This is a genomic window from Hanstruepera flava (assembly GCF_023634025.1).
In the GTDB taxonomy this organism is placed as follows: domain Bacteria; phylum Bacteroidota; class Bacteroidia; order Flavobacteriales; family Flavobacteriaceae; genus Hanstruepera; species Hanstruepera flava.
This window is the reverse complement of the sequence record NZ_JALJCW010000001.1, coordinates 57,672-114,716: the sequence shown is the minus strand read 5'-3', so window position 1 is coordinate 114,716 and position 57,045 is coordinate 57,672. Positions and strand designations below refer to the sequence as shown.

Here is a 57,045-nt window from a genome sequence, read left to right as displayed (position 1 = left end):
ACATGGTTACGCGCTTTGAGTTCGTTTATTATGGATGTTTTTCCTGTTCCAGGTCCACCGGTTATGACAATTTTTTTAATATTCAATTTGGCAAGGTTTTGGCTGTAAAAATCGTAATTATAAAGCAAAGTAAAAAATACAAAGTATAAGCTTATATTTGTAGTATATAAAAACGTTATGAATACAGATAAAAATCAAAAGGAATTTTACGATAAATTACGAAAGCAACTTTACGATACCAGTTTATGGCCTTCGGAATATTTATATAAATTTATTGTTTTAACAGACTCGTCGGGCATTGAGGATGTAGAGGGCTTGTTTGACAATTTGGGAGCGGTTATAACGACCAATGCCTCTAAAAATGGTAAATACACCAGTATTTCCATAAATGTAAAAATGAAAAACCCAGATGCCGTTATTGCAAAGTATATTGAAGTTACAGAAAAGGTAGAAGGGATTATTAGTCTATAGATTTTTTTTGTACTTTGCGCATGCATACAACTACGTGCATTTTTTTTAACAACTACACAATTAAATTTTGATAGATCATTTAGAATACAATTCAGAGCGTGAGCATTTAATTATTCCAGAATACGGCAGGCACTTGCAAAAAATGGTTAATTATGCCAAAACGCGTGAAACCAAGGAAGAACGTAATAAACTGGCCAAGGCCATAATTTCTGTAATGGGGAATTTACAGCCCCATTTACGTGATGTTCCCGATTTTCAGCACAAGCTGTGGGATCAGTTGTTTATCATGTCTAATTTTGAGTTAGATGCCGATTCGCCTTACGAAAAACCTTCGCGCGAAGTATTATCAGAACGTCCAGAACCCTTAAAGTATCCGCAAAACCACCCAAAATACCGATTCTATGGCAACAATATTAAAACCATGATTGATGTTGCCAATACGTGGGAAGATGGTGAAATGAAAGAAGCTTTGGTCTATACCATTGCCAACCACATGAAGAAATGCTTTTTAAACTGGAACAAGGACACGGTAGAGGATGAGGTAATCTTTGAACATTTGCGTGAATTGTCGGGTGGCAAAATAAATTTATTGAATGCCTATGAAGATTTAACCGATGCTTCAAGTTTATTGCGCAGTAAGAAAAAGTATGGCTCTAACAAAAAAGGGCACCACAAGAAAAACAACTCCAATAGAAACAGAAAAAGATATTAAGGCTTCATGGGAATATTCAAAATTGAAGGTGGGCACCAATTAAAAGGAAAGATTCAACCTCAAGGTGCAAAAAATGAAGCGTTACAAATACTTTGTGCCGTACTATTAACTCCAGAAGTTGTTACCATACACAACATTCCAGATATCGTTGATGTTAACAAACTAATAGAACTCCTAAAAAAACTCGGTGTAAAAGTTGAAAAGCTTGGACCCAATTCATACAGCTTTCAAGCCGATGAAGTCAATCTGAAGTATTTAGAGTCTGAAGCGTTTAAGGTTGATGGTAGAGGATTACGTGGCTCGATTATGATTGTAGGACCTCTTTTAGCGCGTTTTGGAAAGGGTTATATTCCAAAACCTGGTGGTGATAAAATTGGCCGTAGACGTTTGGATACACACTTTGAAGGTTTTATAAACCTTGGGGCTAAATTCCGCTATAACCGCGAAGATTATTTTTATGGCGTAGAGGCCGACAAACTGATTGGTACGTATATGCTGTTGGATGAAGCTTCGGTTACAGGTACCGCCAATATTGTTATGGCCGCTGTAATGGCCGAAGGTACGACCACAATTTACAATGCCGCTTGTGAACCGTATTTGCAGCAGCTGTGTAAAATGCTGAATAGAATGGGCGCCCAAATTTCAGGTATTGGCTCTAACATGCTAATTATTGAGGGTGTGGATAGTTTAGGTGGAACCGAGCATACCATGTTGCCTGATATGATTGAGATAGGCAGTTGGATAGGTTTGGCTGCCATGACTAAAAGTGAGCTGACCATTACTAACGTGAGTTGGGATGATCTGGGACAAATTCCGAATGTGTTTAGAAAACTCGGTATTACGGTGGAACGCCAAGGTGATGATATTCATATTCCGGCCCATACCGATGGCTACGAAATTCAAAGTTATATTGATGGTTCTATATTAACCGTTTCTGATGCACCATGGCCCGGTTTTACTCCAGATTTATTGAGTATTATCTTGGTTGTTGCTACGCAGGCTAGAGGCAGTGTTTTGGTGCATCAAAAAATGTTTGAAAGCCGTTTGTTCTTTGTAGATAAATTGATAGATATGGGTGCCAAAATAATTCTTTGCGATCCACATCGAGCGACTGTAATAGGTCATGATTTTAAATCGACTTTAAAGGCAACTACTATGACATCGCCTGATATTAGGGCTGGTGTTTCGCTTTTAATAGCTGCCCTTTCTGCCAAGGGCACGTCTACCATTCACAACATAGAACAGATTGATAGGGGGTATGAGAATATTGATGAACGTTTGCGTGCTATAGGTGCGAAGATTGAACGTATAAAAGAATAACATAACAGATAACTAAACAAAAAAGCCTCTGCATGACAGAGGCTTTTTTGTTGGATGATGTCTTTTAATTACGACTTTATAATTTTTTGGATTTGAATATTGTCGGCTATTTTAAGGTGTATAAAATATATTCCAGCTGTTATACTTTTTAAATCTATTTGTTTTGATGTGTTGAGGTCTTGTTGCGCTATAACAACCTTTCCATTAATATCGTAGACCGTATATGAAATAGTTGTGTTGGTATCTGGTGTATCTACAGTTACATAATCGCTAGTAGGATTTGGGTAGACTGAAAGCGTTGTATGGGTAAACGCATCAACACCAAGTGTTGATCCTTCAATAATTTCAATGGATGTATTAATGGCTGGATTAAGGATTTCATCTTCCTCGCCAGACGGCCAAAGTACCTTAATTTTAGTAATACTAGTTGCCGTACCTAATCCAAAATGGGTAAGGAGGGAATTCATGGTTCCGTAGCTTTCGCCAGAGCGCACTTCGCGAATTTGTTTTCCCCAAGCGCCATATAATTCAATTCGTGCACCAATACCATTGATATTGCTAGTATTACCACGTAATCTAATTTCACTCCAATTATTGGCGTTTCCATCATTAAAATATAAAACATCGGGATAATTACTTGGTCCGTTATACCCATTGGCAAATCCAGCAACCACGTCTATAAATCCATCGTTGTTTAAATCGCCAACAGCAGCACTTTGTATACGCGACGGTCCAGTTGGTAACGTGAAAGGCGACGGCATTTCGGTAAAGGTTTTATTACCATTGTTTTTGAACATGTGGTGAGAACCACTACGAGCCGTGATAAATAAGTCGATAAAGGTATCGTTATCAAAATCTTCCATGATAATTTGGATACCGCCACTTCCCATGCCGCTTAAAATAGATGAGATACCAGAACTGGCTGTAATATCTGAAAACGTTCCGTTGCCATTATTTTCATAAATAACACTATTAATATCGTGGTTTATAACAATGCAGTCTAGATCGCCATCGTTATCAATATCCTCAAAATTAGCAGACCACGACTGGCCATATGGCACTAGTCCGGCTGCAACTCCAACATCGGTATAGTTGCCATTGCCATCGTTTTGAAACAACAGGTTTATACGCCTGCCATCGTTGGCATTGGTAACACCTAAACGGCATTTAGAGATGTATAAGTCTTGGTCGCCATCATTATCATAATCGGTCCAGATACTACCATAATTACCCGAGTTATCTGAAGGTACCGTAGAAACGGCATTTATTAATCCCGCATTATCGGCTGTATAATTACCAGATCCGTCATTGTTATAGGCTATAGATGTGCCGTTATCGTGACAGGCAAATATATCTATCGTACCGTTATTATCTATATCGGCAAAATTGATGTTTTGCAAGAAGATAGTTCCACTTAATGTTGTACTGGAATAGGTAGCACCATTACTACTGGCTTTAAGTACACGAACACCGTTGTTGTAACCGCCAATTACCACATCGTTAAAACCATTCTTGTCAACATCTGCAATGGCAAGTCCCCAATGTGAGCTTCCTGTACTGCCATAATTGTATTGGGTGAAGTTTCCACCACCAGCGGTTTGATATTCAATTTGGAGGCTAGAGGCATCGTGCAATCTCACAATGTCATCTAAACCATCACCATTCATATCGCTAACACCTATGGCAACACCACTGGTTAGCGAGGAATTAACTAACAAACTGTTTGAGTTTGTGAAGGTTACTTGTGAAAAAGCCATTATGGGCAATACCATAATTGCAGGTAAGAGTAGTTTTTTAAGATTCATTGGTTTGTATGTTTAAGAGTTTAAATATAAAACTTTTAAAACTAGTAAGTTACCAATTGTAAGAAAATCGACGAATGGTATTAGTTAAGGGCAGCTTTATAGACGTTTAGGCAGCGTTCACGTGCTTCCTTATGGTCTACAATAGGTTTTGGATAGGTGAGTTCTTGGTAATCAGGAACCCATTTTTTGATGTATAGATGGTCTTTATCGAATTTTTGTATTTGAGTTGTAGGGTTAAAGATTCTAAAATAAGGCGCGGCATCTACACCGCAACCCGCAACCCATTGCCAATTGCCAATATTACTGGCCATTTCGTAATCATGCAATTTTTCAGCAAAATAGGCTTCGCCCCAGCGCCAATCGATTAATAAGTGTTTACATAAAAAAGACCCTACCAACATTCTCACTCGATTATGCATAAAACCTGTATGGTTAAGTTCGCGCATACCTGCATCAACTAAAGGGTAACCCGTTTTTCCTTCGCACCAGACCTTAAACTCTGATTCGTTGTTACGCCATGCTATTCTATCGTATTTGGGTTTGAAGCTTTCGGTTACCGTACGTGGATAATGCCAAAGAATTTGCATAAAAAATTCACGCCAAATAAGTTCTTGCCAGAATATTTCGTTTTGTTCGGCAATAGCTTTTTTTACCATTTTACGAATACTGACTGTACCAAAACGTAAATGAGGCCCAAGTCTGGATGTAGCTTTTTTTGATGGAAAGTTGCGCTTGTTTTTATATTCTTGAATCAAGGTAGGTGTGACATCATAATCTGCTATCTCTTGATTTGATTTTTTAAATCCGATATCTGATAATGTTAGGTTAGGTAAGCGCGAATGTTTAACCACATTTTCTAAATACTTGTTGGTGTAAAATATTTTTAGGCTACCGGCATTGAATGTCGATTTCCAAGTTTTCATGTAGGGTGTGTAAACCTGATAGGGATTACCATCTTGTTTTACAATTTCATCTTTTTCAAAAATTACTTGGTCCTTAAAGGTTTTAAATTCAATATTTTGTGATGCTAAAAAGTTTGCTATGTCTTGGTCTCTTTTAATAGCGTAGGGTTCGTAATCGTGATTAGTATAAACGGTTTCAACTTTATATTCCTTTACTAAATCTTTAAATATATCTATGGGTTTTCCTTTTAAAATGGCTATGCTACTATCCTGGTCTTTCTGGAGTGTAGTACGCATGTCTTGAAGCTTTTCGTAAATAAATGTCACACGAGCATCATCTTCGGGTAGGTTTTGCAAGATTTCAGTGTCGAAAATAAAAATGGGAAGTACAGGATTATTCCCTTTTAGTGCTTGGTAAAATCCATGGTTGTCGTCTAATCGTAGGTCTCTTCTAAACCAAAAAATAGTTAAGGGTTCATTCATGTTTATAGGGTTCCAAATAGTTCGATAAGCTTATTTTTACGGTACTCAAAAATCTCTTCCAGTTTTGGTTTTACTAAAATGGGTTGTACCAGTTGCCCCAAGAAACCTAAAGGTAACTTATAATCTATTATGTCTTCCATTTCCACACCGCCTTCAATTTCTTTTATAAAATGTTTGTGGTGCCATAATGCATAGGGTCCAAACCGTTGCTCATCAACAAAATAGTGTTTGTCGATTACATGTGTGATTTCTGTTACCCATTTTGTTTTTATCCCGAGAACTGGTGTCACGATATATTGAATAATTTGACCTGCATACATGGGCCTATCTGCTCCTGATAGGATGTTGAAACCCATATAATCTGGTGTGATGACTTTTAAGTTTTTTGGGTTTGATAGAAAGCTCCAAGTCTGCTCAACAGAAATTGGAAGCTTCTGTTTTTTGTGTAAAGTATAAATCTTCATTAGTTATTGTAATAGATGTAAGCATTTAATGATGTGGCTATAAGCAACCAAACTATGTAGGGTAATAATAGATAGGAGTAGGTTTTAATGTCATCCATTCTAAACTTAAAAAAGAAATACAATATGAGTACAGTTAATAGTGATATGTTGAGTAAACCCAGTCCAACCAAATGCTGATTGAAAAACACATAGTTCCAAATCACATTTAGAAAAACCTGAACCGAAAATAGAATTCTTAAAAATTTAGAATCTTGCTCTTTAAAGAGTTTTGCTAAATACACTGAAAAACAGATCATGATGGTTGTCCAAGCCACTCCAAATACCCATCCTGGAGGTGTCCATGGTGCTTGATTTAAATTGGTATACCATTCTGATTGTGGGCCATTATTCATCAACCAACTACCAAGTGCTAAACCACCAAAGTTAATTATTAGAAATAGGACTAATCGCTTAATAAAACTCATTTTGTTTTGTTTTGCAATGCCTCAATTTTATCGGAAATAGATTGTGCTTCGGCATATGCATTATCACTTGCTTTTCTATCGGTAACAGACAGTTTGTGCCAATCTTTCATTGCTTTGGCATATTTTTTCTGTAAAACTTTAAGTTCTGATTGTTTTTTGAATAATCCAAACATATTTTATTGATTTAAATGCTTCGTTATTTTAGCACTTGTTGGGCTTGTAATGGAAAAATAATAATCTACTAGTTCGCCATTTTCATTTACAAGATATTTTTGAAAATTCCATTTTACACTTGAACTCGAATTCCCATTTAATGCTTTGTCTGTCAACCACTTGTATAAGGGGTGTTGATTATCACCTTTAACATCAACTTTTTCGGTCATTAAAAAGCTAACGCCATAATTTTTTTCACAAAAGGTTTGAATTTCATCTGCCGTACCTGGTTCCTGACCGCCAAATTGGTTACAGGGTACACCAATAATCATGAGCTTGTCTTGGTAATCATCATATAATTTTTGCAAATCGGCATATTGTCCTGTAAAGCCACATTTGGATGCAACGTTTACGAACAATATCTTTTTGCCTTTATAATCAGAAAGGTTAATGGGATTCCCTTCCAAACTATTTATTTGGATATTGTAGATAGATTGGGTGGGTGGGTTTTGAGCTGTTGATTTATTAAGAAAGTTTAGCATAAGGCATATTAGGATTAGTTTTTTCATGTTTTATATTTTAAAGGACACTATACCGCAATCCATTTCGAATATTTGGCCAGAGAGGGAAGCAGATTTGTCTGATAATAAAAAGGCTGCCATATCTGCAACCTCTTCTGGTTTTAGAAATTTTTTTAGAGGGTGTCTTTCGGTTATATTTTCAATCATTTTGTCATTTCGCAATAATTTTAATGCCAGTAGGGTGTCTGTAACTGTTGGCGCAATAGCATTTACACGTATAGTAGGCGCCAATTCTGCGCCCAGTGATTTTGTTAAACCTTCTACGCCTGCTTTTGCTGCAGCGACACTGGTGTGAAAAGGCATTCCTAATTTAACTGCAACAGTGCTAAAAAGTACAATTGCTGGGTTAGTACCTGCTTTTAATTGAGGTAAATATTTCTGAATTGCTCTTACCGCACCAATTACGTTAATCTCATAATCATCCCTAAACTCGTCGAGTTTTAATCTGGACACTGGCTTTAAGTTAATACTTCCTGGGCAGTAAACCAAGCCATCACATTTTTCAATTTCAGGTAAATCATCCTTAAGAACATCTATACTGTAATGTATAAGATTATCGTGGGTTAGATTTGGTGCATTACGACTTATGTTTATGACTTTGTTATGCTTCAACAATACGTTAAGAAGTGATAGCCCAATTCCTCGGCTACCACCAATAATAATATATGTTTTCATATTATTTATTAAGCCATTAGTGGTTTTCCTTTGAGGCGTTTTTCAACTTTTCGTTTTATAACAGTAAGACGTTTCATGATATCCATAATACGCTCATCTTTTTTTTGCTTGTAAATTTGATTTAAATCTAAAATCAATTGTTTTGCCTCTCTAGAAATTTTGATTCTGTCGCTAGTTGATAATGATTTCATCTTTCTTTGCTCGAATTCAAGCGCTCTGTTTATTAGTTCCATAGCTTAATGATTTATGTAGTTATGTAATTCTGTGATTTTTTGTGGATCGTTAAATGCACCACCATAATAGGTTGTAACTGTTGCCGATGTATCATCTTTTATGCCTCTAGAAGACACACAAAGGTGTTTGGCATCAATAATAACAGCTATATCTTCGGTTTGAAGAACAGCCTTTAGTTCGTTGGCAATTTGATTTGTTAGTCGTTCTTGAACCTGTGGACGTTTGGCGTAGTACTGAACAATTCTGTTAAGTTTTGATAGCCCTATAACTTTACCTGATGAAATATAAGCCACATGGGCTTTACCAATAATAGGCACGAAATGGTGCTCACAGTTGGAGTAGAAGGTAATATTTTTCTCAACCAACATTTGATTGTATTGATATTTGTTGTCGAATAAGGCGATTTTGGGTTTATTAGCTGGGTTTAACCCAGAAAATATTTCTTCTATATACATTTTCGCTACACGATCAGGAGTGCCTTTAAGGGAGTCGTCTGTCAAATCTAATCCCATAACGTCCATAATTTCTTCAAATAAGATAGCTATGCGTTTTTTCTTTTCAGCATCACTAATTTTAAAAGCATCCTTTTTTAACGGCGTATCGAGTCCTGTGTATAAGTGGTCGTCGCCAATTTCAGATGCGCTTAAGCCATTTAATTTGTAACTGTTTGTTTGCTGTTTTTCAAATGTTTTAATTTTCATAGCTCTTTTTTTTACTGCTGTACTCAATTATCGAGTCAAAGCAAGATTATCGTTTTGATATTTTGTTTTGTGTTATTTGTTTTTGTCTGGAACACTTAAACCGTCCATTTTTAAAGTTTCGTAATTTTTCATGCTTTGTTTCCCGTCCTTGTACTCGTTTTCTCCAAAGCTTAAAACTATTTGCTTTGAGTTCTTTTCTCATGAGGGCAATAACATCTTGTTCTTTCAATCCAAACTGAACTTGTATAGCTTCAAACGTGGTTCTGTCTTCCCAAGCCATTTCTATTACTCTATCTATTTCGTTAGACTTTAAGTGAATCATATTGGATAGAGATTATGTTGAACATCATATGCCACTTTTAAATCCAGTAGCTTTGAAAAAAACTGTTTATTCTCCTTAAATGTTTTATTATTTTTAAAATGAATGAATTTACCTTGTGCATGTATACTCATACCATTAGTACGATATATAACTAACTGGTAGAAAGGAATGATCCAAGAGAAATTTTGAAGCCCTTTGTTAATATATACTATAATTCCACCACGTCTTAATTCAATATTGGCATAATTTACATCAGTTACTTTATTCATTAGCACACGAAGGTTTGGGCTGACTTCTGATACAATCATTCGTTTTGAGCCGATACCTTTTAATTTAATAGCTTCAAAAAAACTGTATGGCTTACCTACTAAATCAGCAATTATTTGTTTGTGATTTTTTTCTGTATGTGTGCTGTTGAGAATCAATATATATAAATTTGATACTCAAATCTACAAAATGTTTAATAAAAAATAAAAAAAGTTAAACAAAAATTAACAAAACAATATGATTTAAGATATATTCTTGATTAAAAGTCATTTGGTGTGGCTATAATTTGTTTCGCTCGCTGTTTTATAGCTTTTAAGTCGTCCTTTTTTATGTTGTCTAAAACATGATACATCATCCGCATACGATTGTTATTTTTAAGATGACTTCGTTTTTCATCTAGAAAATGCCAGTATAGACTATTGAATGGGCAGGCTTTGTCGTCAGCCTTATTTTTATAGTTGTAATAACAAGCCTCACAATAATTACTCATTTTTTGAATGTATGAACCAGAAGACACGTATGGTTTTGTTGCTATTTTCCCACCATCAGCAAACTGACTCATACCTCTAGTATTGGGTAGTTGCACCCATTGTATGGCATCTAGATAAATACCCAAGTACCAGTTGTCTACCTCGTCTGGATTTGTTTGTGTTAAAAGTGCATAATTACCGGTAACCATTAATCGTTGAATATGATGGGCATATGCATTATTTAAACTGTTTTGAATAGCGTGTTTCATGCAATTCATTTTGGTATTTGCAGTCCAATAAAAATCTGGTAGGGGATTACTATTTTCTAGATAGTTTTCTTTTGAAAGTTTTGGCATGAGCATCCAATACATTCCTCTCATATATTCGCGCCAACCGATAATTTGCCTAATAAATCCTTCAACTTGAGAAATATCTATTTCAGCGGTATGATTGCTGTAATAATTAAGTGTAGTAGTTGTTACATTTTTAGCAGAAATAAGTTTTAAGTTTAATGCAAAAGATAATCTAGAATGAAATAAATTTGATTCCGTTGTGTACATAGCATCTTGATAATCTCCAAAGTATTTCAGTAAATTTTCACAAAAGTATTTTAGTTGGTTTAGTGCTTGTTCACGTGTTATGGGATATTCAAACAATGTATCATTACATTGGCCAATGGTTTTTATATCGGCTTTTTTTATATCAGCAATTACATCTTCAACATTGTTTGAAAAAGCAACGTAATGAGGGATTTTTGGATCTCCTTTCCATTTTTTTTGATTGGATTTGTCATAGTTCCATTTACCGCCTTCAGGTTCATTATTGTTAACTAAAATGTTATGCTTTTTTCGCATATCACGGTAAAAATATTCCATAATATATTGCTTTTTACCTTTAAAGAATTTCTTTAAATCAAATCGATTTGTGTAAAAATGTTCACTGTCATAGACCTGAGATTTTATGGAAATAGTTTTAGAGAAATCTTTTAGTTGTTTATCTAATCTATACTCATCGGGTTCAATATATTCAAATGTTGTAATTTGGTATTGCTCAATTAATTTTTCAAGATTTTTATGAAGTTTTTGGGTATTGGTTTTATCAGTTATTTTAAAATATGCAATGTTATGGCCTTTTTTGTCTAGTTGTTTGGCAAATGTTCGCATAGCTGCAAAAAAACCAATAACTTTTTGAATATGATGTACAACATAATCTGTTTCTTGACGCATTTCAAACATACAGTATAAGACGTCCTTATTTTGGTTTTTAAACCATGAATGTTTGATGTTTAATTGATCTCCTAAAATTAATCGTAATGTTGTCATGTGAATAATTCTGTTTGTAGCCATTGCTTTTGAAACTTGCCATGTGGATCATAACGATCTGCTTGTAATTTTGTATTAAAAACTCGATCTCTAGGGTCGTTACCAACACCAGCGACGTACATCCAATTACCGTAGTTACTGTGAACATCATAATCTATTAACAACGATTCAAAATATGCTGCACCAATTCGCCAATCTAATTGTAAAGTTCTAACAAAAAAAGACGCCACATTTTGCCGACCTCTATTGCTCATCCATCCGGTTTTATTGAGTTCTAGCATATTGGCGTTAACAAAATTATCTGTAGTTTTTCCGTTTTGCCAAGCTTCAAGAATATGTTTATCCTGACTCCAAGAATGATCTTTGTTTGAAATTCCTTGTGTTTTAAATATGGCATTACCATGTTGAATTGCTACATACTTAAAAAAGTCTCTCCATATTAATTCGAATATTAGCCAATATGTGGATTGATTTTTAAAATGTGTTTTTTCAAATTCCTTTACTGCCCAATATATAGTTCTGGAACTAATACTACCATTTGCTAACCAAGGCGATAATTTTGAGCTATAATCTGGTCCAACAAGCCCATTTCGTGTTTTTTTATAAACTCCGATTTTCTGTGATTCAAAAACGTAATAATTTAAGCGTTTATTCGCTTCGGTTTCGCCACCCTTAAATGGAAAAGCAGTTTTAGGATGCCGAGTGAACTCCGTAAAACCGAGCTCATTTAAGGTTGGGATTTTAGTTGGATTTTTTATTGCAACTTTCTCTTGTGATTTAGTTTCAGTTGAAGGCAGTATGGTAAGTTTTTTTTCTACGTGTTTTCTAAATACTGTAAAAACTTTAGGAATTTGATTTAATTCGCTAAACACATCGCTTGGCTCATATAAAAACTGATCAAAAATTTGAGTAATATTAGTCGTTTCTAGTTTATTTTGAACCCATTTGAAAGTTGTGGTTTCTTCACTAGTAAATTCTTTTTGCACAAACACATGGTCAATGCAGTATTCGTTTACTAAACTTGGAATAATGACTTCTGGGCGATCTATATATGTGAATAATTGGATGTTTAATTTGCTTAAGTTATTCTTTAAATTTTTTACACTTTCTATTAAAAATTTAGCACGATACTGTCCCGTTTTTTTAAACCCATGTTCTGTTTCCTTAAAATGCCGAGGGTCAAAACAATAACAAGCAATAATGGGTTTGTTACATGTTATGGCCTTATGTAATACACGATTATCTTGCGTTCTTAAGTTGGTTGTAAACCATACTAAATTGAATATTTCTTTAGTCTCCGACATTTTTGACTACAATATTTTACTTGATCCCAATTTAGCCTCCACTTTTTACGCCAGTTAAATGAAAGTCCACAGCAGGCACAAGTTTTTTGAGGTAAATGTGTTTTTTTCATTACGTGGCTAATTTTCTTATCATACCATTAAAAATGAAACCATGAAACGGCAAGACGCTAAACCAATATAATCTTCCGGCAAGTCCTCTTGGTCTGAATGTTGCGGTTTGTTTGAGTATATTGTCTTCAATCTTGAATTCTAACCAAGCTTCTCCTGGTAGTTTCATTTCGGCGTATAGTAGAAGACGTTTTTTATTTTTATCTGCAAATATTACACGCCAAAAGTCTAGAGCATCTCCAACGCTTAATGCAGTTGGGCTAGTACGCCCTCTTCTTAAACCAATTCCACCAAAAAGCTTATCTATATAGCCTCGAATCTTCCATAGTACTGTGCCGCAATACCACCCGTTTTCTCCGCCAATTGACCAAATTTTATGTAACGTTTTTTCGGAATTGATAACCTGTATTTCTTTATGATCTTTAAAACAACCATATTTAGGGACATTGATGTATCTATCAAAATTGTCTTTAAGCCTTCCGCTGCTGACCATAGAATCTTTCCAACTGGAAATAATGCTGTTTTGTTCAATTTTTTCAAAAGCTAATTTAACAGCATCCCTGTAACTTAACGGATTAATAGATAACCCCTGATTTATGTTACTTGGTTTGCCAATTATTTCTACATTCATACTATCTACCAATGAAGTAGCTAGTTTGTAAGATGTAGACGTTACAAAATATAACCAATATGAAGATAATTTAGGCGTCATTACTGGAACGGTAAGTATATATCGTTTTAGTCCTCGAACTAGAGCGAATTGTAACAGCATGTCTTTGTAGGTAAGTACTTCGGGTCCAAATACGTCATATGATTTATTGTATAACGATGTTTTGCCCAGACTTTTTGATAAATAGGATAAGACATCCCTAACAGCAAGAGGTTGTGTTTTGGTATTAAGCCATTTTGGCGCAATCATAAATGGTAGTTTCTCTACAAGATCCCTAATGATTTCAAATGAAGAACTACCGGAGCCAACAATAATCCCTGCTTTAAAAATAGTCGTAGCATACTGTCCTGTTTTTAAAACCTCTTCAACTCGCTTTCTAGATTCAAGATGTTTAGAGAGTTTACTATCGTTAGTAATACCACTTAAGTAAATAACCTGTTTTGTATTGGTATCATTAATTCTATTCTTAAAATTTATAGCACACTTTTCTTCTAACGATTCAAACTTTTTAGAGGAGTTAGACATGGAATGAATAAGATAATAAGCTGCCTCTATATCCTTAGGGACACTTTTTAAGGATTCTGGTTTTAGAAAATCGCCTTCTATGAATTTTATGTTGGGATCTTCAAGGTAATCTTTATCGGCACGATGTATATCCCGTACAATACAAATTACTTGATGACCATCTTGCACCAAAAGCGGAATAAGGCGTTTACCTATATAGCCTGTTGCTCCGGTTACAAGAATTTTCATAGTGCTGTAATTTTATTGATTAATATTTATGAAGTTTTTGATGTTTATTTGTTGGGCTTTTAAATCGAACATTAAATTATATAGTCCAAAAAAAGTTCTGTTTATATAAATAAAATGTTTAGATCCTCTATTGCCATTCATTTTACGCAGTTCAGTATTTTTAGAGTACTTTTCACCTAATTCAGCAATTTTCCTAAAAAAAGTAGGGTCTGAAAAGTCAAAAACTTCACTGTGGAAAGGTTTCGTAAAAATGCTTAACATCTCATGGAACATATTGGTAAAAAATTCAAGTTCTTCAGACGAGTCATCCGGACGGAGAATTTCCAATTCAAAAAGCTTTTCTCTAAAACGCTCTGGGTTGTTGATACTTTCTTTTTCGGCAAGTTCAAAGTAGGGCTTGTAAAAATCGTTTGGTATGGTTTTCATGCAGCCAAAATCTAAAGCAATAAGTTTACCATCTTCTGAAATTAAAAAGTTTCCAGGATGCGGGTCTGCATGAACTTTTTTGAGTATATGAATTTGAAACATATAAAAATCCCATAGTGCTTGGCCTAACTCATTAGCCATTGTTTGATTTGTATTATGCGATGTAAATTCAGATAGATGTTCACCTTTCATATAGTCCATGGTTATAATGCGCTCTGAAGACAGTTCATCATAATATTTTGGAAAGCGTATATTGGGTATATTTTTACAGGCTTCAGCTATGGCTTTACTTTGTTTAATTTCGAGAGTGTAGTTGGTTTCCTCAATGAGTTTGCTTTCTACTTCTTTAAAATATTTATCAGAATCTTTACCTTTAATATTGAACATGCTCATGGCTATTGGTTTAACCAATGCCAAATCTGAAGTGATACTCTCTGCAACTCCTGGATATTGTATTTTTACAGCAAGTTTTTTTCCATCTTTTTCCGCAAGGTGTACTTGACCAATGCTTGCAGCATTTACAGACGTTGCATTGAAAGTATCGAATAATTCATTAGGATCTTTACCAAAATATTTTTTAAAGGTTTTAATAACTAACGGTGGCGATAATGGAGGAACCGAAAATTGGGCTAAAGAGAATTTTTCGACGTAAGCTTGTGGTAATATGTTTTTTTCCATGCTCAACATTTGAGCCACTTTTAACGCACTTCCTTTTAATTGTTTAAGGCTATCATAAATATCATCAGCATTATTGGCATTTAATTTGTTTTTAGCTTCTTCTTTAGAATTAACCAATTGGTCGCCAAAGTATTTTAAATAATTAACACCAACTTTAGCACCTGTAGCAACCAATTTGGATGCTCGTTGTATTTTAGATGATGGGATATGGTCTATTGTTTTCATAATTAAACAGTCATATTCATTTTTTCCTTTAAAAGAAACTTTCCTAAATCCATTACACTCTTAAACGGTTTGATATTGAGTACATCGAAACTTGTATTCACTGCTTTTTCAATAAAAATGTCCGTTTTTTCAAATGCTGCAGAACTGTCTTCCAACCAAAATTTTATGGTAAATAAAAGTTGTATCCAAGCAGCTTCAGCAATAGCTTTCATTTGTATAGTTTCAATTTTATTATTTTTAATATCGACTATTTCAATATCCAAATTCTTGATGTAATCTGTGAAATGTTTACGTAAACCTTGCAATTGCTTTAAAGATTTTAATCCGTTGCTATGGTCTTTTAATGCAAAGGATACATAACTTCTGTTGGCTGTTAAACTTTCGAAGAATGTGAAGTAAAAACTTAAGAGTTGATTTCTGGAATCAAATGTTTTGTAATCTTCACTCGTGTTCAGCATATCAAACGTATTCTTGAAGAACAGTGTGAAGACATGATTTTCGACTGCTTGAATATTTCCAAAGAAATTGTAAAACTTCGACTCTTCAAAATTGAATGCTTTAGACAATTCAAAAACAGTTGTAGGTTTTTTATTGTGCTCTAGAACAAAATTCATGTAAAACGAAACAAGGTCGTTTTTATTTATATTTTTTTTGCGTGCCATGTGTTTGTTTTTGTCAAAAATACAAAATGTTTAATAATATTTAGTTAAAGTTAAACAAAATTAATTTTGATCATGATATAATAATGCAACACAGAAATTGTATATTTGAGTATAAAATAACTAACATGAAAAAAATCCGAGTAATATTTCTTATCGCTTTTATGTGTATGCTCACAACCTATGGGCAAAATACCATGTCAGAACAGCAAATTAGAAGGCAGGCAGCAAAAGTAGATACTGTCTACACAGTTGAAGAACGAGCCAATATGGGTGTTTGGTTTAATGATCGTGTAAATGACATGCAATTGACAGCAGATGTTAGGGAAGAATACGATGCGATAATCTTTTCTAGGATTTATGATATGACCCGAATAAATGACAAGGATAAAGATTACACCGATAAGGAAATGCAGAAAAAGTTTGATGACATTGTGGATAAGATGAACATGGAAGTGAAGAAAATATTGACTACAGAGCAATACATCAATCATTTAGAAAATTTTGCCGAAATCGAACGAAGCGTTTACAAGAAGTTCAATTGGGCAGAAAAATAATTTAATAAATAATATCAACTATAACATTAATCCAATGAAAAAATTAATTACAATTACAATGGTGTTAGCATTTGCATTATGCTTAAATGCTCAAGTTACTACGCCACAACCTAGTCCTTTTAGTAAAGTAGAACAAAAGGTTGGTTTAACCGATATTACAATTGAATATTCACGTCCAGGAGTTAAGGATAGAAAAATATTTGGCGGTTTAGAAGCCTATGGTAAAATATGGCGAACAGGAGCCAATAAGAATACTACAATTACATTTAGTGATCCTGTAACCATTGGTGGGAGTAAAATAGCTGCTGGTTCTTATGCAATTTTCACTAAACCAGGCGAATCACTATGGGAAGTTTACTTGTATTCTGACACCAATAATTGGGGTGTTCCAAAAGAATGGGATGAGAGTAAAGTGGTTGCTATTGCTAAAGTACAATCTCATAAGCTGCCATTTAATGTAGAAACCATGTCAATAGATATTAATAATATTAGAAATGGGAGTGCTACCATAGATATTATTTGGGCTGATACTTATTTGGCTGTGCCATTTACGGTACCAACAGATGATAAGGTTTTAGCTTCTATTAATGACGCTTTAAACGGTTCACCTACTGCTCAAGACTATTATGCTGCAGCTGTATATTATTTACAGGAAGGCAAAGATATGAAGCAGGCTAAAGAGTGGATGGACAAGTCCATTTCTATGACCGAAAAGCCTGAATTTTGGCAGTTAAGACAGCAGTCCTTAATTTATGCTAAACTAGGTGATACAGATGGCGCAATTGCAATAGCCAAAAAGTCATTAGCAGGAGCAAAGGCAGCAGGAAATGACCAGTATGTGAAGTTTAATGAAGACTCCTTAAAAGAATGGGGCGCAAATTAATTTTGTAAACTAATAGTATAAAAAAAGCGACCATTTGGTCGCTTTTTTTAATCTGTCTCTTCCAAGAAGAATATATCTTCAACAGGCTTGTTAAAGAGTTTGGCTATTTTTAAAGCCAACACAGTAGAAGGTACGTATTTGTTTTTTTCCATGGCGTTTATAGATTGCCTGCTAACGCCTATACGTTCGGCTAAATCGGCTTGCGTTAAATTGTGAATGGCACGCTCTACTTTTAAATTATTCTTCATGACTCACAGATTTTAGCTTTAAAAAGTTAAAGCGAATAATAAAAAAGAGTAGTGGTGTAAACATATTAAAAATCATCACATTAAAGAATGTCATATCATAAACAAATAGAATGGTAAACAAAAGAACCACATAATTAAAAATGATGGCCCAAACCAATGATTCTGTTCGAAGTTTATAGATAAATTCGTCTTCTATTTTCTCTTTTGTGAAGCCAACCAACAAGCCACCGATAATTATAGCAATGGCTGTAAGTTCATCAGCAATGCCATTTTCAATAACTTTAAAAAAACCTGCTTCACCTATCAAAGGATCACTATAAATTGAGAAGACCTTAGTGGTTAATAATTGATCTTCAAAACCCAAGCTGTACATTAATATGCCTGCAATTAGACCAAGAATTAATAAAACCCAGCCTAATAGTTTGTATTTGTTTGATAGTAAATAATTTGTTTTCATAACTGTTCGATTTTAAATTGATATGTCAAATGTAAAACAAACTTTACATATAGACAAATTAATTTTACAAAAAGTAATATTTATTTAACAAAAAAAAGTGACTATAAGTCACTTTTTAAATCATTTTTTAAGTTCGTTTTAAGCGTTTTGCTTTATAAATCCTTGGATAATATGGGCTATTAGCATAACAATAACACAACCTACAAAATTGAGCCACAAGAAGGGTAAATTGATAATTTCAAATTCATTCAATAAAAACAGTCCAATAACTATAACTTGTGTTATTAGAGCAGCAATAAAAACAGCATGACCTTTAATGGCTTTAAAGAAAAAGGCTAATAGAAAAATACCCAAAACATTACCATAGAATATAGATCCAATAATATTGACCAACTGTATAAGATTTTCTGCAAGATTAGCCACACAAGCCACTAGTATAGCCAATATACCCCAAGCTAATGTAAACCACCTCGACACTTTTACCATTTCGGTTTCGCTTTTTTCGGGTGTATTACGCTTGTATAAATCTATAGTTGTGGTTGATGCCAATGCATTTAGTTCGCTAGAAGTACTGGACATAGCTGCACTTAAGATGACAGCTAAAAGTAAGCCAATTAAACCACGAGGCAAATTGTTTAATATAAAATGAATAAACACATAATCTTTATCGTTGCTTTCCACTTTTACCTGTTTGGCCTCTCCAGCTTTATCAATTAATACTTTTGCACGATTTCGAATACTATCGTTTTGTATGTTAGCTTGTGCAACACCTAAAATAGACGCTTCGTTTTTATTGGCAATAAAATCGGCTATTAATGCTTGCTTGTTTTCATATAAAGCATCCTGTTCATTTTGCAACGTTTTAAAGTCGTTGGCATATTGGCTATCTAAAACAATTTCTGTTGCCACTGGATTAAAGTTGACTGGTGCTTTGTTGAACTGGTAAAACACAAATACCATAACGCCAACCAGAAGAATGAAAAATTGCATAGGAACTTTAAAAATACCATTAAACAAAAGGCCCAATTGCATTTCCTTTACCGATTTACCCGAAAGGTAACGCTGCACTTGACTTTGATCGGTTCCAAAATAAGACAACATTAAAAAGGTTCCGCCAATAATACCGCTCCAAAAGGTGTACCGATTATTCAAATCGAATGAGAAGTCAAGAATATCCATTTTACCACTAGCACCAGCAATGTCTAAAGCATTACTGAAGGTAATGTTTTCAGGAAGCTTATTGACTATTAGAACAAAGGCTACAACCATTCCCGTAAAAATAACAACCATCTGGTGCTTTTGGGTAACGTTAACAGCTCTTGTACCACCTGAAACCGTGTATATAATAACCAAAATTCCAATGATTACATTTAAAAGCAACAGGTTCCAACCCAATACAACGGACAGGATTATAGCAGGTGCAAATATGGTAATACCAGCAGCCAAACCACGCTGAATTAAAAATAGAATGGCTGTTAAGGTTCGTGTTTTGAGGTCAAACCTATTTTCTAAAAACTCATAGGCTGTGTAGACTTTTAAGCGATGGTACAACGGAATAAAAACCATACAGATTACCACCATAGCAATTGGTAAACCAAAATAGAATTGTACGAATCCCATGCCATCGTTGAAGGCTTGTCCTGGTGTGGATAAAAAGGTAATGGCACTTGCTTGGGTTGCCATAACAGATAAGCCTATAGTCCACCATTTAGAGGAGTTACCACCTTTTAGATAATCCTGAACATTTTTACTGCCTCGGGTTTGGTAGGTTCCATACCCAACAATGGTCAATAATGTTATTGAAAGTATAATCCAATCGAGTGTCTGCATAGTTAAAAGGCTTGCATGATGAAATAAAATACAATCCAATACAACACATTAGCTATCAATACCAGTGTGTACATATTTTCCCATTTGTAATTCGACTCATTCATTGGATTAGTTTTTTAACTGTTGTTCTTTTGGTAGCTCACCTTTACCTAAAGATAACATGTTGGCAAATAAGCGGTAGGCTCCTGGTACTCCTGCTGGAAATTCCCTAAAAAAGCTTAATCCGGTATAGATGTAGTAACCTTTTCCATATTGCGCCACCAAGAGACTTCCTTTTTTTGATGATTCCCTTTTATCACTCATAGCAAATATTGGGGTGAATTCTTTTCCCCAAGAATTAGGAAAGTACAAACCACGTTCTTGTGTCCAGCCTTCAAAATCTTGTTTAGTAATGATGTTGGGATAGTTTAAAACAGGATGTTTAGGTTCTAAAAATTTGACTTCAGCAAACTCATCGGTTACCCGATCTCGTGACAGTTCCAATTTGTAGGGCGCCAACTTATCCACCTTTAAACGATAGCTTGTATTATATTGCACAATCATATTACCGCCATTTTCAACAAAATTGAACAAAATATCTTGTTTGAATTTCAGGTTTTCAACTGTGTTATAAGCTCGAATACCTAGGACAACTGCGTCAAATCGGCTTAAGGATTCTGTAGTAATATCTTCAGGGGAAAGGGTTAAAACGTTATAGCCTATTTGACGTAAGCTTTCTGGAACAACATCGCCGGCACCTGCAATGTAGGCTATGTTGTCGCCTTTCTTTTTAATATCTAATCGTACAATTTTACTTTCGCTTGGCAATAAAATCGTTTGGAAGGGAATATGGTCGTAGTCTATTTCAATAAGTTCGTCGGTATATTGTTTGTCACCAACGGTAACGATTGGGCTTATAAAACCTTCATCTTGATTTTTTGGAGGAATAACTTTGAAAACAACACGTTGTTCTCCACCTTTATTAGAAATGCTAATAGGTAATTCTTCTGGGTATACATTCCAGTTTTCTGGATGGCACAATTCTACAGTTCCTTCCAGATTATCACGTCCAGCTCTAACAGTTATTGCAATTTCCTTTTCAGCATCGGTATTAAAAATTATGACTTTCTCTGCTAATTTTGCAGTAGCTTCTGGAACAACCTCAAACGGTTTATATACTTCGCCTTTAACAGGATCATTGGTTTTAAATACTACAGGTCTGGTAAATGGTATGGTAACACCTTCGATATTAATGTTGAAGGTAACGTTAAAATAATCTGGTGTTTCCGGTTTTCCAATTAATGACTTGTCGCTAACCTTATACATGCCCAGTGTGCCTTTTTCGGTTAACCAATAGGGCGTTGTTGTTATATAGTCTGTATTAGGTAAGGCCACTTTAAAGGACTCTTCAATTGTAATACGATCATTGTTATTAAGGTTGATGCCTTTGTTTACATTTAAGCCATTGGGATTGGTGTAGGATACTAGAGAAAGTTTGGTATTACTGCGGTTGACTAGCTCTAAAGACAGCTTCATGTTTTCATTGAATGTAGCTTGATTGGACGTTGTAACGGCTTCTAAATATAAACCTGAACACGCAGCAATTATAGCTTTTATCTCTTTGGTTTTTTGTGTTTTCCAATGCTCGTTCTCCAATCTTTGAATAAGGTTGTACGCCTGAACCAATTTTGGAATAGAAGCAGATGGGTTTTTTAAATCGTAATTCTTTTCAACGTCATTGAGAATAATACCAATTTCTTGACCACCTTTAACACGATTCCATGTTGTATCGATACCTTCAAAAATTTTGGTTTTATTACTAGGCGTGTTACCCTTAATCAATTCAATATACTCCATTTCAGTGCCGCGTGTGCCTGTACTTCCAAAACCCTGTGATTTATGTTGGCTTCGGCTTAATGCGGCAATTTCGGTATTGCTTAAGCCACTGGAAGGAAAATATGTACCTGTATCTAAACTGATAAAATTTGTTTTATCGATTTTATCAAAATTCTCGCGACTTCCGTATCGCCACCAACTTGTATTATAATATAAATATTTTGGTTGCCATTGGTCAACATGTTGTAGTTGGTCGGGATATACTGTTGCATCGTTCGCCAAGTCAAAAGCTTCAATACTTAGCATAGCCGAACTGGTATGATGACCATGTGTAGTACCTGGTGTTCTGTGATCGAAGCGATTGATAATAATGTCTGGTTGAAATTGTCTAATGGCTAAAACCACATCGCTTAATACTTCGTTTTTGTTCCAGATTTCCAGGGTTTCGTCTGGGTGTTTGGAGTACCCAAAATCATTAGCGCGTGTAAAGCGTTGCTCACCACCATCGATAGCTCTTGCTGTTAAGAGTTCCTGTGTTCTAATAACGCCTAATAATTCCCGTATTTCAGGACCTATAAGGTTTTGTCCACCATCGCCACGTGTAAGTGATAGATAGGCTGTTCTAGCCTTAACTTCATTGGCCATGTAGGAGATAAGCCGAGTGTTTTCATCATCGGGATGTGCAGCGACATAGAGAACCGAGCCTAAAAAGTTTAGCTTTTTTATAGACTCATAAATTTCAGAACTATTAAGTTTTTCGGGTTGTTGAGCATGACTTTTAAAGGAAAGGAATAAGCCAATAACGACTAAAAGTAATGTTTTATGCATATTTGATCTCGTTAGCAAAAATCAAATATAGCAAAGTAAACTAGGGAAGACTTGGGTTTTAATGTTTCTTTAACGTAACCCTATTTTTTAAAGCCACTTCTTACGCTTAAAATAATATAGCATCCCTAAAAAGACCAAAATCATAACGGCCCAAAGAATATAATAGCTGTAACGGTAATCAAGTTCTGGCATGTATTCAAAATTCATTCCGTAAATACCAGCGATAAAGGTTAAAGGTATAAAGATGGTTGCCATAATGGTTAATACTTTCATAACCTCGTTCATTTTATTGCTAATGGAGGTCATGTACATGTCCATTAAACTAAAAATCATTTCGCGGTAAATATCAATGGTATCGGATAGTTGTATAGTATGGTCGTAAATATCCCTATAGAATTGGATGGTTCTTTCTTTTATAAGTTTGTGATCTCCTTTTTCAATCCTGCCTATTATTTCCCGCAGCGGAAATATAACGCGACGGACTTTTAAGAGTTCTTTTTTAAGTTCTAGAACCTGTTTGTTTAAATCGTCTTTAATAATACCACTAAACAATAAGTCTTCTAAATCTTCTATTTTATTGCCCATGGTTTCATTAACAATAAAGTAATGATCGACTACCGCATCAATTAAGGCATAGAGTAGATGGTCTGACCCAAGACCACGAATACGGCCTTTTGCAAAACGCAGTCTGTCTCTAACAGAATCGAACACATCGCCTTCGGCTTCTTGAAAGGTGAGGACGTAATTATCGCCTAAAACAAAACTCACTTGTTCTGAAACAATATTTTCATCGGCATCATAATAGAGCATTTTTAAAACCACAAAAATATAGTCGTCATACTCATCAATTTTAGGTCTTTGTGAGGTGTTTACAATATCCTCAAGGATGAGATTGTGTAGGTTGTAAAACTCTCCTATACGCTGGATTTCATTAACATAATTTAGGCCATTTATGTTAATCCATGTAATGGTATCGGTAGTTTTGAATTTTAAAATCTCGTCTATATCAAAGTGTTCCTGTTCATGGATAAATTCGCTATTGTAATCAAACGATTCTATAAAGAGTTTTTCAGCAGTTTTATCGCCAGTGTATACCATAGTTCCAGGTACCTGACCGACATGCTTTTTGTATTTGGTTGTTCTTTTTTTACCCATAGAGTAGAAATTTACAACAAAAAATTAATTATATGGCATCTGACCCTTCATCTATGGCATCTTTTTCTACCAAGGTCACGGCTTTTTGTAGGATGAGGTTGTTAGGATAGGTTACCAAATCACCGTTATCCTGCCTTAAGTGCAGCTGAAAAGCGCGAATGTCTTCAATTATGGCTTCAATAGGAAAATCCTTATCGTGAATTTGAATTTTGTCACCTACTTTATACGGGAACGAAAAAAACATGATAATTCCCGAGGTCACGTTGCTTAAAATAGACCAAATGGCAAATAAAGCGATACCCATAACAGCAAAAACTGACGAAAATACTAGTGCCAAATCTTTTGCTTCTGTTCCGAAAATAAAGGCTTCCAATAACAACCAAATTAGAAATAAAGTTACTGTAGAGTAGCGACAAATTAACTGGATTCGGGCATCGTTAATCCCTGTTTTACGACCTAGTTTTTTTATTAAGGTGTTGGCAATTACCCTAATTAAATAGAACAGAATGATTAAAAACCCAGAAATAATGAGTTCTGATTTAAAAGTTTCAAAAAACATAACGTAACATTAATTATTTACATGTAAAGATAGTGTAGAAATGTGTATGTGTTTATTTTTTTTTGACCTTTTCCAACGAAAGATGATGGAGGACTACTGATGGAAGACTGAAGATGGTTGAGGGATGCTAACATTTAAGAAACTAGGTTCCGTAATGTTTTGTATACTAAATGTGTTGGTAGACCTACTACATTAAAGTACGAACCTTCAATTTTAGTGATTCCAATTTGTCCTATCCATTCTTGAATACCGTAGGAACCCGCTTTATCAAATGGTTTGCATGTGTCTATGTAGTATTGTATTTCTGAATCGGTTAAATTTTTAAAAGTGACTTTAGTAACGGCATTTACCGTTTTTTGTAGTTGTTCAGTTGTAAAACACACCGAAGTAATAACATCATGTGTAGAATGGCTTAAGGATTGTATCATGGTAAAGGCATCTTGACTGGATTTTGGTTTTCCAAGTGCTTGGTTATTATGCCAGACAATAGTATCGCTTGTAATTAAAATGTCATTCTGTTTTAAGTCGGCTTTAAACGGTAAAGCTTTAAGTTGTGCTAAATAATCGCTTATCTCAAAATGGTTTAAGCGTTCAGGGAATTCCTCTTTTATGGGTTTCAGCCTAATTTCAAAATCAATACCTAGATCTTTAAAAAATTGCTGCCTTCTTGGCGATCCAGAAGCGAGTATAATATGATAGCTTTTTAGTTTATCAACTAACATTTTTAAAGATATTCTTATTAAGAGTTAGCAAGTGCTTTTTGTTTTTTAATGGACAGATACTTTTTTAGCATGCGTACCGAAAAAAAGATATTTAAGCCTAAAAAAAGTAAACCTACAATAAGTAGTTTCTTGGCTTCAAGGTTAAATGTGTTAAATTCAGATAGTTCAGAAAACAACGCTAAAACTAAATAGAGATTAACAACTCCGACCAAACTGCTTATAAGAATACCTAAATAACGGTTTTTTGTAACTATTAAAATCCCTAAAAGTAGAATTAAAACAAACGCTATCCAGTTAAATAATACAGCTGTTAAACTCCAATAGTATAAAGTAGCCACTATAAAATAAATTTCTGGGAAGATCAGTCTAAACGTTTTCATGATTCTAAAAGTACAAATTTATACAGTACTAACGATAGCATACCGAATAACATGATGAGCTTTACCAAAGAGCTTAAAAATGTAAAATCTTTTTTGGTTTTAGCCATGTATAGTTTTATGATCAAGAAAATTAATGGTGCAATAACAAGGGCCAAAAAATAGATAACAACATATAGCTGCGAATACATATAGGTTATAACATAATGGATTACAATTAATAAAGGGACAATGGCAAAAACAAAGGTTATTTTTGAAGCCCTATCGCGACCTAAGGCTATGGGTAATGTATTCATGCCCGATTTATAATCGCCATCAATATCTTCAATATCCTTAATCATTTCACGTAAAAGGTTTAGACTAAAGGCGAAAACCGCATAGTCGAAAATTATTTTAAAGAATGTGAGTTGGGTTTCTTGATTTTGCACTGTTACTGCAGGCAGTAATTCAAATAAACCGACTAGTAATAAGCTCATGGCTACCAAAATTGAAATTACAATATTTCCAACCAACAATAGCCGCTTTAAATAGCTGGCATAGATATATAGTAGTCCAGAAATAATAACAAAAAGTGCAAAAAAGCCGCTTCTTCCCACCAAATGCGACAGGTAAAACCCAATTAATACGCCAATTACATTAAAAACAATAAACAGGGTGTAAGCCGTTTTTTCTGAAACTGATTTACCTACAATCACCTTGTCAGGCTTGTTGACTAAATCAGTTTCCACATCGTAAATATCGTTGATAATATAACCTGCAGCTGCTATGCTTAAAGTGGCGAGCACTAATAATGAAAATCCAAATCCGTTTAAGGTTATGTCAACACCATAAGGTACTACAAAAGGTACTAACATCGCATATTTAATCAAGTATTGCATTAAGGCCATCATGCCTAAATTTTTCCAGCGAATGAGATTAAGTATATTCAAGAGTTATATTTTAAAGTTTAGTTTTTTTATAATGTATATAATTAAAAGCAGCATTAGTACAGTTGTAATTAAGCTGGCAACAATGTTTTTGCGCTTTTGTTTTTTGCGAATTCTGTTTTTGATTAATAGGCGTTCCTTTTCAGTTAATGTATGATGTAAATAGTTTGTGTTAAAGACTCTATGGCTTTCTGTATTAAGCTTATTTTTAACACCAGAAAAAGGCTTTGAAGCTTTTCTGTTGAATACATTTTGACTGTTCCCAAAGCCGATATATCCAAAACCCGTGCTATGTCTTCTTCTAGGTCTTGTCAAACTATTTTTGTGATTTAATCATATTGAGCATTAAAGCTGTCAAACCATTTGTCTTGTACCTTTAAAACCTGTTCAATAACATCACGAACAGCGCCTTTACCACCATTTTTATGCGATACATATTTTGAAATAGCTTTAATTTCAGGAGCGGCATCTTGTGGGCATGTTGGTAGGCCAACCAATTTCATAACTGGGTAATCCGGAAGGTCATCACCCATATAAAGTACATTTTTTAAATCTACATTTTTGGAGGCTAAATAGGTGTTTAATTGTTCAATTTTATTGTGGGCTCCCAAAAATACATCAGTAACGCCCAACCCATTTAAACGGACTCGAACACCTTCATTTGATCCACCAGATATGATACAGATATTAAAACCTTTGTCAATAGCTGTTTTAATGGCATAACCATCCTTTATATTCATACTCCGAAGCATTTCGCCAGAGGTGGTTACCATAACGCTACCGTCTGTTAATACACCGTCAATATCTAAAATAAAGGTGTTTATATGCTTTAAATATTCTTTGTAACTTTTATCTTCCATGTGTGTTTTTTATAGATTGGGTTAAGAGCTCATAAATAGCTTTGTGTTGCTCATTTTCCAACAATTTTAAGTGTTTTTTTATGGTCTTTTTATCGTTGCGTTTTGCTGGTCCTGTTTGTGCCATAAAAGGCGATGTTTCCTGAACTTTTCGAGCTGTTTCCAAGATAAGTGGTTTTAAGATATCAAAATTGATACTTTTTGCATCACTAATTTCATGGGCAATTCTGTACAGTTGGTTTGTGAAATTATTAACAAACACAGCCGATAGATGTAGGGTTTGTCTTTGTTCAGTATTTATTTTATACCATGAGCAGCCTAAACTTTCTGCTAGTTGTTTTAAAGTATTTAAATCGTTTTTGTCCAATGCTTCAATACAGATGGGAACATCTTTAAATGTAACTGGAACATTTTTTGAAAATGTCTGTAGGGGATAAAAAACACCACGACGGTTTTTTTTGTCCATGTCATATATATTTACACTGCCAGAGGTATGCACTACAAATCTGTTTTCAAAAGGTAAATGTGTGGAGAGATCCGCAATGGCATCATCACTTACCGCTAAAATGTAGACGTCAGCATGTTTTAATGCGTCGATATTATCTGTAATATGTACGTCATTTTTATCAGTCGATATTTTTTTTAAATCTCTGTTAAACCACTGTACAACAGTAACATTTTCTGTATTGTTTAAAGCTTTAAAAAGATGGGAAGCTACATTGCCAGCCCCTAAAAGACATACTGAAATCATATTGCTAAAATAAGTAAATTAATAATTTCTATAGGTATGCTATTTGAGAAGTATGATGGCTAGTATTTTTTTCAATTCATTTTGAAAATTATTATTAGGTAGAAATTTTTTATTTAGATTCCTATATTCACGGGAATGACAGTTTTATAGGAAACCTCAATACTCTGGTATCGAGGAAATCTTCTTGAGTAGAGCATGATATAAAACAACAAGCACTATCTTTGTGGTATTATGACAAAAAAAGATATTGAAACCAGGGCAGATGTAAATTTATTGGTTTCTACATTCTACGATAAAGTAAAAGCCGATGCGTTTTTAGGCCCTTTTTTTCTTCCCATTATTAAAGATTGGAATGCACATATAGAGCGGTTAACCACATTTTGGGAGTCTAATTTATTTATGACAAGAAAACTTGAACAGAAATATTATGGTAATCCGCTGGAAGTTCATGTTAAAGTAGACCAAGAGAATAATCAAAGTATAACGGAACATCACTTTGGTATATGGTTAAACCTGTGGTTTGAAACCATAAATGAGTTATTTGAGGGAGAAGTGGCTGATAATGCCAAGCGTAGGGCAAGAAAAATGAGCACGTTTTTGTATTTAAATATATTTCAATCACGAAAGGAATTAGGTGAAATTTAACAAAGCTAAATGAACAAAAACCCTTAAATTTGCACGACCCAATTTTAGAGTCTCACATTATGCTAAATAAACTCTCCAAAATTCTTTTTTCTACACGTCTTACAGCCTTTTTATTTATTGCTTTTGCAGCGGCCATGGCAATCGGTACTTTTATGGATGCAGGTCAAGAAACATCACCAACACCATATACCAGAAATTTAATCTATAACACCTGGTGGTTTGAAGCTATTATGCTCATGTTTGTTATTAACTTTATAGGCAACATTAAACGTTATCGATTATGGCGTAAGGAGCAGTGGGCTACACTTACGCTACACTTATCGTTTATACTCATTATTCTAGGTGCTGGTATTACTAGATATATTGGCTTTGAAGGTATGATGGCCATTCGCGAGGGGGATACAGAACATATCTTTTTATCACAAAAAACATATATATCTGCGTATATAGATGGCGATTATGAAATTAACGGTGTTCCACAACGCCGTATAGTAGAGCAGGAGGTAGATTTTTCGCCACGACTGGAGAATGATTTTAAACACATAGCGGACTATAATGGTCAGGAAGTTGTTTTTGAGTTGAAAAAGTTCATTGTTGGTGCTGAAAAAGATATCGTGCCAGACGACCAAGGCGAGGAATACCTTAAGCTTGTTGAAGCTGGTGGAGGTGCGCCTCATAATCATTTTCTAAAGTCTGGTGAAGTTCAAAGTATTCATAATATTTTATTCTCATTAAATAATGAGACTCCTGGAGCGGTAAATATCACTTATAAAAATGGCGAGGTTTACATCAATTCGCCGTTTGAAGGGGAGTATATGACAATGGCTACTGGCAATACAGGTAAATTGGTAAAAGATAGCATTCAGCCATTAGTATTGCGCTCGCGATATATTATTGGGAACATGCAATTGGTTTTTCCAAAACCTGTTATTAAGGGAAAATTTGATATTGTAAAAAAATCACAATTATTACGAGGCGATGAAGATGGTGTTGTTTTAAGTGTGTCGTCTAATGGAGAAACCAAAACAGTAAAGCTTTTAGGCGGTCAAGGCTATAGCAAGCCTTTTGAGCAAGTAACAGTGGGCGGATTGGATATAGCCGTTAAATATGGCTCAAAAATATTGGAGCTGCCTTTTAGTATTAAATTAAACGATTTTATTGCTGATAAATACCCGGGAACCGAAAACAGTTATTCGGCATTTGCCAGTGAAGTTACGGTTATCGATAAGGAAAAAGGCGATTTTAACTATCGCATTTTTATGAACAATATTTTGGACCACAGAGGCTATCGTTTTTTTCAATCTGGTTTTGATCCAGATGAAAAAGGCACAAAGCTATCTGTAAATCATGACCTGTTGGGAACCTGGACGACCTATATTGGTTACTTGTTATTGTATTTAGGTTTAATGGCTATCCTATTTGATAAAAATACACGTTTTGGTAATTTAAAGCGTCTATTGGAAAAGGTAAAAGCGAATAAAGCTAAAGCTACAGCTGTAGCGCTATTGTTTTTAAGCTTTCAAGGTATAGCACAGACGCATTCGGCAGATGATGGTCACGACCACAATGCAACTTCAAAGAAGCAGATAGATTCTATTTTAAGGGCTAATGTAACACCTAAAGAGCATGCCGATAAATTTGGGCATTTGGTTATTCAGGATGTTAGTGGTCGTATGATGCCAGTTAATACATTTGCTTCTGAAATGCTACGTAAGTTAAGCAAACATGATACTTACGAAGAATTTGACGCCAATCAAGTATTCTTATCTATTCAAGAAAGTCCGATGCTTTGGTACAATGTGCCTATTATTTATTTAAAACCTAAAAAAGGGGATTCCATTAGAAAAATAATTGGTGTAGGAAAAGATCAGAAATATATTGCTCTAGTTGACTTTTTTACACCTGAAGGGAATTATAAACTGGCACCTTATTTAGAAGAGGCTTACAAGGCCCAAATACCCAACGGATTTCAAAAAGAGTTTAAAGAAACCGATCAGCGCGTTAATCTGTTATACAACACTATAGACGGTTATGCGCTACGTATATTTCCCATTCCAGATGATGAAAATAATAAATGGATTTCATCAACTGAATTTAGGCGCGAAGGCTATCGTGAAAAAATTCAGGATTCATTATATGCCAATTTCATAAATAATGGTTTTAGCGCGTATTTGTATTCTTTGAATACAGCCAAACAATCTGGGGACTTTAAACAAACTGATGAAATTTTAGAATCGTTTACTAAAACGCAGCGTAAGTATGGCAGTGCCGTTATGCTTTCTGAAAAGAAGATACAAACAGAAATAGCCTATAATAAATACGATATTTTCAAGAAACTGTTTAGTTGGTATATGTATGCCGGAGCATTGATGTTTGTATTTCTAATAATTCAAATATTTAACCATAGAAACAAACCCTTGAATCTAGCGGTTACATTTTTCAAATGGATAATTGTAGGATTATTTTTATTACATACATTAGGGTTAATTGCACGTTGGTACATATCGGGTCATGCGCCTTGGAGTGATGCCTACGAATCTATGATTTATGTGGCTTGGGCGACTATGTTTTTTGGTTTAGCCTTTGGAAGAAAAAGCGATTTAACCATTGCTTCTACAGCATTTGTAACGTCTATGATTTTAATGGTAGCCCATTGGAATTGGATGGATCCTGCCATTGCCAACCTTCAGCCTGTTTTAGATAGTTATTGGCTAATGATACATGTCGCTGTTATTGTAGCGAGTTATGGACCATTTACATTGGGAATGATATTAGGGCTTGTGGTACTCTTACTTATGATTTTCACCAATAAAGATAATAAAGAACGGTTGTTGCTTAATATAAAAGAGTTAACCATTATTAATGAAATGGCATTAACCGTTGGTTTGGTTATGCTTACCATTGGTAACTTTTTAGGCGGTATGTGGGCCAACGAAAGTTGGGGGCGTTATTGGGGTTGGGACCCTAAAGAAACCTGGGCATTAATCAGTATTATGATTTACGCCTTTGTAATACATATGCGACTCGTTCCAGGGTTACGAGGTAGGTTTGGATTTAACTTGGCGTCTATTATTGCGTTCTCAAGTATTATGATGACGTATTTCGGTGTGAATTTCTATTTAGCAGGATTACATAGTTATGCCAGTGGTGACCAAATTGTTAGTGTTAAGTTTATAGCCATAGCTTTTGGGATTGTTGGAATTATTGCTGTTCTAGCTTACAGGAAATATGCTAAATTCTACAGAAAATAAGATTTACTACTTATGAAAATATTTAAAGAGTTTAAAGAGTTTGCTGTAAAAGGCAATATGATGGATATGGCTATTGGTATCATTATAGGAGCATCATTCAATAAAGTCATTGATGTGTTGGTAAAACAGGTTTTTTTGCCTCCATTATCATTGCTGTCAGATGGTGTAAATTTCCAAAACAAGCGTATCATTTTAAAAGATGTCATTAAAAATTCTAATGGAACCATAATTACTGATGAGGTTGCAATAGGTTATGGTGCTTTTGGAGAAGCCTTACTTGATTTTTTGATTATTGGTTTTACAATATTTATTGTAGTGAAGTTTATGAATCGTTTACGTAAAAAAGCGCAGGATACAAAAGACACTACAGTATCGACCCCAAAAGATATTGAACTATTATCAAACCTTTCAGAATTAATGGAAGAACAAAATAGGCTTTTAAAATCTAAAATTAAAGACCTATAGTTTAATAGGGTTCTTATCTAAATTAAGATCATCCAACATGTCTTGTGTAAACTTATAGTGGCCACGACGTGTAATGATTCTAAATTTGTGGTCCTTCATTCGGGTTAAAACATCTAGAAAGCGCCATTTAGACTTCAAAAGAATAGGTTCTTCTGATTTTAAACTTAATTCAAAATAATGTTTTCGTCCTGCTTTTTCAGCAACAATATCTGGAGTTATAACAATATCACTGCCTTTTTTATGATACGATTTAGGGGTTTCGTAACCTTCAATATCAGCTTTAATATTATCGTATCCTAAATTCTCTAAATAGCTTAAAGATTCTTGAATGAAATCTGAATTTTCGTTTTTGTCTAGTGTAGTCATGTTGTAAAGTTAATCAAATTTTCTTGAAATTCAAAAGACGCAGATGTAAATCGCTGAATTTTAATTGATTAAATTAGTTGCCATGTGCTTTTTGAAATTTAAGTTTAATTCTCCATATTTGTAATGCCTATGATTGTTTAATATAAATTATCGTTTTTAGTCATTAATCAATGACACACTTATGATGGATATCTTCATGTCCTGGTTTGTTTATATTAAATAATTTCAAAAATGTCACAGAATACTATATCACTTAAACAATTTTTTACATATTTTAAAATGGCTGTTTCTGGTAAGGAACAAGATTTTACTTCAGGAAGCATACGGCGTGCTGTTTTTATGCTTTCTATTCCTATGATTTTAGAAATGCTCATGGAGTCTATTTTTGCCTTAGTAGACATCATGTATGTTTCACAAGTTAGTGTAAACGCCGTTGCTACCATAGGTTTAACAGAATCTGTTATTACCCTGGTTTATGCTGTTGCTATTGGCTTGAGTATGGCGGCCACAGCTGTTGTAGCCAGAAGAATTGGCGAAAAAGATGTTAAAGGCGCATCAGAAGCTACAGTTCAAGTTATCATATTAGGGGTTGCCGTTGCTGCAATTATTAGTGCCATAGGCATAATTTACCCTAAGGAGCTCTTGTCGCTTATGGGTGCCGAAACCGATTTGATTGAAGAAGGCTACGGCTATACAAAAGTCTTGCTTGGCGGTAATGTTACCATCATGCTCCTTTTTTTAATAAATGCGGTTTTTAGAGGTGCTGGAAATGCGTCCATAGCTATGTGGACTTTAATTTTATCAAACGGGTTGAACATTATTTTAGATCCTATTTTTATTTTTGGTTTCGGACCTGTTCCTGCTTTTGGAGTGGAAGGTGCTGCTATAGCGACTACAATAGGTCGGGGAACTGCTGTGTTATTTCAGTTAATTATTCTTTTTTACGGTTACGGAAAAATTAAAATAGGCATTCGCGATTTGATTATCCGAACAAAGGTTATGTTCAATTTAATTCGTGTTTCATTGGGTGGAATCGGTCAGTTTTTAATAGGAACATCAAGTTGGGTATTTCTTATGCGAATTATGAGTGAATTTGGCAGCGAGGTTTTAGCTGGATATACTATTGCCATTCGTGTTATGATGTTCACATTAATGCCTGCGTGGGGAATGAGTAATGCGGCAGCAACACTTGTTGGTCAAAATTTAGGTGCAGAAAAACCAGAGCGCGCATCTCAATCGGTTTGGAAAACGGGTAAATACAATGCGTATTTTATGGCTTTGGTTTCTGTGGTGTATTTAGTTTTTGCTCCGCAGATTATATTGCTTTTTAATACCACGCCAGATGTTGTTAAGTATGGAAGCCTTTGCTTGCGTGTTATTGCAGCTGGTTATATTTTCTATGGCTATGGTATGGTGGTTATTAATGCCTTTAATGGCGCTGGCGATACCAAAACCCCTACCTATATTAACTTTGTATGCTTTTGGTTAATACAGCTGCCTTTTGCGTATATCGTAGCTGTTACTTTAGATTTTGGACCAATTGGAGTTTTTGGGGCCATTACCTTGGCAGAGATCCTGATTGCTATAATTGGAATTATTTGGTTTAAAAAAGGGTATTGGAAGTCTGTAAAAGTATAGGCATAATTTGTAAATTAGTAGCATAATTTAAAAGTTATGACAAAGAAAAATTATGGACTTAATACGATTTGCACACACGTTGGAGAAATTCAAGATGAGCAATTTAAAGGAGCCGTTTCTCCAATATATACGTCTACTTCATATCAATTTGAAGATGTTGATGTCAAACGTTATCCTAGATACTTTAATACACCCAATCAAGAATTTTTGGCTAAAAAAATGGCTGCTTTAGAGCATGCTGAAGCGGCATTAATATTCGGCTCTGGAATGGCTGCCTTGAGTGCCATGCTTCTGACCTTTTTAAAGGAAGGCGATCATTTGGTTGTTCAAAACACGTTATACGGAGGCGCCAGTAATTTTATTAGAGAAGAGTTTCCGAAGTATGGTATTGAATTTACATTTACTGAAGGTTATCAGGTTTCAGATTTTGAGCGAGCCATTCAGCCTAATACCAAAGTCATACATATTGAGACACCTTCAAACCCGTTACTGACCATTACGGACATTAAGGGTGTTGCCGAACTAGCAAAGTCTAAAGGGATATTGTCAACCATAGATAATACGTTTGCTAGCCCTGTAAACCAAAACCCAATAGGTTTTGGTATCGATATTGTTATGCATTCAGCAACCAAATATTTAGGAGGTCATAGTGATATTTTAGCAGGCGTTTTAATGGCATCTGATGATATAATTGAACGTATTTGGCATGTTGCCAAAAATTATGGTGGTAGCTTAAGTGATATGACCGTTTGGTTATTGGAACGTAGTATAAAAACACTAGGTTTACGGGTTAAAGCCCAAAATAGAAATGCTAAAAAATTAGCTCGTTTTTTAGAAAACCATGATGACATAAAGTGTGTAAATTACCCTGGGCTAAAATCGCATCCCAATCATGAGTTGGCAAAAAGCCAAATGAAGGGTTTTGGAGGTATGATGTCCTTTGAGTTACGAGAGGGTTTAGATGCTGGTGTTTTTCAAAAACAATTGCAGCTTATAAAATCGTCAATGAGCTTGGCAGGGGTAGAGAGTACTGTACTTTCGCCACACTTAACGTCTCATGCTTTATTGACCCAAGAAGAACGTGATAAGGTAGGAATCAGTAATCAACTTATCAGGTTTTCTGTAGGTATTGAATCGAAACGCGATTTAATCAACGATATAGAACAAGCTATACAACGAACTAAAGAACTGGCACCAGTTTATCTTTAATATAAAAATGACATGAAGTTAGATATTTTAGCCTTTGGCGCTCACCCAGATGATGTAGAACTCGGTTGTGGTGCTGTGTTAGCAAAAGAAGTGGCACGAGGTAAAAAAGTAGGTATTATTGATTTAACTCGAGGAGAACTTGGAACACGAGGTACTGCAGAAACACGTGATGAGGAGTCTCAAGATGCTGCCAGAATATTGGGCGTTGCCATGCGAACCAATATGGAATTTGCTGATGGCTTTTTTATTAATGATAAAGAACACCAAATTGAACTTATTAAAATGATTCGTAAGTATAAACCGGAAATAGTAATCTGTAATGCTATTGAAGATCGCCATATTGATCATGGAAAGGGTAGTAGTTTGGTGAGCGATGCTTGTTTTTTAAGTGGATTGTTAAAAATTGATACCAAATGTGAAGATTATGATGGTTACCAAGATCCATGGCGACCTAAAGCGGTATATCATTATATACAATGGAAAAATTTGGAGCCTGATGTTGTTGTTGATGTTACAGGATATTTAGACACAAAAATGGAAGCCGTTTTAGCCTATAAAACACAATTCTATGATCCTAAAAGTAATGAGCCCGAAACACCTATTTCAAGTAAAAATTTTACCGATAGTGTAACATATAGAGCAAGAGATTTAGGACGTTTAATTGGTGTAGAACATGCCGAAGGGTTTACTGTTGAACGGTATCCTGCAGTAAATAGTTTATTTGATTTAAAATAATAGAGGTCATTAGATAGTTACTTACTTCAAATAAATTACAAATACATGATTTGTTGATGCTTATATGTTTTTGTTTGTCTGTTCGAGCGGAGTCGAGAACTTTTTTTCATAGCTTAAGTAGGTCTCGACTTCGCTCAACCGACATAGTTTGCCCTTTTTTAGAACATTAAAACATGTATTTATCTACTGACCTTTATAAAATAATATTTGATAAACATTTTGTAGAAAAAAGGAAATAATTTACATTTGCAGTCCAATTTAAAATGGTGGTTGTAGCTCAGTTGGTTAGAGCGCCTGATTGTGGTTCAGGAGGTCGTCGGTTCGAGACCGATCTTCCACCCCAAGACGACACTAAAGTGTCTTGGTGCAGACAGTATCGTCTGTACCAAAAATATAAAGCTCTTCAGTTATGAAGAGCTTTTTTTGTATTTTACCATATGGACTATACTGTTTATGTGTTGTATTCTGAAAAACTAAATCGTTACTATAAGGGTTTTACTAAAAATCTTAATAATAGGATAAAACAACATAATTCAGGCTCTGTTAATTATACTTCTAAAGGAATTCCGTGGATATTAGTGCTTTCAATTCATAAAAAAACGAAGCAAGAAGCTATGGTTTTGGAGAGAAAATTGAAAAACTTGAATAGAATACGTTTAATGGCATTCATTGAAAAGTATAGTAAAACAGATTGGTATTAAGCAGGTACTATACTCTTTCTAATTCGTAAAAGATTTGAGAATTTAAAAACCCATAAAAATATTTAAATGGGGAATACTGCTTCTTTATAACTTTTAAACCACTTGTTTTAAATAGCTTTTCCAAATCTTTATGATTAAAACCTACATGAGAGTGTATATATCCCGATTGGGTTCTTGTGTCTTTAAAACCTAGAATGGCTTTTGTGACGGACTTTAAACTAGAATTACTGTGTTTTTGACCTACAATGGCACGAATACTATTTTTTAATAGAGCGGTAAGGCCTATTTCCAAAGGTACAGAAATAATGATTTTACTATTGGAGTCTGTTATTCGTTTTATATCCTCTAGATGTTGTAGTTGTTCTCTTTTAGAAAAGTGCTCTAGAACCTCAAAACATGTAACATAATTGAATGTAGTTTCTGCAACGGCATTTAAATTATTTATCACTTTGATGTTTGTGGCTTGTAGCGACTTTATATTTTTTTCGAGTTCATTATACATGTCAGGAAGGGGGTCGTAACCCACAAGTTCTTTTGCAGTTTTTGTTTCAGATATCAGTTGTAGTAAATAGCCATCACCAGTTCCAAAATCCAATAAGGTATCTGTGTTTTTTAAATTTAAAAAGGATAAGGCCACATTAAACCTTCCTTTATGCGAAAAACGTTTTATAAAGGATTTATTATTAACGGTTTGGTTAGCGTATGACATAAGTTATGAACTGAAAAACAAGCAAATTTACTAAAATAAAAGCCTTTCAGTTTTCTGAAAGGCTTTTATTGTTGTATTACCAATAGTACTATTCCGTAGCTTTATCAACTACAATACGATTATCTCTATTAGCTAATTCCCAAGCAGTATAAAATATAAGCTTTGATCGGGTTTCCAATAAATCGTAACGAATTTTATCAGGGGTATCACTAGGTCTGTGATAATCGGCATGCGTACCGTTAAAATAGAATATTACTGGAATATTGTTTTTTGCAAAATTGTAATGATCAGAACGGTAGTAAAAACGGTTAGGGTCGTTATCATCGTTGTAAGTATAATCAAAATTCATGTTGATATACTTCTTATTGATATCTTCTGAAATATTATGCAGTTCAGTACTTAATTTATCACTTCCAATTAGGTATAAATAATTATCATCTCCAGCTTCCTCATGTTTCGGGTCAACACGGCCAATCATATCAATGTTTAGATTAGCTACAGTATTTGCTAATGGGAAAATAGGTTCTGTATCTGTATAATAGGCCGAACCTAATAATCCCTTTTCTTCACCTGTTACGTGCAGAAATACAACAGAACGTTTAGGAGCGTGACCATTTTTCGCGGCTTCCTTAAAAGCTTCCGCAATTTCTAAAACAGATACAGTTCCTGAACCATCATCATCAGCTCCATTATAAATTTCACCATCTTTTATACCTTCGTGGTCTAGATGAGCAGAAATTACGATATACTCATCAGGCTTTTCTGAACCTTTAATGTATGCAGCTACGTTTTCTGATGTAAAATCGTTTGAAGCATTGGTATACATTAAGTTCATTGAAGCTGATATAGTTTCAACATTATCATTAGTATCAATATCACTTAAAAGTGCTTTAGCTAAACTCTCATTTATTAAGAAGTAGTACATATCATTAGCCTTGCCTTTTAAAGACATTCGTCCACTTGAACCACCAAAACGTCTTGCAGCCATATCGTAAATGGAAGGATAATAAAATAAAACAGCAGCAGCACCTCTATCTTTAGCTGCATCGCGTTTAGCGGCATATTCCTGTCTGAAATTAGACCATTTTGAAGCTTCGCCAGTACCAGTTATAACATAATTTCCATCTTCGGTTTTTGGTTCGCCCGATTTAATTAGTACAACTTTACCCTTAACGTTTAAGTTTGAATAATTTGAGTATTTATCATCATCAATACCATAACTTGCAAAAACAATTTCGTTGGCGTTGATACTTCCGTCTTCTGAAGCTATAACAGACACAAAATCATCTACAGCTTTAAATTCTTTATCATTAATTGTTAATGATACTTTAGGCACATCCAGAATTTGTAATGGTACCGTTTGAAAGTAATCACCATTAGATTGAGCGGCTGGAATACCCATATCGATATAATGTTGCTTTAAATAATTAACAGCTTTTTTCTGTCCAGGTTGTCCAGTTTCCCTACCTTCAAAATCATCAGATGCATAGGTGAATAACATCTCCTTAAGTTCGTCAGATGTAATAGTTGATGCATAATCTGATGGATTGGCAGGCGTTGAGACTTGTTTAGATTCTGACTTTGTTGCATTTTCTTTACCTGATCCACAACCAAGGATAAGTAAAGCAATACCTAATATTAATGAAATACGTTTCATAAAAGTTTGTATAAAAGAGTTGGTTAACATCACCTATTTAAGGTGAAAATAATTGTATTGCGATATTACAAAAAAGTACAGAATTTCAATGAATTAGCGATTTCATTTTAACAAACTTTAACAAGGCAAAATCCAGTATGATCATTAAAAGTCTACGTTATACAATAAGGCTTCTTCATTGTAGGCTAAATGCCAGGCGGTTACAAAAATAAGCTTTGTTCTACGTGCCAGTAAATCGTAATCTATTTTATCGGGAGTATCAGAAGGCTCGTGGTAATCATTGTGTTCACCATTAAAGTAAAAAATAACTGGAATATTATGCTTGGCAAAGTTATAATGGTCTGACCTATCGTAGTATCTGTTTCTGTCGTTTTCGTCATTATAGGTATAATCCAATTCCATATCAAAGTATTGGTTATTTACCTTTTCAGAGATATAGTGAAGCTCTTTACTAATTCTATCTGCACCTATTAAATAGATGTAATCTTTATTATTGCTATGTTTATTATCAACTCGACCAATCATATCTATATTTAAATTGGCAAGTGTTTTATTCAATTCAAAAACAGGATTGTTTGTATAATATTGCGAACCTTGCAATCCTATTTCTTCGGCTGTTACATGTAAAAACAATATACTTCGCTTAGGTTTGTGTCCAGCTAGTGCAGCCAATTTAAAGGCTTGGGCCATTTCCATAACGGCAGAAGTACCAGAGCCATTATCATCTGCACCGTGGTAAACTAGTTCGTTTTCTACGCCTAAATGGTCGTAATGTGCTGATATGATAAGTACTTCTTCAGGTTTTTCAGTACCTTCAATAAAAGCTAAAACATTTTCTGTGTCTCCAATATTTTCTGGTAGTTTATCGGCTGGAATATGTTGAAAATAAAGGGTATCACCTAAAGGCGATTTCATGTTTAGGTTAACATAATAGTTTTTTAAAAATTCTGCAGCTAATTTTTGCCCTTTGCTTCCGGCTTCTCTACCTTCAAATGCTTCCGATGTAAAACCGTATAGGTTGGTTTTTAAATCGTTAGTAGTAATGGTATTGGCATAACGCATTACCAAACTGCTGTCCTGTAAATGGATGCCGTTTTTAAGGTTCTCAATTTTTGTGCTATACTTTGTGGTAGCACAAGAACCAACAATGCAGAACGATGCTGCAATGATAAATACCTTCATTTTGATGTTATAGCTTAATTGTCAGTCAAATAAAACAAAAAAATAGATAACACCGAAGTAACTATCTATTTTTTGGCTAATATTTAATATTTTAAGCTATTCTATATCAATGTCATCTAGATCAAGTTCTTCTAGTTCTTCAATTGCTTCTTCTTCAGATTTTTGTTCTGTTTTTTCCAGTTCTTCAGTATTACCAACTTCAGATTCACTAAAAATAGATTTATAGGTAGCCAATGATAGGGCAATGATTGTTAAGATAAAAATAAGCTGAATACTTTTTCTGGGTTCCTGTTGTTGCTTGGCCATTAAAAAAGCAATTAAGCCAAAAACAAGTGCTGCTATGGCTGGAATAAATGCTAAATTAGACAATGGTAGTACAGATAACACCACAGCTAAAATTGCGGCTATTAGTCCTAATATTCTAAATAACGTTTTCATATTCTATTAATTTAATAAGCCAGAGGCCGATTTAATTTTTAATTCCCCATTTCCAACTGGGATTTTAAATTTGGCATACACTGGTATTTTGTTGGCATCAGCCGTTAGCCAAAGTAAGTTATTACTACTGCCTTGCAATACATTACTATTATTAACCTGAATGGCCAATTTATGGCAAGATTTATTACCTATTGCAGTATTCAAGGTTTCTTTTCCTTTATAAATTAATGTAATATTATATTCGGCATTATCAAAAATCACTTTAAGGTTAAAGGTTTTTCCAGAGCTTGCATTATCGAGATTTAAGTTTCTTATACTATATATGGTAGTTACAATATCGTTGGTTCCAGAGTTTATGGATATCTTTTTTTTCTCATCCCATGTGGTTCCGTCTTTACGGCGCTTGCGTTTTAGGCTTTCAACCGTATTGGTTTTATGCTTAAAGGTATATTGCATAAACTTATAATAGCCACCTTCATTAATATCCCTTTTGTATAAGTAGGGTTTTAAAGTTGTAGGGCTCACATAGCTTTCGTACAGATCGCGAATTTTAAAAAAATTATCCCATTTACTGTACGTTGTTGCCTTGCACTTTAAATGTAGTAATGTGGCTTTTGATGTTTTAACCGATTTGGTTTCCATAGTAACTTCGGCCAAATCTGTCATTATTCCAGACATATTGTAGGCAGCGGTAAAAGTAAGTTTTTCGTTTGACGATACAGCCGTGTTCTGTGCTGTTAGTAGGTTTGCATAACAAACCAATAGGGCTACGATTAAATAACGCATAGTTAGTTTTTTTATATAACGAAATACATATCATTTATTGTGCCGAAAATACAAATCAAAATTGGCAACTCACTAAAAAAACATGAAATATATGCGAAGCTGATAATTGTCATTTCAAAACTATAAACTAATTACTATCTTATAAATTGAAAATCTAAATCCATGAAAAAGATTCTTGTAACAACCGATTTTTCTGATAATGCCAATCATGCCTTGGAGTATGCTATGCAGTTATTTAAATATGAAGACTGTCAATTTTATGTTCTACATGTTTTAAAGGCATCTACATTTATTTCAGATGATTTAATGAGTATGTCGCCAACAACTAGCTTATACGAGCAACTCATTGCCAGTGCTAAATTAAAATTAGACAGGTATATCGATACGGTTAAATCCAAACACAATAATATTCTACACGAGTTTGTACCCGTAATAGATTACGATAATTTAGTAGCTGCAATAAATCAATTGGTTGACAAACACGATATTCAATTGGCAATTATGGGTACAAAAGGCGCATCCAACATGGCCAAAAAAATAATGGGAAGCAATACCATGCGTGTTATTCAGGGTTGTCACGTTTCGGTTTTAGCTATACCTCATAATTACAATTATAAACCCATACACCGTGTTGCCTTTACAAGCAATTATGAAAACACGTATTGCAAAACCGATTTGAGTCCTTTAATTAATTTAGTGGAACAAAAGGATTACCAAGTTAGTATTTTACATGTTTCAGACTCTAATGTGTTGACCAAAGAGCAAGAGCTGGTAAAAGCATCTTTAGATGACTGTTTTGAAAACGCTACTCATCAATTTGTGGAAATAGAAAAAGGAGCCTTTTTAAGCGCTGTTAATCATTATATTGAATCTAATAGTATAGATATGTTTGCTATGGTGAATAGAAAACATGGGTTTTGGGAGAACCTATTTGCCGAAAATAAAATTGAAAAGGTAGCCTATAACATCACTATTCCTCTTTTGGCTATATCCTGATTTATTTAGTTTGTATTTGTGGTGTGTTGTTTTGGTATAAATTTTGTGATTTTGTTTGAAAGCCAACTCATGAAAAAACTAGCGCTACTACTATTGATTTTTTCTGTTTCAGGATGTATTCCCTTGCAAGTTGCTCCAAATATTGAAACCGATAAGGTTCAATTAGCTAAAAAGTTTAAACGTAACTTACCTAAAAAGTATGCCTTTATTTTTGAGGATACGAAAAAAGCCAACGAGTTTTACAGTTTTATAAATATGAAGTATAATCGAGAACATATGGATGTAGAATATAATGTACCGTTTACGCTAAACAACAAAACCTACTATATGTCTTTTTATGAGCGTGAAAAAACTACACAAACTATTAATTTTTTACCATTAGCTGTAGATGCCGCATTGGATTCTCAAGAGGTTGGACCAATTATGCAAGATCATTACAGTACTAGGTCTGGAAAGTGGTTTGTATTGTTGACAATAAGCGATGATACCTTTCAAGACTGTTTGCACCCAAATTATTCTAACCGTGATATGCTTTTAAGTTATTTGCGAGAATTGCAAAAGGAGTATTTTAGAACCTATAATTATCTTGAAGCTTATTTACGTAATAATTGAATTACAGAGGAGGCGTAAAGTAGTTAACCAATACCTATAGCTTATTCAGGAGGCGATATCTTATCCAGTAAAAGTAGTCCGTCAAAGTGTTTGGACAGTATTAGTTGGTTGGTGCCGTAGAGATCAATAAACGTATCGTTAATAATTATTGGCTGGAAAAAAACACCTGTTGCTGTTGTTTCTTCTTTTGGAATATCAATAAAATTTACTTTTCCATCTAAACTACCAATTAGACTTTTAATATCAGTTCCAGTCTGTTCAATAGGTTTCATTGCTGTCTCCTTTCCTGAATTATTGGCAAAGCTTCCTGATCCTGCAAATACACCTAAAACATACATTCTGGATCCATATTTATGGGCTAGAAATTCGCCCATAACGTCTTCTTTGGTATTGAATTTTGCGATATGGAAATTGTGAGCAACCAGTATTATTTTTTTGTCTTTATAAAACGTATCCATAAGCCACTCAACATTAGCCGCCATCATACTATCTCGTTCTTTCCAGCGTTTGTTGTAATCTTTGGTTTTTGTAAAATCTAAAAAATACTTTAGGTACTGTATTCTGTTTTCAATGGTACGTTTAATCAACTGTTTATCATAGGTCTTACTGTTGTTGCTGACTTTTTGTATTTCCTCACTTAAGCTTTTATAGTCGGCAATGAGATGTTTTGTAGTGGTTTTAAGGGAATCGTAAACGGCTTTACGGTTAGTCAGTAATTGCTTTTGGGCATCAAACCGTTGCTCAATATTGTGAAAGCTTGGGTTGTCAATGGATTGCTCGTTTAGATAATGTGTTAACAGATTAGAAAAATTACGTCCTGTTTTCTGCACATCAAAACCAGCAACAGAAATGTTATTGTTTTTGGCATATTGCATAAGCTCTTCAAACGATTTATTCCGCCATCCCCAAAAAAAGCCATTAGTCATGTCTTTGCTGTTTAAGGTGTCTTTTTGGCTTTCAATTGTACCTATTTCACCCAAACCAGATTCAAACAATATAACATCAAAATTCAGTTGTTGGTGCAATTGTTGTATAAGCTCATTTTTGGTGATAAAAATTTCCTTGGAGCCATGATTGAGCTCACCCAACAGAACCATGCTTTTGTTATCAATGGCATGTAATACAGGTTGCCAATTACCTTGGGTATAATTCGCGTTTACTTGAATATCTTGAGCTAGACTTTGGAAAGCATTCGAGTTAGTTTTAGTGGAATTTTGACTTATTACATTTTGATGGTTTAGTGCTAAACCCAGAAATACTAACAGGATATTGATTTTCATTTGATTGATTTTAATTCAGTTTTCGGTTGGACTGGCAAGATAAATACCGCTTCTTCTAACCTTGTTTTACGGAATTATGTTTTAATTTGTTTCGCCTGTAAATTTATAATTTTTCACTTCCATAGTCAAAAACGTTACAAGCGTACTATCTTCCGTTTGTTTTAAATCTGCCAAAAAATGTTGGTCGCTATCATTAATAAAATGTCTTCCCATTTTCCCCGTAAACTGATTGAAATGGATGTCGTAGGCTTCTGGCTGTGCATTCATTACAGAGGTATGAATATGTCTGTTATCTGTTGAGCTGCCATAATCGCCTGGTAAAATGGTTTGTACAAAAACCTGCCCTTTTTCATTTGTTATTGCAGTGCCGTTTAATCGGGCGGTCGATTCGTCATTAGGATTTTTTGGCTCATACTCACCAATTGCAGACGTGTGATAAAGTTGTATTTGCTCGTTTATTAAGGGACGTTTGTTTTCCTTTGAGACTAATGTTAGGCATAACCACAGTTTTTGTCCGGGTTCATCAGTTCCACATATCCGTACCTTATTGTGACTTTCCAAGGCTTTAAATACAGATAAGGTTTGAATTTCAGATTGGCTTATGTTTTGAATGGTTCTGTCAATTGCGCATCGCGTAAAAATAAAAATCAAAAATAGTATGGTAACAACTCTCTTCATTTTGTTTTATGTAACCTGCTTAACGGTTTGTGCATAGTTGTGTTGGGTAAAAAACTTATGTCATGAACAATTAGCTATTATTGCAAGTAGTTTTTATTCAATCAATTATTAGCTTTTCCAGCTTCGCAGTTTCGTTTCTTACTTTTTTCATAAGTTCCTAGACCAGCACCTAAAGCTAGGCCAATTCCAGTTCCTATAGATAACCAAGTTGCCATATTATCTGTTGTAACACCAATACTAATTCCTATTCCTACTCCGAAAATTAATCCTAATGCTATGTAGTTGGTTCTCATAATGTACCTTATTTTTAATTTTTATTCGTTTAAGTTATTGGTCTTTATAATTCTTTTATTGTTACAATTATCTATTATTTATAGTTTTCAATTTTTCGTTCTTCACGAATTTCTCCTATATGGTAGTAGGCTATAATCGCTTCTATAAGATTATCTTTAACGTAATACCATTCACTAACATCTAAAGAAAAATCATGGCCTTGCTTGGCTGTATATCGTACACAGGCTCTGTCCGTTTCATATATGGCATCGTGGATGTAAAAGGTCTGGTGCAGGAATTTGTCTTCATTTTTCTTAACTAAATCAAGATATTGTTGTTTTCCAGTAATAGTTCCAAAAGGGCTTGTGTGCTTGAAGTTTTCAGATATGGGTAAGTTGAGGTAATCACCACTACGCCATTTTTCAAACCACAGTTCTACGATGTCTTTTAGGTTCATTTTTATTGTGTTATAAGTTTATGTTACGTTATTTTGGTGTGCAAGTCACAGTTTGGTATAGCCTTCAGTTATGTTTTGTTGTATTTCTCTACCAGTGTTGATAATTATACTTATTTAGTCAAAAGGGTCATCATAAACATGTTTAATAATTCCGTCAGTAATAGTTATTTCATTACCGTTTACTATTGCACTTCCTGAAAATGTAGCGCTAAAACATAAGTTTGTATTTGTTATTATGTTACTTTCTAATACGCCTTGAGCAACAAAATCACTGTTTGTAGAAGTCCCATGTTGTACTCTAAAATAATTAAATTCTTCTATAATGTTTGTGCCTGTCTTTTTGTAAGGAAGCTTAATTGTTATGGCATATGTATCTTGCTCTGGTTGAAAAACACCTGTGAGCAACCATAAACTTAAAGTATGGCCAGAGCCATCGTTATCTAGATCAATTCCCCTTCCATTAACTTCAAATTGTTTTAATTCGCCATTAATTTTCATTGAAACAGTTTCAGTTTGAGGACATGTTTGAACGTCACCATCATCATCATCATCATTCGAACAGGAGTTGAGTAAGAGAGAGCCTATGAAGACTATTAGTAAATGTTGAATTTTCATGTTTTAATTTTTCAGAGTATTTTGACAAGGATTAGGATTTCGTTAAAGAATGGTACTTGAGTATTATTTCACTGCAATGAGCTTCATGGTTAGGCATTATTTTTATCAGACTTTTCAACTGGAGGTGGAGGCGGCGGTGGAACATTTAGTTCTTTTTGTCTTACTGGTTGCTTGTCTTCTAAATATGTAATTAATTCTGATGCTGTACTTAAAACTTTCTCAATGTGTCCATTTTTGTCAACTATAAGATGGGTTGGATAAGCTCTTAAATTTAATTTATTTTGAATCAGGTTTTTTTGTTCTGCTACAACTTCATATTTAAACTCTGTTTTATTTAAGAATTTTATTAGTGGTTCATTTTTATCAAGCGCTAAACTTATAAATTGAATATTTTTTTTGTCGCTATAATTTTCTACTAGTTCATTTAGTTCTGGTATCTCTGCAACACACGGTTTACAAGCAATAAACCAAGTTTTTATAATCGTTTTTTTTCCTATCAAACTATCGTTATTATAATGCTTGCCATTTAAATCTGAAAATTCGAAATCTGGGAATTTCATACCCTCCATTTTATATAAACTGTAAGCAGAAGCCGCAGTGGATTTAACCACATTTGAAATTGATGTATTTGCGGTAGGTGGTATGGTATATAATTTGTAAATCTTTAAACTATCCGACTTAATTTCAACGGGTATATACTTTCCTGTAATAAGTTCATTAAAAAACTCATCTTTAGTAATTACTTCCGATTGTTCATTTAAAGGCTTAAAATCAGCTGATAATGTTATATCGTAGTAATAATATGTATACCATTTATTATGGTCCGATGTTAGGTCATTAACATTCACAATAGGTTCAAATTTTTCTTTTGAATCTAAATTCTCATTAGACTTTTCCTTACAGGAAGTAATACCTATAACTACTAATATTAAAAGGCATAAATAATTTTTCATGAGTTTGGTTTTATTGGTTTATAACGGTTTGTATATGTTGTGTATACCGAAGATGTACACTAAACAAATTGTTGAAGCAGTTATTTTATTCTTACATATGTTGCTAATTCAGAAATTGGCGGATTATTAGACTCTGTATCAAAATCTATTCCAGCCTTTTTGAAGTCCATTAATTTTTTTAATGTTTTACCATCTCTTGAAAAAGTATATATAATGGTTGTTTCGGTATAACGAGAGGGCTTATTACTATTTGGATATTTCTGTATATGTGAAGTTTTATATTTTCCATCTCCAATTTTTTCCCAAGTTCCAGTCCAAAATTCTGTATCGTTATAATGACACTTTCCAGTATTATTGTCTATTCCTGGAAAAATATAATTGAGAGTTCCATCACTATTGTATATGTGTCTTACCCTGTCATAACATTTTGTGAAACTTTTTTCACTGAATGTTCCGTCGGTATAATTTGTTTGTAATCTTTCAAGTTCCCATGTACCAACGATTTTATCATTAGATGATTCATTTTTATAACTAATTGGGGAAATTGACATTAAAAATGCTATTGCTAAAAATCCGATAAGTAATTTTGATTTTCTCATAAACTAGGTTTCTATTATGAAATGATATTTTAGTTAACGGTAAATATCTATGATAATTATCTATTATGGTCACAGCTATGAATATTTAAGCAGGTTAGAGCTTAACTTCCCAAGTGCACACCAAACTGAAAATGCAAGGATTTTCAGAAGAAGGCAAGAACTAGCAAATACTTACAGCTATTGTTGTACAACGTTATTAATTAATATTTTTTTCAGAAATCAATTGTTTTTTCACTTTTGGATTATTCACTAATGATTTCTTAAAGTCTTCAAAATCTCCATAATTATTGGGTGAATCTTTAATTTGTTCGTAAAGGAACGATTTGTCTGTTTGGGGATAAATTATGATGGTTTCTCCAAACCTTAAATCAAAAAGTTTCATATTTAGAAGCAAAGTAGAAAATCCATCTGGACTTGCTGAAAATACCCAATCAAATTCATTGCTAATTACTTTAAATATGCCTTGTGCTGTTAAATACGGATAATTTCGAGAATCTACTAATGTTGTTTCTTCTGCATCCTTGTCATTAGTCAAAACCAGTAAGGTTAATTTATCGATTATTTTTTCGCTTTCAGGGTTTTCATATTCTCCAATTCTAACCCCTTTAAAAACTGTAGAATCCATTTCAATTAAAAACGGAATACTGGATACAGCATAGTCATATTCGGCTACTGGAAAAGGCGATTTATTTAAAGGATAACTCTGAAAAATTTCAGAATACATGTTATAGGTTTCAATATCTTGATTAAACAACTTCATGTCCCATTTAGTAGCATCAAGGTGTTGAACTGCCCTATGGTTTAACGTTTCAATATCCCATTTCTTTTCCTCCTGTGTTCGAGCAACCGAATCCGACTTTTCGCTCTCTTGACAAGACTGTAAGAGGATTCCAAAAATTGTTATTATCAGTAACTTTTTTATCATTTTCAAATGTATAGTATAGAAATATGGCTAGAGGTTTAAATTTTATTAACGCTATTGTTTATAGGCATTATTACCAGCCGTTTTTTATTTTTTCAGCTTTTATGTCTTCAATTAATTCACGTTTGCCCTCCCAGTTGCTTTCTTTTGTTTGTAAAAGGAATTCAGCTTTTTCCAAATATTCTTTTGATGTTACGTTGTCTTTTGTTAACTCATAAAGCGATAAGTAAAAATCGTAATACGTAGGATAATATTTAACTCCCAGTTCATAAACGTTAGCGGCATAATCTTCCAAATCGTTGTTCCAATAGCGAGAAGCAATACCATTAATATCTGAAATCTCTGGAGGATAATCGTAGTTTTTAATTTTAGAAGCAATCGCTATTTTATGCAATTCTTCAGATATAGAACCTGGTTCTTTTATGAGTTTATATTCCATATCTACTTCAGCAATCTTAAAGTATCGGTCTCTATAATCTTTAAAAACTTTTGTTAGTAGAGTTGGTACAGCAGCGATTGGAACCGAGTTATGAGCCGAATAATTTGCTTCAAACGTATGGATTGAGTCAAAAAATAAGGGGTATTTAAGTTTTAATGCATCGTATTTCTTTCTGTGGGCAGCATCTTTAACTTTACTACCTATAGCGATTGAAATTTTTGATTTATCTATTGCTCCTGACTGCTCAAATCCTTCAACAAGCATTTCCATTTTGTCGTAAGGCGAATTAGCAATTACAGCAGTATAATAGTCTGGATGGTTGTAAAAGGAATACAGCGAAAATGAAGCAGAAAAAGAGTGTCCGATAATGACTTTCAAATCACTAGGGTTATATGCTTTTAGCTCTTGGTCTAGCTCTTTGGTTATAAATTGATCTAAAGACAGTTCTGTTCTTAAATCTACTATTGCACATTCTTTTATTCGGTTTTTTAATGGAATAACAACAATAAGAGCACTTGGGATTTCTTTTGTGAAGCGTAAATACTCAATATCAGAAATTGTAGGATTAGCAAACCATTTATTTTGTCCATCAAGTAGGTAGATTACAGGAAGTTTTACAGAGTCCGATTTGTATTTGTAGAATTCTGGCTTGTGTATGTAAACGGTTTTTTCTTCTCCAAATGCTTTTGAGTAAAAAGACAGTGTATCTATTTCCTGCCCATATGTTATGACTGAAATTACAAATAAAAACAGAAAGCTTATGTTTTTCATTGGCTGACAACTATTAAATAAACACAATGGTGCTTATTTCCAAATCTAATCAATTTACACCATTTGCCCTATACGTACTTGTACGTAGTTTTTTAGGTAAATCTCCTACTTAAGGTGGAATCTATAAACTGCATTTGTCAGACTGGTATTTAGTCTTTCAAGTTCTGTTTGGCGGCTTGTAAATTGTCTTTAAATAAATCCAAATTAGGATGCTCCTGTGAGGTCGCCAATGCCACGGCTTTTTCGTAATTGCTTACAGAAGCTTCTTTGTCACCATTGGCCATAAGGCTTTCAGCATAACTGTCATACACATTAGGCGAGTCGGGATATAAACGTGTATTGGCTTTAAAGATACAAGCGGCTATTTTAGGCTTGCCTTTTTCCATTAAATAGGTATAGCCTAAATTATTAATACCGTCTTCATCCATAAGTTTGGCGTCCTTACAGGCTTTCAGTTGGTTGTAAATAGCAGCTTCAGAGCTACTCGTATACATTTCCAAATGACTGTTAAGGCCTTCTAACAATAGGGTAAACTGTGCGTTGCGTTTGGCACGATAGTTTTTAGCGGCTTCAACAGCGAGATCCAATGTAGTTTGGTAGGTATCTTCAGGAGTAGTTTTCACTTCGGGAACTACACCTACGCCTTCCCAATTGGTTTGGGTTATGGGGTTTATGGCGCGACCAGTAGGAATAAATACATTCAGGTTCTCATTAATAGGCATGGTACCACCTGGGTTGGCACCACCACCAGTGGTTTGGCCTACCAAAGTAGCACGCTTTTGGGTTTGCATATTATAGGAGAACTCTTCCGCACCAGAAAAGGTTCGGTTACTGGTCATCACAAACAACGGTACATCGGGTAGCTTGGTACCGTTTACTTGCTCCAAGGTCCAGAATTCTTCAGTCACATCACCCTCACGCCAGTAAAGGCTATTCAGGTGTCTGTGGTCGTCAAAAAAATAACTGCATAAGTATTGCACCATTCTAGGGCTACCACCACCGTTTTGGGTTAGGTCTATAATAATGGCATCGGCACGGGAAATAAACTGCATGGCTGCATCGGCATGGGCTTGGCCATTTTCAAGTCCTGAAAAACCGCGTAAATCCAAATAGCCTACATTGCCTGGTATCACTTTTACATCTACAAATCCGGCATTGTACCAACGTGTGCGGTTCATGCGGTCTAGCTGTTCCTCTATGGCACGTTCTGGCGAATTATCGGGTGCTACATAAGGCGGATTCGTCCTGATGCGCATATGCTTGTCTTTATTGATGCTTTGCACACTTTCAGTGAGGGCAGAGGCAAAGGCTTCATCCGTGGTATAAGCGTCAAAGTGTCCAGCTGCTAATTGGTTTTTCAAATGGGTCTCGGTAGCTTTGGCAACTTCTGGAAAGACGTAGCGTTCGTTCATCAGTTGTGAGAGCCTTGTAATCACGTCTTGTTTATAACTGTTGCTTAAGGCACTATCTTGCGCAAAGCCTAAATGGGTTTGTAATAAAAACGTTAACAGTAAAACGGTGAGGGTGTAAGATGATTTCATATGTATAAATTGATTGATGAATTGTAAAAATCCTAAATATTATTGGATTAAGCAAATCAAGCTATTCTTCCCAGGGGTATTGGTCTAATGATTTGAACACATAGTATATAACGACTTTAATAATCGTAAAATTCCTTTACTATAAAATTTAATTCATCCTGTTTTGGCCTAATTAACGTGTTCAAATAATACCTGTGAAAATAACCGTTTAGCACCACTATTTTCCTATAATCGGATTCCCGAATAAAATGTAAAATGTTATTAGCCATGGTTTGGTTTCTTAAATCCCAAAATTCAGATGCGCGTTTGTATCCCTCAAAATAACTAATACTGTCTCCATCTTGCTTAACAAAATAGGTTTCAGAGAATACAGGATATTGGCCCATGATGTTTAAAAGCGCTTTATACTGATAGTCTTGTCTGGCTTCAGCAATTTTATCAGTTTCCATACTGTTAAATGCTCGCGCACCTTGATAAGCAAAGGCATTTAGAGAATCGTTTATTTTAAGAAAACGTTCATAAGTATCAGCGTCCGCAGCATCTAGCTGATTGTTTTTGTAAAGACTATCTAACAATTGGGTGGCTTTGCCATCCGTTGGTCTTGACCCAATTTTTATGCGATAGGCGTTTCTTCCGGTAAATTCATAGGGTCTAACAGCTACATCAAAGGTGTCCATATACTTTACAGTGGCAATATTCTCATTACTATCCCAGGTTTTATTAAACTCGAAGGTGTCCGTAAACAAGGAAGAATCCACTTCAAAGAGTATCAAATCGGGTTTGATCTTAACCAGAATATTGTAAAGGCTATCCGGTGTGAAATTTTCTACTGACTGATGAACGGTACCAAGCAGCACTAATTCCTTTTTTTTGGGAGCACAACAGCAAAGTAGTACACTCATCATTACAATCAATCCTAATAATCTGCGCATGGGTATTGGTTTACTTCGGTGGTTTTTAAACTAAAATAGGTTTAAAAATAGTAATTTAACAATACATCCATTGTTATTGACTTCGTCGAATCTTCTATTTCTGCATTTGATGTATTAATAGATCCTGAATCAAGTTCAGGATGACAAGTAATTTAAAACCTAATTCCTGCGAAGCAGGAAGCCGCTGTAGTCAGTATATATAACCAAATACCGTAAAGAATTTTTGAAGCCTTGGAAAAAAATCAGGTATTTGGTTATGGTTTTTATGGTTAGAGTAGAACCATAAAAAATACCTATCTACAGCAAAGGTGTTTTTTGGTTCTTTTTTGCACCTTCAAAAAAGGACATTACATCAAAATCCAACAGGAATAAATCTAAAGTTTTTTGTTTAACTCGAATCTTACCAGAAAAGTATCAATACAAATCTAACCTTTGATCACATCTTTATACTCCTCAAAAAACGCCTCAAACAAACCCATCGTTTCATTAAAAAACACCATCACCTCTTGCCAGCTATTCTTATTATGAATACTCACTTTAGCGTCCAAGGGTACATAAACACGTGATATTTCTTTACCGTTATCTAAATAAAAGGTTTCTTCATAAATAGCTTCAGGAAGATAATCATCTTGAAGAATGCTTTTAAGCGCGACTAACTTTTCCCAATAGTTAATACGGTTTTCCAAATCACTTTCCACATCCAAGGATACCAACGCCTGTTTGGTATCAAAATGAAACTTAAAACTAAAACCCTTTATTTTGGTGTTGTAGAGCAGCCACTTTCTGGGGAAGGACTTTCCAAAGCTTATCCAGAATGTTTCACGTAATTGTCGGCTTTCTTCCTTACTGAACATAGACTAGATAAAATAGGCAATAACTATAGCCAAAATAATGGTTAAAATCTTGGTCAGGTTAAATTTGTGACCTTCACTACTTTCAAAGAGAATGGTGGTCGAGATATGCAAAAAGATACCAATCACAATCGCCGAAATCTCATTGTAATAGGTTTTAATAAACCCAATAGAATCCGATAAATATACACCCAACGGTGTCATCAAGGCAAACAAAATTAAAAACAGGGCAATCTTGACTTTAGATAACTGCGACTGAATAAAAAACGTAGCCAGAATAATCGCCACAGGAAGTTTGTGTACAATAATACCATAAACCAAATGATGGTGCGCCTCCATAGGTATACCTTCCAAAATGGCATGAATACTCAAACTGATAAACAACACCCACGGAAACAGCGTTTTGCTTTTGTCCAGATGCATATGCCCATGCTCGGCACCTTTGGAAAAGAACTCCAGGATAATCTGAATAAGAATTCCCACCATAATAAAGATACCCACATGCTTGCTATCATGCGCATAGACTTCCGGTAAAAAACTAAAAACGGTAATCGATAATAAAAAGGCACCACTAAAGGCTAGCAGCAACTTTAAATGCTTGATTTCTGAAGGCTTTAAAATAAGCACAATAAAAAAACCAACTAAAACTGAAAGGATGGGAAGTATATAATTCAGCATGCTTATTTAAAAATCATGATTAGGCGTTCAGATGTTTTGTTGTCAAACTTACGCAATTTATAATCACCAAAAACATCCAGTAAATACACACCCGCTTTTTCAAACAAGGCCTCAAAATCGGCTAGTGTAAAGGCACGTACACGTTCCTGATAGTTATAATCCTCATCCTCATGCGTAAACGCAATCTCTTTTATAATGTAACCGTCTTTAACATAGCGCTTTAAGTTAAAGTCTATACCATCAACGGTTTTGGTTTCTTCAGGCACTAAATTATCAATCACGTAGTCGGAATTCATAAAATCAATCACTCCAAATCCGGTTTCGTTTAAATCGGCTTGAATGGCTTGTATGGTTTTGAGGTTATCGGCTTCCTGCTCAAAATACCCAAAACTGGTAAACAGATTAAACACGGCATCAAAGCGTTTGCCAAACGGCTGGCACATATCATGTACCTTAAAATGCAGACTGTCATTCTCAAATTGCTTGGCATGGGCAATACTATTTTCCGACAGATCGGCACCAGTCACATCATAACCCAAGGAATTTAAATACACCGAATGCCGCCCTTTACCACAGGCCAAATCCAAAATGGTACCACCTTCAGGTATATTTAAATACTGCGTCAGGTTGTCCATAAACAATTGCGCCTCGTCATAATCCCGATCCTTATACAGAATGTGGTAAAATGGTGTGTCAAACCAAGAGGCAAACCAAGCTGTGGTGTCTTTTGTCATAATAATTCCCATGAAAATGGGAATCTTTTCATTTATGATTCCCCAATCATGCCACAAAAATACTGTATTTTTGCAATCTATTTAATAGGAGTGATGGAGAATAATTTTAAAATGGTGGCCAAAACCTTATATGGTTTTGAAGAATTACTGGAAAAGGAATTACGGCAAATGGGTGCTATGGATATTAAAAAAGGTGTCCGTAACGTCAGTTTTGTAGGCGATAAGGGCTTTATGTACAAAGCCAATTTAGGCCTGCGTACAGCTATTAAAATCCTTAAGCCCATTGAATCCTTTTGGGTGAAGAACGAGGAAGACCTCTATAAAAAAGTCTATAATATAGACTGGTCCCAATACCTGAAACCCACAGGGTCTTTGGCGGTTGATGCCACCGTACATTCTAAACTGTTTACCCACTCCAAATACATTGCCCTAAAAACCAAGGATGCCATTGTCGATAAGTTTCGCGATACCACCAAGGAACGCCCCAATATCGACTTGCGGTTCCCCGATTTAAAAATCAATGTGCATATTGACCGCCAACAGTGTACCATTTCCCTGGATACCTCTGGCGAGTCCCTGCACAAGCGTGGCTATAAAACCGCCACCAATATTGCACCCATTAACGAAGTCCTGGCAGCCGGTATGGTCATGCTGTCCGGTTGGGATGGCCAGTGCGATTTTATGGATCCCATGTGTGGTAGTGGTACCATTTTGGCCGAAGCCGCTATGATAGCCTGTAACATTCCACCAAACCTCATGCGTAAGGAGTTTGCCTTTGAACGCTGGCAGGATTGGGATGTCGATTTGTTTGAAACTATTGAAGAATCCCTCTTAAAGAAAACGCGCGATTTCCATCATAAAATGATTGGCTACGACAAATCACCTTCTGCGGTGGCCAAAGCCAAGGCCAATATCAAGAATGCCCATTTAGATGAGTTTATCACTATCCAGCACGAAGACTTCTTTAAAACCCAGAAAGCGGGTGAGGGGAAGCTCCACATGCTGTTTAACCCACCCTATGGCGAACGCTTGAATATTGATATGGAACAGTTCTATGCCAACATTGGCGATACCCTCAAACAAGGCTACCCAGGTACCGATGCCTGGTTTATTACCTCCAATCTGGATGCCTTAAAACATGTGGGTTTACGACCCTCCCGAAAAATCCATTTGTTTAATGCCAAACTGGAATCCCGCTTGGTAAAATACGTTATGTACGAAGGCAGTAAAAAGGCGAAGTTTAATGAGTAGTGTAATAGATGTTTATTGTCTCTTGTGAGGATTAGAGGTATTTTTACGAACAACCCTTTTTGGTTGCAAACTGACTTTGTTATATACATAGACACTGGTAGTGTTAATTATTCCTCTTCCGCAATTTCTTCAATATCAACTTCTGGTTCAATAATTTTAGGCACTTCAAAAATCATTGGAACACTTGATTTAAACGCTTTTCCTACTGCTATTGCTTGTCTAAACTTTAAATTAGGTAGAATTTTAACAAATTCTGGCCCCATGTAATTAGAAAGGAAATCGCTACTTGTTTTGTCTAATTCTTGAAATGCAATAATTGAATTACATTGTGTTAAGACTGTTTTGGAAACATTTGCAGTTCTTTGAGCAACTACAAAAAATCCAATATTGTACTTTCTCCCTTGTAAAGCTATTTGTGAGATTGTATTTACTGAAGCTTTTGATGCAAAATCTGAAACTCCCATTGAGTTTAATTCTGGAATGACCGTATGAGCTTCTTCTAAAACTACACAAACTCTTTTTCCAAAACTTTTTTTTGTTTTAGCAG

65 protein-coding genes and 1 tRNA gene (2 of these 66 running past the window's edge) are annotated in these 57,045 nt (G+C 34.6%); 16 read left to right on the top strand and 50 right to left on the bottom strand.

What is annotated here, in order from left to right; all coding sequences use genetic code 11:
- Nucleotides 1–86: the beginning of an AAA family ATPase gene (locus MTX13_RS00635; RefSeq protein WP_250432442.1), read on the bottom strand. 457 nt of this gene lie to the left of the window's left edge; only the first 86 of its 543 coding nucleotides appear in the window; the start codon lies at nt 84–86; its stop codon lies beyond the left edge, outside the window.
- 91 nt (nt 87–177) lie between these two features.
- Between MTX13_RS00635 and MTX13_RS00630 the strand changes: the two genes are divergently transcribed.
- From MTX13_RS00630 to murA, 3 genes are all read left to right on the top strand, one after another.
- The gene (locus MTX13_RS00630) at nt 178–471 is read left to right on the top strand and encodes a DUF493 domain-containing protein (protein ID WP_250432441.1); all 294 of its coding nucleotides are present in this window, start codon (nt 178–180) and stop codon (nt 469–471) included.
- 67 nt (nt 472–538) lie between these two features.
- Complete coding sequence (locus tag MTX13_RS00625) at nt 539–1,183, top strand: DUF4290 domain-containing protein (RefSeq protein ID WP_250432440.1); 645 nt, start codon at nt 539–541, stop codon at nt 1,181–1,183.
- Between the two features lie 6 nt (nt 1,184–1,189).
- On the top strand, nt 1,190–2,503 hold the full coding sequence (gene murA, locus MTX13_RS00620; RefSeq protein WP_250432439.1) for a UDP-N-acetylglucosamine 1-carboxyvinyltransferase: 1,314 nt from the start codon (nt 1,190–1,192) through the stop codon (nt 2,501–2,503).
- Nucleotides 2,504–2,571: 68 nt separating this feature from the next.
- Here murA and MTX13_RS00615 read toward each other — a convergent pair whose 3' ends face one another.
- The 17 genes from MTX13_RS00615 to MTX13_RS00535 form a co-directional block, all read right to left on the bottom strand.
- Entirely contained in the window at nt 2,572–4,308 is a 1,737-nt protein-coding gene (locus MTX13_RS00615; RefSeq protein ID WP_250432438.1) for an FG-GAP-like repeat-containing protein, read from the bottom strand.
- A gap of 80 nt (nt 4,309–4,388) precedes the next feature.
- Nucleotides 4,389–5,693, bottom strand: a complete 1,305-nt coding sequence (locus MTX13_RS00610) for a cryptochrome/photolyase family protein (protein ID WP_250432437.1) — start codon at nt 5,691–5,693, stop codon at nt 4,389–4,391.
- Nucleotides 5,694–5,695: 2 nt separating this feature from the next.
- A complete protein-coding gene (locus MTX13_RS00605; RefSeq protein WP_250432436.1) occupies nt 5,696–6,157 on the bottom strand; it encodes an SRPBCC family protein in 462 nt (153 codons plus the stop codon).
- Entirely contained in the window at nt 6,157–6,621 is a 465-nt protein-coding gene (locus MTX13_RS00600) for a TspO/MBR family protein (protein ID WP_250432435.1), read from the bottom strand. Before MTX13_RS00600 ends, MTX13_RS00605 begins: the two co-directional genes overlap by 1 nt.
- Nucleotides 6,618–6,794, bottom strand: coding sequence for a Lacal_2735 family protein (locus tag MTX13_RS00595; protein WP_223033451.1), 177 nt, complete (start codon nt 6,792–6,794; stop codon nt 6,618–6,620). The genes MTX13_RS00600 and MTX13_RS00595 overlap by 4 nt, the downstream gene beginning before the upstream one ends.
- Before the next feature lie 3 nt (nt 6,795–6,797).
- On the bottom strand, nt 6,798–7,316 hold the full coding sequence (locus MTX13_RS00590; protein ID WP_250433846.1) for a glutathione peroxidase: 519 nt from the start codon (nt 7,314–7,316) through the stop codon (nt 6,798–6,800).
- Between the two features lie 30 nt (nt 7,317–7,346).
- Nucleotides 7,347–8,030 (bottom strand): SDR family oxidoreductase, encoded by a 684-nt coding sequence (locus MTX13_RS00585; protein WP_250432434.1) that lies wholly within the window; start codon nt 8,028–8,030, stop codon nt 7,347–7,349.
- 8 nt (nt 8,031–8,038) lie between these two features.
- Entirely contained in the window at nt 8,039–8,263 is a 225-nt protein-coding gene (locus tag MTX13_RS00580; RefSeq protein ID WP_250432433.1) for a hypothetical protein, read from the bottom strand.
- Between the two features lie 3 nt (nt 8,264–8,266).
- Nucleotides 8,267–8,965, bottom strand: a complete 699-nt coding sequence (gene folE / locus MTX13_RS00575; protein WP_250432432.1) for a GTP cyclohydrolase I FolE — start codon at nt 8,963–8,965, stop codon at nt 8,267–8,269.
- Nucleotides 8,966–9,011: 46 nt separating this feature from the next.
- On the bottom strand, nt 9,012–9,287 hold the full coding sequence (locus MTX13_RS00570) for a TIGR03643 family protein (protein ID WP_250432431.1): 276 nt from the start codon (nt 9,285–9,287) through the stop codon (nt 9,012–9,014).
- Nucleotides 9,284–9,712 carry a hypothetical protein gene (locus MTX13_RS00565; RefSeq protein ID WP_250432430.1) on the bottom strand — a complete coding sequence of 143 codons (429 nt, stop codon included), beginning with the start codon at nt 9,710–9,712 and terminating at the stop codon, nt 9,284–9,286. Before MTX13_RS00565 ends, MTX13_RS00570 begins: the two co-directional genes overlap by 4 nt.
- 101 nt (nt 9,713–9,813) lie before the next feature.
- Nucleotides 9,814–11,346 (bottom strand): cryptochrome/photolyase family protein, encoded by a 1,533-nt coding sequence (locus MTX13_RS00560; RefSeq protein ID WP_250433845.1) that lies wholly within the window; start codon nt 11,344–11,346, stop codon nt 9,814–9,816.
- Nucleotides 11,343–12,650 carry a DASH family cryptochrome gene (locus MTX13_RS00555; protein WP_250432429.1) on the bottom strand — a complete coding sequence of 436 codons (1,308 nt, stop codon included), beginning with the start codon at nt 12,648–12,650 and terminating at the stop codon, nt 11,343–11,345. The genes MTX13_RS00560 and MTX13_RS00555 overlap by 4 nt, the downstream gene beginning before the upstream one ends.
- Entirely contained in the window at nt 12,620–12,760 is a 141-nt protein-coding gene (locus MTX13_RS00550) for a DUF2256 domain-containing protein (RefSeq protein ID WP_250432428.1), read from the bottom strand. The genes MTX13_RS00555 and MTX13_RS00550 overlap by 31 nt, the downstream gene beginning before the upstream one ends.
- Nucleotides 12,760–14,181: an SDR family oxidoreductase gene (locus MTX13_RS00545; protein WP_250432427.1), complete on the bottom strand. Its 1,422-nt coding sequence runs from the start codon at nt 14,179–14,181 to the stop codon at nt 12,760–12,762. Before MTX13_RS00545 ends, MTX13_RS00550 begins: the two co-directional genes overlap by 1 nt.
- Nucleotides 14,182–14,193: 12 nt before the next feature.
- A complete protein-coding gene (locus MTX13_RS00540) occupies nt 14,194–15,510 on the bottom strand; it encodes an ABC1 kinase family protein (RefSeq protein ID WP_250432426.1) in 1,317 nt (438 codons plus the stop codon).
- Nucleotides 15,511–15,512: 2 nt separating this feature from the next.
- On the bottom strand, nt 15,513–16,172 hold the full coding sequence (locus MTX13_RS00535) for a TetR family transcriptional regulator C-terminal domain-containing protein (RefSeq protein ID WP_250432425.1): 660 nt from the start codon (nt 16,170–16,172) through the stop codon (nt 15,513–15,515).
- Nucleotides 16,173–16,297: 125 nt separating this feature from the next.
- Between MTX13_RS00535 and MTX13_RS00530 the strand changes: the two genes are divergently transcribed.
- Nucleotides 16,298–16,726 carry a hypothetical protein gene (locus tag MTX13_RS00530; RefSeq protein WP_250432424.1) on the top strand — a complete coding sequence of 143 codons (429 nt, stop codon included), beginning with the start codon at nt 16,298–16,300 and terminating at the stop codon, nt 16,724–16,726.
- Nucleotides 16,727–16,760: 34 nt separating this feature from the next.
- Nucleotides 16,761–17,609 (top strand): DUF2911 domain-containing protein, encoded by an 849-nt coding sequence (locus tag MTX13_RS00525; RefSeq protein ID WP_250432423.1) that lies wholly within the window; start codon nt 16,761–16,763, stop codon nt 17,607–17,609.
- 47 nt (nt 17,610–17,656) lie between these two features.
- Here the strand turns inward: MTX13_RS00525 and MTX13_RS00520 are convergent, their stop codons facing one another.
- The 11 genes from MTX13_RS00520 to MTX13_RS00470 form a co-directional block, all read right to left on the bottom strand.
- Nucleotides 17,657–17,857, bottom strand: a complete 201-nt coding sequence (locus MTX13_RS00520; RefSeq protein WP_250432422.1) for a helix-turn-helix transcriptional regulator — start codon at nt 17,855–17,857, stop codon at nt 17,657–17,659.
- On the bottom strand, nt 17,847–18,314 hold the full coding sequence (locus tag MTX13_RS00515; protein ID WP_250432421.1) for a hypothetical protein: 468 nt from the start codon (nt 18,312–18,314) through the stop codon (nt 17,847–17,849). The genes MTX13_RS00520 and MTX13_RS00515 overlap by 11 nt, the downstream gene beginning before the upstream one ends.
- 138 nt (nt 18,315–18,452) lie before the next feature.
- Nucleotides 18,453–20,144, bottom strand: coding sequence for a sodium:solute symporter (locus tag MTX13_RS00510; RefSeq protein ID WP_250432420.1), 1,692 nt, complete (start codon nt 20,142–20,144; stop codon nt 18,453–18,455).
- 108 nt (nt 20,145–20,252) lie between these two features.
- Nucleotides 20,253–22,787, bottom strand: a complete 2,535-nt coding sequence (locus tag MTX13_RS00505) for a PIG-L family deacetylase (protein ID WP_250432419.1) — start codon at nt 22,785–22,787, stop codon at nt 20,253–20,255.
- Nucleotides 22,788–22,874: 87 nt separating this feature from the next.
- A complete protein-coding gene (corA, locus tag MTX13_RS00500) occupies nt 22,875–23,942 on the bottom strand; it encodes a magnesium/cobalt transporter CorA (RefSeq protein ID WP_250432418.1) in 1,068 nt (355 codons plus the stop codon).
- Nucleotides 23,943–23,970: 28 nt separating this feature from the next.
- Nucleotides 23,971–24,501, bottom strand: coding sequence for a mechanosensitive ion channel domain-containing protein (locus MTX13_RS00495; protein WP_250432417.1), 531 nt, complete (start codon nt 24,499–24,501; stop codon nt 23,971–23,973).
- Between the two features lie 134 nt (nt 24,502–24,635).
- Nucleotides 24,636–25,223 carry a Maf-like protein gene (locus MTX13_RS00490; RefSeq protein WP_250432416.1) on the bottom strand — a complete coding sequence of 196 codons (588 nt, stop codon included), beginning with the start codon at nt 25,221–25,223 and terminating at the stop codon, nt 24,636–24,638.
- A gap of 17 nt (nt 25,224–25,240) precedes the next feature.
- Nucleotides 25,241–25,603, bottom strand: coding sequence for a hypothetical protein (locus MTX13_RS00485; protein ID WP_250432415.1), 363 nt, complete (start codon nt 25,601–25,603; stop codon nt 25,241–25,243).
- On the bottom strand, nt 25,600–26,529 hold the full coding sequence (locus tag MTX13_RS00480; protein ID WP_250432414.1) for a geranylgeranylglycerol-phosphate geranylgeranyltransferase: 930 nt from the start codon (nt 26,527–26,529) through the stop codon (nt 25,600–25,602). Before MTX13_RS00480 ends, MTX13_RS00485 begins: the two co-directional genes overlap by 4 nt.
- A gap of 326 nt (nt 26,530–26,855) precedes the next feature.
- Nucleotides 26,856–27,386: a KdsC family phosphatase gene (locus tag MTX13_RS00475; protein WP_250432413.1), complete on the bottom strand. Its 531-nt coding sequence runs from the start codon at nt 27,384–27,386 to the stop codon at nt 26,856–26,858.
- Entirely contained in the window at nt 27,376–28,134 is a 759-nt protein-coding gene (locus tag MTX13_RS00470) for a Rossmann-like and DUF2520 domain-containing protein (RefSeq protein WP_250432412.1), read from the bottom strand. The genes MTX13_RS00475 and MTX13_RS00470 overlap by 11 nt, the downstream gene beginning before the upstream one ends.
- Nucleotides 28,135–28,365: 231 nt before the next feature.
- Here MTX13_RS00470 and MTX13_RS00465 point away from each other — a divergent pair, with 231 nt between their 5' ends.
- The 3 genes from MTX13_RS00465 to mscL are packed head-to-tail and all read left to right on the top strand — an operon-like array spanning nt 28,366 to nt 32,495.
- Nucleotides 28,366–28,779, top strand: a complete 414-nt coding sequence (locus MTX13_RS00465) for a group III truncated hemoglobin (protein ID WP_250432411.1) — start codon at nt 28,366–28,368, stop codon at nt 28,777–28,779.
- A gap of 59 nt (nt 28,780–28,838) precedes the next feature.
- Nucleotides 28,839–32,030 carry a cytochrome c biogenesis protein CcsA gene (gene ccsA, locus MTX13_RS00460; RefSeq protein WP_250432410.1) on the top strand — a complete coding sequence of 1,064 codons (3,192 nt, stop codon included), beginning with the start codon at nt 28,839–28,841 and terminating at the stop codon, nt 32,028–32,030.
- Nucleotides 32,031–32,042: 12 nt separating this feature from the next.
- The gene (mscL, locus tag MTX13_RS00455) at nt 32,043–32,495 is read left to right on the top strand and encodes a large conductance mechanosensitive channel protein MscL (protein WP_250432409.1); all 453 of its coding nucleotides are present in this window, start codon (nt 32,043–32,045) and stop codon (nt 32,493–32,495) included.
- Here the strand turns inward: mscL and MTX13_RS00450 are convergent.
- On the bottom strand, nt 32,490–32,861 hold the full coding sequence (locus MTX13_RS00450) for a hypothetical protein (RefSeq protein WP_250432408.1): 372 nt from the start codon (nt 32,859–32,861) through the stop codon (nt 32,490–32,492). The genes mscL and MTX13_RS00450 overlap by 6 nt on opposite strands.
- 231 nt (nt 32,862–33,092) lie before the next feature.
- On the opposite strand from MTX13_RS00450, the gene MTX13_RS00445 reads away from it, so the two are divergent.
- From MTX13_RS00445 to MTX13_RS00425, 5 genes are all read left to right on the top strand, one after another.
- A complete protein-coding gene (locus tag MTX13_RS00445; RefSeq protein ID WP_250432407.1) occupies nt 33,093–34,499 on the top strand; it encodes an MATE family efflux transporter in 1,407 nt (468 codons plus the stop codon).
- 36 nt (nt 34,500–34,535) lie between these two features.
- Complete coding sequence (locus MTX13_RS00440) at nt 34,536–35,708, top strand: trans-sulfuration enzyme family protein (protein WP_250432406.1); 1,173 nt, start codon at nt 34,536–34,538, stop codon at nt 35,706–35,708.
- A 12-nt stretch (nt 35,709–35,720) separates the two neighbouring features.
- Nucleotides 35,721–36,443, top strand: a complete 723-nt coding sequence (bshB1, locus tag MTX13_RS00435; protein WP_250432405.1) for a bacillithiol biosynthesis deacetylase BshB1 — start codon at nt 35,721–35,723, stop codon at nt 36,441–36,443.
- 266 nt (nt 36,444–36,709) lie between these two features.
- Nucleotides 36,710–36,786 (top strand) — tRNA-His (locus tag MTX13_RS00430).
- Between the two features lie 94 nt (nt 36,787–36,880).
- Nucleotides 36,881–37,144, top strand: coding sequence for a GIY-YIG nuclease family protein (locus MTX13_RS00425; RefSeq protein WP_250432404.1), 264 nt, complete (start codon nt 36,881–36,883; stop codon nt 37,142–37,144).
- A 7-nt stretch (nt 37,145–37,151) separates the two neighbouring features.
- Here the strand turns inward: MTX13_RS00425 and MTX13_RS00420 are convergent, their stop codons facing one another.
- The 5 genes from MTX13_RS00420 to MTX13_RS00400 form a co-directional block, all read right to left on the bottom strand.
- Nucleotides 37,152–37,853 (bottom strand): methyltransferase domain-containing protein, encoded by a 702-nt coding sequence (locus MTX13_RS00420; protein WP_250432403.1) that lies wholly within the window; start codon nt 37,851–37,853, stop codon nt 37,152–37,154.
- Nucleotides 37,854–37,941: 88 nt separating this feature from the next.
- Entirely contained in the window at nt 37,942–39,510 is a 1,569-nt protein-coding gene (locus MTX13_RS00415; RefSeq protein WP_250432402.1) for a M28 family peptidase, read from the bottom strand.
- A 144-nt stretch (nt 39,511–39,654) separates the two neighbouring features.
- The gene (locus MTX13_RS00410; protein ID WP_250432401.1) at nt 39,655–40,692 is read right to left on the bottom strand and encodes a M28 family peptidase; all 1,038 of its coding nucleotides are present in this window, start codon (nt 40,690–40,692) and stop codon (nt 39,655–39,657) included.
- A 96-nt stretch (nt 40,693–40,788) separates the two neighbouring features.
- Complete coding sequence (locus MTX13_RS00405) at nt 40,789–41,130, bottom strand: FUSC family protein (protein WP_250432400.1); 342 nt, start codon at nt 41,128–41,130, stop codon at nt 40,789–40,791.
- A gap of 6 nt (nt 41,131–41,136) precedes the next feature.
- On the bottom strand, nt 41,137–41,916 hold the full coding sequence (locus tag MTX13_RS00400; protein ID WP_250432399.1) for a DUF3108 domain-containing protein: 780 nt from the start codon (nt 41,914–41,916) through the stop codon (nt 41,137–41,139).
- A gap of 162 nt (nt 41,917–42,078) precedes the next feature.
- On the opposite strand from MTX13_RS00400, the gene MTX13_RS00395 reads away from it, so the two are divergent.
- A complete protein-coding gene (locus tag MTX13_RS00395; protein WP_250432398.1) occupies nt 42,079–42,912 on the top strand; it encodes a universal stress protein in 834 nt (277 codons plus the stop codon).
- Between the two features lie 69 nt (nt 42,913–42,981).
- Nucleotides 42,982–43,524 (top strand): hypothetical protein, encoded by a 543-nt coding sequence (locus MTX13_RS00390; protein ID WP_250432397.1) that lies wholly within the window; start codon nt 42,982–42,984, stop codon nt 43,522–43,524.
- A 41-nt stretch (nt 43,525–43,565) separates the two neighbouring features.
- Here the strand turns inward: MTX13_RS00390 and MTX13_RS00385 are convergent, their stop codons facing one another.
- The 14 genes from MTX13_RS00385 to MTX13_RS00320 all read right to left on the bottom strand — a co-directional run bounded on the left by MTX13_RS00385 (nt 43,566) and on the right by MTX13_RS00320 (nt 55,247).
- Nucleotides 43,566–44,804 carry an erythromycin esterase family protein gene (locus tag MTX13_RS00385; RefSeq protein ID WP_250432396.1) on the bottom strand — a complete coding sequence of 413 codons (1,239 nt, stop codon included), beginning with the start codon at nt 44,802–44,804 and terminating at the stop codon, nt 43,566–43,568.
- A gap of 81 nt (nt 44,805–44,885) precedes the next feature.
- Nucleotides 44,886–45,482: a dioxygenase family protein gene (locus MTX13_RS00380; protein ID WP_250432395.1), complete on the bottom strand. Its 597-nt coding sequence runs from the start codon at nt 45,480–45,482 to the stop codon at nt 44,886–44,888.
- Nucleotides 45,483–45,583: 101 nt separating this feature from the next.
- Nucleotides 45,584–45,775 carry a hypothetical protein gene (locus MTX13_RS00375; protein WP_250432394.1) on the bottom strand — a complete coding sequence of 64 codons (192 nt, stop codon included), beginning with the start codon at nt 45,773–45,775 and terminating at the stop codon, nt 45,584–45,586.
- A gap of 74 nt (nt 45,776–45,849) precedes the next feature.
- The gene (locus MTX13_RS00370; protein ID WP_250432393.1) at nt 45,850–46,212 is read right to left on the bottom strand and encodes a nuclear transport factor 2 family protein; all 363 of its coding nucleotides are present in this window, start codon (nt 46,210–46,212) and stop codon (nt 45,850–45,852) included.
- Nucleotides 46,213–46,326: 114 nt separating this feature from the next.
- Nucleotides 46,327–46,827 (bottom strand): hypothetical protein, encoded by a 501-nt coding sequence (locus MTX13_RS00365; protein WP_250432392.1) that lies wholly within the window; start codon nt 46,825–46,827, stop codon nt 46,327–46,329.
- Nucleotides 46,828–46,916: 89 nt separating this feature from the next.
- Nucleotides 46,917–47,780, bottom strand: coding sequence for a TlpA family protein disulfide reductase (locus tag MTX13_RS00360; protein WP_250432391.1), 864 nt, complete (start codon nt 47,778–47,780; stop codon nt 46,917–46,919).
- Between the two features lie 80 nt (nt 47,781–47,860).
- A complete protein-coding gene (locus MTX13_RS00355) occupies nt 47,861–48,379 on the bottom strand; it encodes a hypothetical protein (RefSeq protein WP_250432390.1) in 519 nt (172 codons plus the stop codon).
- A 196-nt stretch (nt 48,380–48,575) separates the two neighbouring features.
- Entirely contained in the window at nt 48,576–49,304 is a 729-nt protein-coding gene (locus tag MTX13_RS00350; protein ID WP_250432389.1) for a hypothetical protein, read from the bottom strand.
- Nucleotides 49,305–49,374: 70 nt separating this feature from the next.
- Complete coding sequence (locus MTX13_RS00345; protein ID WP_250432388.1) at nt 49,375–50,511, bottom strand: alpha/beta hydrolase-fold protein; 1,137 nt, start codon at nt 50,509–50,511, stop codon at nt 49,375–49,377.
- Between the two features lie 149 nt (nt 50,512–50,660).
- Complete coding sequence (locus MTX13_RS00340) at nt 50,661–52,052, bottom strand: S41 family peptidase (protein ID WP_250432387.1); 1,392 nt, start codon at nt 52,050–52,052, stop codon at nt 50,661–50,663.
- A 116-nt stretch (nt 52,053–52,168) separates the two neighbouring features.
- Complete coding sequence (locus tag MTX13_RS00335) at nt 52,169–52,984, bottom strand: hypothetical protein (protein ID WP_250432386.1); 816 nt, start codon at nt 52,982–52,984, stop codon at nt 52,169–52,171.
- Nucleotides 52,985–53,409: 425 nt separating this feature from the next.
- Nucleotides 53,410–53,838, bottom strand: coding sequence for a DUF4268 domain-containing protein (locus MTX13_RS00330; RefSeq protein ID WP_250432384.1), 429 nt, complete (start codon nt 53,836–53,838; stop codon nt 53,410–53,412).
- A gap of 3 nt (nt 53,839–53,841) precedes the next feature.
- On the bottom strand, nt 53,842–54,513 hold the full coding sequence (locus tag MTX13_RS00325; protein ID WP_250432383.1) for a ZIP family metal transporter: 672 nt from the start codon (nt 54,511–54,513) through the stop codon (nt 53,842–53,844).
- A 2-nt stretch (nt 54,514–54,515) separates the two neighbouring features.
- The gene (locus MTX13_RS00320) at nt 54,516–55,247 is read right to left on the bottom strand and encodes a class I SAM-dependent methyltransferase (protein WP_250433844.1); all 732 of its coding nucleotides are present in this window, start codon (nt 55,245–55,247) and stop codon (nt 54,516–54,518) included.
- A 93-nt stretch (nt 55,248–55,340) separates the two neighbouring features.
- On the opposite strand from MTX13_RS00320, the gene MTX13_RS00315 reads away from it, so the two are divergent.
- Nucleotides 55,341–56,498, top strand: a complete 1,158-nt coding sequence (locus MTX13_RS00315; RefSeq protein ID WP_250433843.1) for a THUMP domain-containing class I SAM-dependent RNA methyltransferase — start codon at nt 55,341–55,343, stop codon at nt 56,496–56,498.
- 107 nt (nt 56,499–56,605) lie between these two features.
- Here MTX13_RS00315 and MTX13_RS00310 read toward each other — a convergent pair whose 3' ends face one another.
- On the bottom strand, nt 56,606–57,045 hold the 3' portion of the coding sequence (locus MTX13_RS00310) for an ATP-binding protein (protein ID WP_250432382.1). 1,654 nt of this gene lie beyond the right edge of the window; only the last 440 of its 2,094 coding nucleotides appear in the window; the start codon falls outside the window, past its right edge — the gene reads right to left on this strand; its stop codon occupies nt 56,606–56,608.

Coding starts and splice junctions, on each gene's coding strand:
- MTX13_RS00630 (WP_250432441.1), top strand. CDS start 178: ATGAATACAGATAAAAATCAAAAGGAATTTTACGATAAATTACGAAAG.
- murA (WP_250432439.1), top strand. CDS start 1,190: ATGGGAATATTCAAAATTGAAGGTGGGCACCAATTAAAAGGAAAGATT.
- MTX13_RS00615 (WP_250432438.1), bottom strand. CDS start 4,308: ATGAATCTTAAAAAACTACTCTTACCTGCAATTATGGTATTGCCCATA.
- MTX13_RS00610 (WP_250432437.1), bottom strand. CDS start 5,693: ATGAATGAACCCTTAACTATTTTTTGGTTTAGAAGAGACCTACGATTA.
- MTX13_RS00605 (WP_250432436.1), bottom strand. CDS start 6,157: ATGAAGATTTATACTTTACACAAAAAACAGAAGCTTCCAATTTCTGTT.
- MTX13_RS00600 (WP_250432435.1), bottom strand. CDS start 6,621: ATGAGTTTTATTAAGCGATTAGTCCTATTTCTAATAATTAACTTTGGT.
- MTX13_RS00595 (WP_223033451.1), bottom strand. CDS start 6,794: ATGTTTGGATTATTCAAAAAACAATCAGAACTTAAAGTTTTACAGAAA.
- MTX13_RS00590 (WP_250433846.1), bottom strand. CDS start 7,316: ATGCTAAACTTTCTTAATAAATCAACAGCTCAAAACCCACCCACCCAA.
- MTX13_RS00585 (WP_250432434.1), bottom strand. CDS start 8,030: ATGAAAACATATATTATTATTGGTGGTAGCCGAGGAATTGGGCTATCA.
- MTX13_RS00580 (WP_250432433.1), bottom strand. CDS start 8,263: ATGGAACTAATAAACAGAGCGCTTGAATTCGAGCAAAGAAAGATGAAA.
- folE (WP_250432432.1), bottom strand. CDS start 8,965: ATGAAAATTAAAACATTTGAAAAACAGCAAACAAACAGTTACAAATTA.
- MTX13_RS00570 (WP_250432431.1), bottom strand. CDS start 9,287: ATGATTCACTTAAAGTCTAACGAAATAGATAGAGTAATAGAAATGGCT.
- MTX13_RS00560 (WP_250433845.1), bottom strand. CDS start 11,346: ATGACAACATTACGATTAATTTTAGGAGATCAATTAAACATCAAACAT.
- MTX13_RS00555 (WP_250432429.1), bottom strand. CDS start 12,650: ATGTCGGAGACTAAAGAAATATTCAATTTAGTATGGTTTACAACCAAC.
- MTX13_RS00550 (WP_250432428.1), bottom strand. CDS start 12,760: ATGAAAAAAACACATTTACCTCAAAAAACTTGTGCCTGCTGTGGACTT.
- MTX13_RS00545 (WP_250432427.1), bottom strand. CDS start 14,181: ATGAAAATTCTTGTAACCGGAGCAACAGGCTATATAGGTAAACGCCTT.
- MTX13_RS00540 (WP_250432426.1), bottom strand. CDS start 15,510: ATGAAAACAATAGACCATATCCCATCATCTAAAATACAACGAGCATCC.
- MTX13_RS00535 (WP_250432425.1), bottom strand. CDS start 16,172: ATGGCACGCAAAAAAAATATAAATAAAAACGACCTTGTTTCGTTTTAC.
- MTX13_RS00530 (WP_250432424.1), top strand. CDS start 16,298: ATGAAAAAAATCCGAGTAATATTTCTTATCGCTTTTATGTGTATGCTC.
- MTX13_RS00525 (WP_250432423.1), top strand. CDS start 16,761: ATGAAAAAATTAATTACAATTACAATGGTGTTAGCATTTGCATTATGC.
- MTX13_RS00520 (WP_250432422.1), bottom strand. CDS start 17,857: ATGAAGAATAATTTAAAAGTAGAGCGTGCCATTCACAATTTAACGCAA.
- MTX13_RS00515 (WP_250432421.1), bottom strand. CDS start 18,314: ATGAAAACAAATTATTTACTATCAAACAAATACAAACTATTAGGCTGG.
- MTX13_RS00510 (WP_250432420.1), bottom strand. CDS start 20,144: ATGCAGACACTCGATTGGATTATACTTTCAATAACATTATTGACCATT.
- MTX13_RS00505 (WP_250432419.1), bottom strand. CDS start 22,787: ATGCATAAAACATTACTTTTAGTCGTTATTGGCTTATTCCTTTCCTTT.
- corA (WP_250432418.1), bottom strand. CDS start 23,942: ATGGGTAAAAAAAGAACAACCAAATACAAAAAGCATGTCGGTCAGGTA.
- MTX13_RS00495 (WP_250432417.1), bottom strand. CDS start 24,501: ATGTTTTTTGAAACTTTTAAATCAGAACTCATTATTTCTGGGTTTTTA.
- MTX13_RS00490 (WP_250432416.1), bottom strand. CDS start 25,223: ATGTTAGTTGATAAACTAAAAAGCTATCATATTATACTCGCTTCTGGA.
- MTX13_RS00485 (WP_250432415.1), bottom strand. CDS start 25,603: ATGAAAACGTTTAGACTGATCTTCCCAGAAATTTATTTTATAGTGGCT.
- MTX13_RS00475 (WP_250432413.1), bottom strand. CDS start 27,386: ATGGAAGATAAAAGTTACAAAGAATATTTAAAGCATATAAACACCTTT.
- MTX13_RS00470 (WP_250432412.1), bottom strand. CDS start 28,134: ATGATTTCAGTATGTCTTTTAGGGGCTGGCAATGTAGCTTCCCATCTT.
- MTX13_RS00465 (WP_250432411.1), top strand. CDS start 28,366: ATGACAAAAAAAGATATTGAAACCAGGGCAGATGTAAATTTATTGGTT.
- ccsA (WP_250432410.1), top strand. CDS start 28,839: ATGCTAAATAAACTCTCCAAAATTCTTTTTTCTACACGTCTTACAGCC.
- mscL (WP_250432409.1), top strand. CDS start 32,043: ATGAAAATATTTAAAGAGTTTAAAGAGTTTGCTGTAAAAGGCAATATG.
- MTX13_RS00450 (WP_250432408.1), bottom strand. CDS start 32,861: ATGACTACACTAGACAAAAACGAAAATTCAGATTTCATTCAAGAATCT.
- MTX13_RS00445 (WP_250432407.1), top strand. CDS start 33,093: ATGTCACAGAATACTATATCACTTAAACAATTTTTTACATATTTTAAA.
- MTX13_RS00440 (WP_250432406.1), top strand. CDS start 34,536: ATGACAAAGAAAAATTATGGACTTAATACGATTTGCACACACGTTGGA.
- bshB1 (WP_250432405.1), top strand. CDS start 35,721: ATGAAGTTAGATATTTTAGCCTTTGGCGCTCACCCAGATGATGTAGAA.
- MTX13_RS00425 (WP_250432404.1), top strand. CDS start 36,881: ATGGACTATACTGTTTATGTGTTGTATTCTGAAAAACTAAATCGTTAC.
- MTX13_RS00420 (WP_250432403.1), bottom strand. CDS start 37,853: ATGTCATACGCTAACCAAACCGTTAATAATAAATCCTTTATAAAACGT.
- MTX13_RS00415 (WP_250432402.1), bottom strand. CDS start 39,510: ATGAAACGTATTTCATTAATATTAGGTATTGCTTTACTTATCCTTGGT.
- MTX13_RS00410 (WP_250432401.1), bottom strand. CDS start 40,692: ATGAAGGTATTTATCATTGCAGCATCGTTCTGCATTGTTGGTTCTTGT.
- MTX13_RS00405 (WP_250432400.1), bottom strand. CDS start 41,130: ATGAAAACGTTATTTAGAATATTAGGACTAATAGCCGCAATTTTAGCT.
- MTX13_RS00400 (WP_250432399.1), bottom strand. CDS start 41,916: ATGCGTTATTTAATCGTAGCCCTATTGGTTTGTTATGCAAACCTACTA.
- MTX13_RS00395 (WP_250432398.1), top strand. CDS start 42,079: ATGAAAAAGATTCTTGTAACAACCGATTTTTCTGATAATGCCAATCAT.
- MTX13_RS00390 (WP_250432397.1), top strand. CDS start 42,982: ATGAAAAAACTAGCGCTACTACTATTGATTTTTTCTGTTTCAGGATGT.
- MTX13_RS00385 (WP_250432396.1), bottom strand. CDS start 44,804: ATGAAAATCAATATCCTGTTAGTATTTCTGGGTTTAGCACTAAACCAT.
- MTX13_RS00380 (WP_250432395.1), bottom strand. CDS start 45,482: ATGAAGAGAGTTGTTACCATACTATTTTTGATTTTTATTTTTACGCGA.
- MTX13_RS00375 (WP_250432394.1), bottom strand. CDS start 45,775: ATGAGAACCAACTACATAGCATTAGGATTAATTTTCGGAGTAGGAATA.
- MTX13_RS00370 (WP_250432393.1), bottom strand. CDS start 46,212: ATGAACCTAAAAGACATCGTAGAACTGTGGTTTGAAAAATGGCGTAGT.
- MTX13_RS00365 (WP_250432392.1), bottom strand. CDS start 46,827: ATGAAAATTCAACATTTACTAATAGTCTTCATAGGCTCTCTCTTACTC.
- MTX13_RS00360 (WP_250432391.1), bottom strand. CDS start 47,780: ATGAAAAATTATTTATGCCTTTTAATATTAGTAGTTATAGGTATTACT.
- MTX13_RS00355 (WP_250432390.1), bottom strand. CDS start 48,379: ATGAGAAAATCAAAATTACTTATCGGATTTTTAGCAATAGCATTTTTA.
- MTX13_RS00350 (WP_250432389.1), bottom strand. CDS start 49,304: ATGATAAAAAAGTTACTGATAATAACAATTTTTGGAATCCTCTTACAG.
- MTX13_RS00345 (WP_250432388.1), bottom strand. CDS start 50,511: ATGAAAAACATAAGCTTTCTGTTTTTATTTGTAATTTCAGTCATAACA.
- MTX13_RS00340 (WP_250432387.1), bottom strand. CDS start 52,052: ATGAAATCATCTTACACCCTCACCGTTTTACTGTTAACGTTTTTATTA.
- MTX13_RS00335 (WP_250432386.1), bottom strand. CDS start 52,984: ATGCGCAGATTATTAGGATTGATTGTAATGATGAGTGTACTACTTTGC.
- MTX13_RS00330 (WP_250432384.1), bottom strand. CDS start 53,838: ATGTTCAGTAAGGAAGAAAGCCGACAATTACGTGAAACATTCTGGATA.
- MTX13_RS00325 (WP_250432383.1), bottom strand. CDS start 54,513: ATGCTGAATTATATACTTCCCATCCTTTCAGTTTTAGTTGGTTTTTTT.
- MTX13_RS00320 (WP_250433844.1), bottom strand. CDS start 55,247: ATGACAAAAGACACCACAGCTTGGTTTGCCTCTTGGTTTGACACACCA.
- MTX13_RS00315 (WP_250433843.1), top strand. CDS start 55,341: ATGGAGAATAATTTTAAAATGGTGGCCAAAACCTTATATGGTTTTGAA.